Annotated in this window: 40 protein-coding genes, 2 tRNA genes, 1 other RNA gene and 2 pseudogenes; 31 read left to right on the top strand and 14 right to left on the bottom strand. The window is 58.9% G+C overall.

Features of this window, described 5'->3' with window-relative positions:
- From HMPREF3011_RS02540 to HMPREF3011_RS02530, 3 genes are all read left to right on the top strand, one after another.
- Positions 1-628: carbohydrate ABC transporter permease (locus tag HMPREF3011_RS02540; RefSeq protein ID WP_070841107.1), on the top strand; the 628-nt coding region annotated here is incomplete at its 5' end.
- A gap of 18 nt (positions 629-646) precedes the next feature.
- Positions 647-1,543, top strand: a complete 897-nt coding sequence (locus HMPREF3011_RS02535) for a carbohydrate ABC transporter permease (protein WP_038629092.1) — start codon at positions 647-649, stop codon at positions 1,541-1,543.
- 115 nt (positions 1,544-1,658) lie between these two features.
- A complete protein-coding gene (locus HMPREF3011_RS02530; protein ID WP_038625988.1) occupies positions 1,659-2,291 on the top strand; it encodes a MusI family membrane protein in 633 nt (210 codons plus the stop codon).
- A gap of 69 nt (positions 2,292-2,360) precedes the next feature.
- Here HMPREF3011_RS02530 and HMPREF3011_RS02525 read toward each other — a convergent pair whose 3' ends face one another.
- On the bottom strand, positions 2,361-3,365 hold the full coding sequence (locus tag HMPREF3011_RS02525) for a PfkB family carbohydrate kinase (RefSeq protein ID WP_038625986.1): 1,005 nt from the start codon (positions 3,363-3,365) through the stop codon (positions 2,361-2,363).
- A 94-nt stretch (positions 3,366-3,459) separates the two neighbouring features.
- Here HMPREF3011_RS02525 and HMPREF3011_RS02520 point away from each other — a divergent pair, with 94 nt between their 5' ends.
- The 3 genes from HMPREF3011_RS02520 to HMPREF3011_RS02510 all read left to right on the top strand — a co-directional run bounded on the left by HMPREF3011_RS02520 (position 3,460) and on the right by HMPREF3011_RS02510 (position 6,026).
- On the top strand, positions 3,460-4,026 hold the full coding sequence (locus tag HMPREF3011_RS02520) for a thymidine kinase (RefSeq protein WP_038625984.1): 567 nt from the start codon (positions 3,460-3,462) through the stop codon (positions 4,024-4,026).
- 651 nt (positions 4,027-4,677) lie between these two features.
- Positions 4,678-5,013, top strand: coding sequence for a hypothetical protein (locus HMPREF3011_RS11060; protein WP_141764739.1), 336 nt, complete (start codon positions 4,678-4,680; stop codon positions 5,011-5,013).
- A gap of 47 nt (positions 5,014-5,060) precedes the next feature.
- The gene (locus HMPREF3011_RS02510; protein ID WP_070841105.1) at positions 5,061-6,026 is read left to right on the top strand and encodes a rolling circle replication-associated protein; all 966 of its coding nucleotides are present in this window, start codon (positions 5,061-5,063) and stop codon (positions 6,024-6,026) included.
- On the opposite strand, the gene HMPREF3011_RS02505 is transcribed toward HMPREF3011_RS02510, so the two are convergent.
- Entirely contained in the window at positions 5,997-6,416 is a 420-nt protein-coding gene (locus HMPREF3011_RS02505; protein ID WP_070841104.1) for a hypothetical protein, read from the bottom strand. The genes HMPREF3011_RS02510 and HMPREF3011_RS02505 overlap by 30 nt on opposite strands.
- 180 nt (positions 6,417-6,596) lie before the next feature.
- On the opposite strand from HMPREF3011_RS02505, the gene HMPREF3011_RS02500 reads away from it, so the two are divergent.
- The 7 genes from HMPREF3011_RS02500 to HMPREF3011_RS11625 all read left to right on the top strand — a co-directional run bounded on the left by HMPREF3011_RS02500 (position 6,597) and on the right by HMPREF3011_RS11625 (position 10,417).
- Entirely contained in the window at positions 6,597-6,971 is a 375-nt protein-coding gene (locus HMPREF3011_RS02500) for a hypothetical protein (RefSeq protein WP_070841103.1), read from the top strand.
- Between the two features lie 106 nt (positions 6,972-7,077).
- A complete protein-coding gene (locus HMPREF3011_RS11260) occupies positions 7,078-7,347 on the top strand; it encodes a hypothetical protein (protein ID WP_141764738.1) in 270 nt (89 codons plus the stop codon).
- Positions 7,340-7,864, top strand: a complete 525-nt coding sequence (locus tag HMPREF3011_RS02490; protein ID WP_070841101.1) for a hypothetical protein — start codon at positions 7,340-7,342, stop codon at positions 7,862-7,864. The genes HMPREF3011_RS11260 and HMPREF3011_RS02490 overlap by 8 nt, the downstream gene beginning before the upstream one ends.
- Complete coding sequence (locus HMPREF3011_RS11055; RefSeq protein ID WP_168168146.1) at positions 7,857-8,666, top strand: FtsK/SpoIIIE domain-containing protein; 810 nt, start codon at positions 7,857-7,859, stop codon at positions 8,664-8,666. Before HMPREF3011_RS02490 ends, HMPREF3011_RS11055 begins: the two co-directional genes overlap by 8 nt.
- The gene (locus HMPREF3011_RS02480) at positions 8,659-9,105 is read left to right on the top strand and encodes a hypothetical protein (RefSeq protein WP_141764736.1); all 447 of its coding nucleotides are present in this window, start codon (positions 8,659-8,661) and stop codon (positions 9,103-9,105) included. Before HMPREF3011_RS11055 ends, HMPREF3011_RS02480 begins: the two co-directional genes overlap by 8 nt.
- Before the next feature lie 203 nt (positions 9,106-9,308).
- The gene (locus tag HMPREF3011_RS11630) at positions 9,309-9,485 is read left to right on the top strand and encodes a helix-turn-helix domain-containing protein (RefSeq protein ID WP_083327054.1); all 177 of its coding nucleotides are present in this window, start codon (positions 9,309-9,311) and stop codon (positions 9,483-9,485) included.
- Complete coding sequence (locus HMPREF3011_RS11625) at positions 9,485-10,417, top strand: tyrosine-type recombinase/integrase (RefSeq protein ID WP_371440760.1); 933 nt, start codon at positions 9,485-9,487, stop codon at positions 10,415-10,417. The genes HMPREF3011_RS11630 and HMPREF3011_RS11625 overlap by 1 nt, the downstream gene beginning before the upstream one ends.
- Here the strand turns inward: HMPREF3011_RS11625 and HMPREF3011_RS02475 are convergent.
- Positions 10,377-10,450 (bottom strand) — tRNA-Ile (locus HMPREF3011_RS02475). The two genes, HMPREF3011_RS11625 and HMPREF3011_RS02475, sit on opposite strands and share 41 nt — an antisense overlap.
- A gap of 278 nt (positions 10,451-10,728) precedes the next feature.
- Between HMPREF3011_RS02475 and HMPREF3011_RS02470 the strand changes: the two genes are divergently transcribed.
- From HMPREF3011_RS02470 to HMPREF3011_RS02455, 4 genes are all read left to right on the top strand, one after another.
- Positions 10,729-12,372 carry a DHA2 family efflux MFS transporter permease subunit gene (locus HMPREF3011_RS02470; RefSeq protein WP_141737467.1) on the top strand — a complete coding sequence of 548 codons (1,644 nt, stop codon included), beginning with the start codon at positions 10,729-10,731 and terminating at the stop codon, positions 12,370-12,372.
- 320 nt (positions 12,373-12,692) lie between these two features.
- A complete protein-coding gene (locus HMPREF3011_RS02465; RefSeq protein WP_038625982.1) occupies positions 12,693-14,069 on the top strand; it encodes a dicarboxylate/amino acid:cation symporter in 1,377 nt (458 codons plus the stop codon).
- 10 nt (positions 14,070-14,079) lie between these two features.
- The gene (locus HMPREF3011_RS02460; protein WP_038625980.1) at positions 14,080-14,934 is read left to right on the top strand and encodes a serine hydrolase domain-containing protein; all 855 of its coding nucleotides are present in this window, start codon (positions 14,080-14,082) and stop codon (positions 14,932-14,934) included.
- Positions 14,935-15,202: 268 nt separating this feature from the next.
- On the top strand, positions 15,203-15,826 hold the full coding sequence (locus HMPREF3011_RS02455; RefSeq protein ID WP_038625978.1) for a DUF3145 family protein: 624 nt from the start codon (positions 15,203-15,205) through the stop codon (positions 15,824-15,826).
- On the opposite strand, the gene HMPREF3011_RS10895 is transcribed toward HMPREF3011_RS02455, so the two are convergent.
- Positions 15,802-16,161: an acyl carrier protein gene (locus HMPREF3011_RS10895; RefSeq protein ID WP_049181616.1), complete on the bottom strand. Its 360-nt coding sequence runs from the start codon at positions 16,159-16,161 to the stop codon at positions 15,802-15,804. The genes HMPREF3011_RS02455 and HMPREF3011_RS10895 overlap by 25 nt on opposite strands.
- Positions 16,161-18,917 carry a pyruvate dehydrogenase (acetyl-transferring), homodimeric type gene (gene aceE, locus HMPREF3011_RS02445; RefSeq protein ID WP_038625976.1) on the bottom strand — a complete coding sequence of 919 codons (2,757 nt, stop codon included), beginning with the start codon at positions 18,915-18,917 and terminating at the stop codon, positions 16,161-16,163. The genes HMPREF3011_RS10895 and aceE overlap by 1 nt, the downstream gene beginning before the upstream one ends.
- Before the next feature lie 276 nt (positions 18,918-19,193).
- On the opposite strand from aceE, the gene HMPREF3011_RS02440 reads away from it, so the two are divergent.
- The 4 genes from HMPREF3011_RS02440 to HMPREF3011_RS02425 all read left to right on the top strand — a co-directional run bounded on the left by HMPREF3011_RS02440 (position 19,194) and on the right by HMPREF3011_RS02425 (position 21,437).
- Positions 19,194-19,604 (top strand): DUF3052 domain-containing protein, encoded by a 411-nt coding sequence (locus HMPREF3011_RS02440; protein ID WP_005511050.1) that lies wholly within the window; start codon positions 19,194-19,196, stop codon positions 19,602-19,604.
- Positions 19,605-19,727: 123 nt separating this feature from the next.
- A tRNA-Val gene (locus HMPREF3011_RS02435) sits at positions 19,728-19,799 on the top strand.
- 71 nt (positions 19,800-19,870) lie between these two features.
- Complete coding sequence (locus tag HMPREF3011_RS02430; RefSeq protein WP_141764735.1) at positions 19,871-20,476, top strand: zinc metalloprotease; 606 nt, start codon at positions 19,871-19,873, stop codon at positions 20,474-20,476.
- Positions 20,442-21,437, top strand: a complete 996-nt coding sequence (locus tag HMPREF3011_RS02425) for a cobalamin biosynthesis protein (RefSeq protein ID WP_371327158.1) — start codon at positions 20,442-20,444, stop codon at positions 21,435-21,437. The genes HMPREF3011_RS02430 and HMPREF3011_RS02425 overlap by 35 nt, the downstream gene beginning before the upstream one ends.
- Here HMPREF3011_RS02425 and HMPREF3011_RS02420 read toward each other — a convergent pair.
- Complete coding sequence (locus tag HMPREF3011_RS02420; protein ID WP_038625969.1) at positions 21,434-22,420, bottom strand: SURF1 family cytochrome oxidase biogenesis protein; 987 nt, start codon at positions 22,418-22,420, stop codon at positions 21,434-21,436. The genes HMPREF3011_RS02425 and HMPREF3011_RS02420 overlap by 4 nt on opposite strands.
- Positions 22,421-22,695: 275 nt before the next feature.
- Between HMPREF3011_RS02420 and HMPREF3011_RS02415 the strand changes: the two genes are divergently transcribed.
- Complete coding sequence (locus tag HMPREF3011_RS02415) at positions 22,696-23,277, top strand: GtrA family protein (RefSeq protein WP_038625967.1); 582 nt, start codon at positions 22,696-22,698, stop codon at positions 23,275-23,277.
- Here HMPREF3011_RS02415 and HMPREF3011_RS02410 read toward each other — a convergent pair.
- Complete coding sequence (locus HMPREF3011_RS02410) at positions 23,274-23,777, bottom strand: low molecular weight protein-tyrosine-phosphatase (protein ID WP_370547223.1); 504 nt, start codon at positions 23,775-23,777, stop codon at positions 23,274-23,276. The genes HMPREF3011_RS02415 and HMPREF3011_RS02410 overlap by 4 nt on opposite strands.
- A 68-nt stretch (positions 23,778-23,845) precedes the next feature.
- Positions 23,846-24,526 (bottom strand): HAD hydrolase-like protein, encoded by a 681-nt coding sequence (locus HMPREF3011_RS02405; RefSeq protein WP_070841097.1) that lies wholly within the window; start codon positions 24,524-24,526, stop codon positions 23,846-23,848.
- A 35-nt stretch (positions 24,527-24,561) separates the two neighbouring features.
- Here HMPREF3011_RS02405 and cobC point away from each other — a divergent pair, with 35 nt between their 5' ends.
- The 5 genes and pseudogenes from cobC to rnpB all read left to right on the top strand — a co-directional run bounded on the left by cobC (position 24,562) and on the right by rnpB (position 28,915).
- The gene (gene cobC / locus HMPREF3011_RS02400; protein ID WP_070841096.1) at positions 24,562-25,695 is read left to right on the top strand and encodes an aminotransferase class I/II-fold pyridoxal phosphate-dependent enzyme; all 1,134 of its coding nucleotides are present in this window, start codon (positions 24,562-24,564) and stop codon (positions 25,693-25,695) included.
- Between the two features lie 69 nt (positions 25,696-25,764).
- On the top strand, positions 25,765-26,952 hold the full coding sequence (locus tag HMPREF3011_RS02395; protein WP_070841095.1) for a Nif3-like dinuclear metal center hexameric protein: 1,188 nt from the start codon (positions 25,765-25,767) through the stop codon (positions 26,950-26,952).
- 5 nt (positions 26,953-26,957) lie between these two features.
- Positions 26,958-27,701: a zinc ribbon domain-containing protein gene (locus HMPREF3011_RS02390; protein WP_070841173.1), complete on the top strand. Its 744-nt coding sequence runs from the start codon at positions 26,958-26,960 to the stop codon at positions 27,699-27,701.
- Positions 27,702-27,725: 24 nt separating this feature from the next.
- Positions 27,726-28,391, top strand: a pseudogene (locus HMPREF3011_RS02385) (histidine phosphatase family protein); the annotation flags it as partial.
- 59 nt (positions 28,392-28,450) lie between these two features.
- Positions 28,451-28,915: RNase P RNA component class A (rnpB, locus tag HMPREF3011_RS02380), an RNA gene on the top strand.
- Between the two features lie 11 nt (positions 28,916-28,926).
- Here the strand turns inward: rnpB and HMPREF3011_RS02375 are convergent.
- On the bottom strand, positions 28,927-30,090 hold the full coding sequence (locus HMPREF3011_RS02375) for a galactokinase family protein (protein ID WP_038625952.1): 1,164 nt from the start codon (positions 30,088-30,090) through the stop codon (positions 28,927-28,929).
- A 276-nt stretch (positions 30,091-30,366) separates the two neighbouring features.
- Between HMPREF3011_RS02375 and HMPREF3011_RS02370 the strand changes: the two genes are divergently transcribed.
- Positions 30,367-30,570: an SPOR domain-containing protein gene (locus HMPREF3011_RS02370; protein WP_016423068.1), complete on the top strand. Its 204-nt coding sequence runs from the start codon at positions 30,367-30,369 to the stop codon at positions 30,568-30,570.
- A 12-nt stretch (positions 30,571-30,582) separates the two neighbouring features.
- Here HMPREF3011_RS02370 and HMPREF3011_RS02365 read toward each other — a convergent pair whose 3' ends face one another.
- Together HMPREF3011_RS02365 and panB are read right to left on the bottom strand one after the other, a co-directional pair.
- The gene (locus HMPREF3011_RS02365; RefSeq protein WP_070841094.1) at positions 30,583-32,409 is read right to left on the bottom strand and encodes a CYTH and CHAD domain-containing protein; all 1,827 of its coding nucleotides are present in this window, start codon (positions 32,407-32,409) and stop codon (positions 30,583-30,585) included.
- A gap of 161 nt (positions 32,410-32,570) precedes the next feature.
- Positions 32,571-33,380: a 3-methyl-2-oxobutanoate hydroxymethyltransferase gene (gene panB / locus HMPREF3011_RS02360; protein WP_224786587.1), complete on the bottom strand. Its 810-nt coding sequence runs from the start codon at positions 33,378-33,380 to the stop codon at positions 32,571-32,573.
- A gap of 140 nt (positions 33,381-33,520) precedes the next feature.
- Between panB and HMPREF3011_RS02355 the strand changes: the two are divergent.
- The 3 genes and pseudogenes from HMPREF3011_RS02355 (at position 33,521) to HMPREF3011_RS02345 (ending at position 40,420) form a co-directional block, all read left to right on the top strand.
- A pseudogene (locus tag HMPREF3011_RS02355) lies at positions 33,521-34,860 on the top strand (glutamine synthetase family protein).
- A gap of 56 nt (positions 34,861-34,916) precedes the next feature.
- A complete protein-coding gene (locus tag HMPREF3011_RS02350) occupies positions 34,917-38,099 on the top strand; it encodes a bifunctional [glutamine synthetase] adenylyltransferase/[glutamine synthetase]-adenylyl-L-tyrosine phosphorylase (RefSeq protein ID WP_070841093.1) in 3,183 nt (1,060 codons plus the stop codon).
- A 98-nt stretch (positions 38,100-38,197) separates the two neighbouring features.
- Complete coding sequence (locus tag HMPREF3011_RS02345) at positions 38,198-40,420, top strand: hypothetical protein (RefSeq protein ID WP_070841092.1); 2,223 nt, start codon at positions 38,198-38,200, stop codon at positions 40,418-40,420.
- Positions 40,421-40,449: 29 nt separating this feature from the next.
- Here the strand turns inward: HMPREF3011_RS02345 and HMPREF3011_RS02340 are convergent, their stop codons facing one another.
- From HMPREF3011_RS02340 to thrC, 3 genes are all read right to left on the bottom strand, one after another.
- Positions 40,450-41,877, bottom strand: coding sequence for an MFS transporter (locus HMPREF3011_RS02340; RefSeq protein WP_052155536.1), 1,428 nt, complete (start codon positions 41,875-41,877; stop codon positions 40,450-40,452).
- 77 nt (positions 41,878-41,954) lie between these two features.
- On the bottom strand, positions 41,955-43,739 hold the full coding sequence (locus HMPREF3011_RS02335) for a thiamine pyrophosphate-binding protein (protein ID WP_224786586.1): 1,785 nt from the start codon (positions 43,737-43,739) through the stop codon (positions 41,955-41,957).
- A 133-nt stretch (positions 43,740-43,872) separates the two neighbouring features.
- The gene (thrC, locus tag HMPREF3011_RS02330; protein ID WP_038625932.1) at positions 43,873-45,321 is read right to left on the bottom strand and encodes a threonine synthase; all 1,449 of its coding nucleotides are present in this window, start codon (positions 45,319-45,321) and stop codon (positions 43,873-43,875) included.
- Positions 45,322-45,407: the final 86 nt, after the last annotated feature.

Here is a 45,407-nt window from a genome sequence, read left to right as displayed (position 1 = left end):
GGTTGTTGTTTCCATCATTACTGTGAACTTGTTCGCGTTCTGGATCGCATGGATTCTGACGCGCAAGCTGAAGGGTACGAACTTCTTCCGAACAGTCTTCTTCATGCCGATCCTTATCGGTGGCATTGTGCTCGGTTACACCTGGCAGTCGATGATCAACGCCGTGCTGGCATCGTACGGTACGACGATTGTGTCCGACTGGAAGTTCGGTTACGCCGGTCTGATCATCCTCATCAACTGGCAGCTGGTCGGCTACATGATGATTATCTATATTGCCGGTCTGCAGAATGTCCCGCCGGAGCTCATTGAAGCTGCGGAGATTGATGGCGCTGGACGCTGGGAGATTCTGCGGCACGTTACTATCCCGATGGTCATGCCATCGATTACCATTTGCCTCTTCTTGACCCTGTCGAACACTTTCAAACTCTTCGATCAAAACTTGGCCCTGACCAATGGTGCGCCGGGTTCAGAGACAGAAATGGTTGCTCTGAACATCGTCAACACCATGTTCAACCGAGTTGGTGTGGAGGGCGTTGGTCAAGCCAAGGCAGTAATTTTCGTCGTCGTGGTCGTAGCGATCGCGATGCTGCAGCTGCGTGCTACTCGCAGCAAGGAAGTGGAGGCATAAATGTCTGTCGACGCTGCAATGACCACTGAAACGACCACCAAGCTCCCAAAGTCCAAGCCCGCTAAGCAGGACGAGGCCAAGGTGGGAGGCGTATCTAAGGTCATCATCTACGCGATTCTGGTGTTTTTGACCGTCGTGTTCTTGGGGCCAATCGCGTTCATTATCTTCAACTCGTTCAAGTCCAAGTTCGCAATTTCAGATAACCCCTTCCAGCTGCCACTAGGTGACATGTGGGTCGGGTTCGAAAACTACGCCGTCGGCCTGATGAAGGAGGGCTTCGGCTGGGCGATCGTGTGGTCCTTTGTCATCACGATCCTCTCGGTTATTGCGATTGTGTTCTTCTCTGCGATGACGGCTTACTACATCACGCGGGTGAAGACGTGGTGGACCTCGCTGCTGTATTACCTGTTTGTGTTCTCGATGGTCATCCCGTTCCAGATGGTGATGTTCCCGACCGTCAAGATCGCCGACATGCTGCATTTGAACAACCCAATCGGCATTGTGGTTCTCTACTTGGGCTTTGGTTCTGGTCTGTCGGTATTCATGTTTGCCGGCTTCATCAAGTCGATCCCGATCGATATCGAGGAAGCCGCGATGATTGACGGCGCATCTCCGATGCAGAACTACTTCCGCATCGTTTTGCCCATGCTCAAGCCGACTGCAGTGACAGTCGCAATTCTTAACGCGATGTGGGTATGGAACGACTACCTGCTGCCGTACCTGGTCATTGGCCTGTCCACTAAGTACAAGACCATCCCGGTTGTCGTGCAGAGCTTCGTTGGCTCCAACGGTAACCGTGACCTTGGCGCGATGATGGCAATGCTGGTGCTCGCAATCATTCCGATTGTGATCTTCTACGTCGCTACCCAGAAGCACATTATCGAGGGTGTTGCTGCGGGCGCCGTTAAGGGGTAGTCGCCTAAGCGTTAGCGCATAGGGCGCCAAGCACCGCGTTTTACGAAAGCGAAAGCCTCAACCGCGTAGGTTGAGGCTTTCGTCTGTTAATCAGCCTTTATTAGGATATGAACTCGTGGATAGATTTTTCAGCACCGATACAAAGTTCTACGCAGCCTGGTCGCTGTTAGCAGACCTTGTAATCATCAACCTGCTGATGATCGTCGCATCCATCCCGATAGTCACTGCAGGCGCAGCAACTCGCGCTGGAGTAGTGGTCGCTCGCGATATGGTCCGTGACGAGGGCTCGAGGCCCGTACGGCGTTACTTACGCGCCCTGTTGGACAATTGGCGCACACCAACCTTGTGGTGGCTGTTCACCTTGGTTCTCGCCGGTGCCATCGGCTATGAGTTCTACGTTATCTCGCGCGCGGACCTCGGCACTGTCGGCCTAATCTTCGCCGCAGGAGTTACCTCCGGGGCGCTAATACTGCTGGGAATTACCGCGTGGGTCTACTCGCTGTGCTCGCTTTCCGACGGTCAATCGTCGCTACGCCGAACCCTGGCAACGGCCACCAGCATGACCGTCAAAAACCTGCCGCGGACTGCGCTCGCAGTTTTGGCGCTTCTCATCGTGCCCGCGGCCATTTTCTTTTTTCCGGCGAAGATCTACGCGATCGCTACCTATGTCTTCCTCATCGGGTACTCGCTGAGTTGGTATTTAGTGATGCTGGCGCTTGAGCCCGTTCTGCCAGACAATGCTGGGTAGGTTTTCCCACTGGCTCCACTGGCACTGACTTAATCGGTGCCAGCTCGCACACCAGGCTGCTGACGGCCCTTAGCCCTCGTACTCCTTAATCTGGGGAAAGTCCTCCGCCTCGACCATCTCTAGCAGCTTCTCGCGGCGGACAAACGCGGAGCATGCGCCGACCGCCTGTACGGCTGCTGCACCCGCGGCGGTGGCCAGAGGGATGGCGTCGTAAAGCGAGGTACCCTTAGCCAGTTCCGCGGTGAGCGTGCCGACGAACGCATCGCCGGAGCCAGTGCCGTCGACAATCTTCTCCTCTGGCAGCTTGAGCGCGGGGTGCTCGTAGATTGTCGGCTCGTCATCGATACCGTCGGAGTGCTGTGCGAAGAGACAGCCGTGGTCGCCGCGGAGCATGATGACGCTGGGGCAGTACTGCAGTAGTGCCTCGAGCTGTGCGCGGTAGTCGGTAGCGCGGATACCCTCGGCGATGTCCAGGCGACGGATTGTTTCCCAGGCGCCCTTCATATTGACAATCAGCGGATCTGCATGGTCAATCAGCGCAGGTGTAACGGTTACGACCGGATTGAGGTTCAGTACCAGTCGCGCGCTGTACATGGATGCGACGGACGCGATGGCCTCAGTTGCTTCCGGGAGGAGCTCGCCCTGTGCGAGCACGACATCCGCTGATGCGAACTCATCGACGAAATCGGTGGGGTCCGTCAGTGCGTCGGCACCGCGCTGGACAAAAATGACCGGGCGGCCCTTGCGGTTCGTTGCAACGAAAGCGCTGCCGGTCGGCAAATCCCAGGAAGTCTTAATGGAGTGGACATCTACGCCGTGTGCGTTGAGTTCCTCGACCACGACGTCCGCAGCGCGATCCTCACCAACCGTACCGGCCATGACAGCACGGACACCGTCGTAAGCAATGGCAACGGCCTGGTTAGCGCCCTTACCGCCTAGCGAATTAGTGCCGTCATCAACGATGAGCGTGCCACCTTCGGCGGGGACGCTATCGACCTGGACCAGGGTATCTAGGTGGATCGATCCGCATACAACGACGGTTGGATTCTCATTCAGGTCAGGATTCGGCTGCATAAAAATATAGGATAGTCGCGAATTGAAATCCGCGTTGGCCGCCCGGTTTCACGCCTGTCAGAGCCCGCGAATCGATGCCCTACAATCGATGGCTATGGCAAAACTGTACTTCCGCTACGGGACCATGAACAGCGGAAAATCCATCGAGGTCCTTCGCGTCGCCCACAACTACCGCGAGCGCGATATGCGACCGTTGATCGCCAAACCGGCCGTGGATACTTTGGCTGACGGCGACGTGCACTCCCGCATCGGAATTGCGGAACGCGCGCACCTCATCCACGACGGCGATGACCTTTCCTCGCTTGCCGACGGCCACGATTGCCTAATCATCGATGAAGCACAGTTTCTCACCCCTGACCAGGTTGACCAGTTGCTGGGCATTACCCTTCGCGGTACTCCGGTGCTCTGCTATGGCCTGCGTACCGACTTTCGCACGCATGCCTTCCCGGGCTCCCAGCGATTGCTTGAAGTCGCCCACACCATTGAGGAAATTAAGACAATTTGCACCTGTGGGCAGAAGGCCATCTTTACGGCGCGGTTAAACCCGGACGGCAGCATTATTCTCGACGGCGAGACCGTGGAAATTGAGGCACTCGAAGCGCCGAAGTACATCTCCCTGTGTGCCAGCTGTTACAACCGGATGTCGGGTAAGTGGGCGTGAGCGGGCGGGGACAGTTCCGAGACTAGAGTGCGACAAGAAAACAGGCGACGAGAAATAGGGAACAAAAAGGGAACAGCCCCGGTAGTCGAACCGCGGAAGTTCTCTCACCAGGGCATTTAGTGCCCCCAGCAGGGCTCGAACCTGCGACAAAAGGATTATGAGGTAGTGAGTCGCTACTCAAAAATGAGGAGCGGGGCTGACCTGCGGTTTTAGGTAACCGCCGTTTTGTAAAAATTTCCTCCTATTACACTAGGTGTTTTCATTATGCAGTTGTCGAAAATGTTTTCTACCCCCACTGCCCAGCCAGGCGGAGCCGTAGTGGACGTGTGCAGCGACGAGCCGGGAGCAGAGCGCAGGGGCAAGGGCGCGCGAACGACCGAAGGTCGCATGCGCAAGCGCCCGCGGCAGCGGAGTGGCGCGGTAGGTGTGGGAGCGACCGCGCGCGGTAGCGTAGGTGTAGCCGACGGCGGGGCGTGGCGAGGAGCCGCAGGCGACGAGCTGGCACATGGTTTATCCATATGTGCCAAAACACGACAAATTCGCACCCGGGAGGAAAACTCCGAGGTAGATAGGGGATTTCCCACGGTAGAAGAATGCCGGGACGCGGCGGAAACGTTGACCTCACGGACGTGGGAAGGGGAAGAGGGGAAAGTGGCGACGATTCAAATTTCCCCGGCGCTACTGAGGCTGGGTGCCTACGATTTTAATCTTCGGGAGAAGAGGGATGAGCGGGCACGGGAACGTGACCGCAAGATGCAAGATCAGCAAAAGGCATTGTTGAAGATTGAGAGGGAACGTGCGCGGCATAAAGAGCGCGTTGTGGCGGTAGAGCGTCGGCTAACCGAGCTAGAGGGCGTACTGGATACCTCGACGGACGTAGATGTCCGTGCGGATGCGATTCGTGAGCACACGGTACTGATGCGCGAGTGGCGGGGGCTTGGGGTTATCCCTGCTGCGGAAAGCTGGATGCGGCGCTGGAGTCGCTGAGGCATGCCCGAGAGCTGGCAGAGGGCACTCTGCCGACTCTAAAAAGGATGGCAACCGAGAACCTGAAAAACGCCCATAACCAGCACGAACATGAAAAATGGGCGGTCTACCTAGAGCAGCTGGATGCTTGTGAGCGACGCGAGGAAGACCGTCGAATTACTGAGTGGTCGCAAAAATCGCGCACTCGAATGATTGCAACGTTTTCCGAATTGGACTGGAACGCGTTTTTGGAGCAACCTGGCGAAATCGCCATGGTGACGTTGACGTATCCGGGGGATTGGCAGGCGGTCGCTCCCGATGCAAAAACCGTGTATGCGCACCTGAATCGGTTGAGGTTGCAGTTTCAGCGTGACTGGGGACGCGAGCTGCTGGGAGTGTGGAAGCGTGAGTTCCAGCGTAGGGGTGCCCCTCACTATCATCTTTTGATGGTGGTGCCAGAGGGGGCGTGTACCGTGAAAAGCCCTGTGACCAGCGAAAAGGTGCAGGTGGATTTTACTGGCTGGCTTGCTGCGACATGGGCAAAAATTGTTGCTGCCGATCAAAGCTCGGGGGAGCGTGCGCGGCATCTGATGGCGGGCACTGGTGTGCACCACACGCGGCAGAGTTTTGAGTCCTCGCGTCATGCAAGTTTTTATTTTTCAAAGTATGCGGCGAAAAGCGCGGATGGTGGATCAAAGGGGTATCAGAATGTTGCGCCTGCGCAGTGGATTGAGTCGGGTGCGGGCATCGGGCGTTTTTGGGGCGTTTTTGGACTGAAAAAAGTTATGGCTGTGGCACTAATCACTGCTGATGAAATGATTTTTTTCGGACGAGTTCTCGCCCGCTGGGCGCATGCGCAGTTTGGTACAAAACGCCGCATGCTGGGTAAATGGCGTGCGGGGTGGTTACTGATGGATGATGCACCAGGTATGGCAAAAGACCTGTTCAGGGCGCTAAATGCGTATCGTTCAGGCGATAAAAAACTGCCGGTGGGTATGCGCGGATCAGTTACTCTCCGCCAGGCGACGCAGTAGTGCGTCACGGTTGTATCTGGCTTCGATTTTTGCTTGTTCCGTCTCGGTTATCTCCTCGGTGTGACCGGATTGCCGGGCGTCGAAAATTTTAGGTACAAAATCAGTGTTGGCGGTGGTAGATACGTCGGACTGTTTATCGTCACTGTGACGATTTGCCAGGGATTCCTGGACTTCCTTGTTCCACCGGTGGATTTGCGTCGGCGATACTCCAGCCCACTGTGCGACTCGGCGTTGTGGTACGCCGAAGTCGGCAAAAGCCAAGCTAGTGAGCGTCTTTAAGGCTTCGCGGTTGGCTTCGATGATGTCGCGAGTGTGCTCGATTTGGGCTTGCAGTTCGCGGATTGCATCTTCTTTTTCTTGCGCCAGTCGGCGGTAGTCGCTAGTGCTCATGTGGCTGAGTCTATGTGATGCGGGCGGTGCAAATCTAGCAGGTTGATTCTTTGTGTTGCGCTCACATGTGCCGGGTGGTACATTTTGGAGCGAGCGAAACAAGAAGTGTGATATACTACAAATAGTTCCAAACGGGAACGGCGGATGTGGTCCGTTTTGTTTAGTAGAGAGGAAGCCAAAATGGCGCTCAATTCGTTTACTGTTCCGGCTGCAGGCGTGAAGTTGGTGGTTCTTGCTGATGCGGAGTCTCGCCAGATGATGCAGTGGGAAAATCGGCGTCCGACTGACAAGCCCGCGCTTGATGATGACGGTGGTGAGATTCACCGCATCGCGGACGTTCCTGCTTTGTGGCAGGGGCAGCAGATGACGGTCACTGTGCAGAGCACCGAGCCGTTTGCACTGCCTGCAGGCAAGTTGCTTGCGGCTGGAAAAAACTGCGACTTGGTGGTGCGCGCCTCGTCTGACCGTGACAGCACGTTCGCGGAAATGCGCCCTACGCTTCGCATCGGTGAGCTGCAGCAGGTCGTGGATTTCTCCGAGCAGCTAGCTCGCTAAGCCGCTTTTGTCTGGTGGTTTGTACCGCATCCCCCGGCGAGTGGTTGGGGGAGCGACTAGGAATCACCAAAAAGGTATTCCACCCAAAATAAGATTGGAGGACGCTGTGAGCGTTATATCGATTGAGCGGCAAATTGTAGGACTGCTAGAAGAGTGGCTGTCCAAGGGTTTTCCGATGACCTATGGCGAGCTACTTATTTGCATGTCTGACGTGTCGGATATGGAGATAGGAGAGGTCGTAGTGGAGCTTATCCGCCGAGGTTGGGTTCATGGAGAGCGCGACTATTTCCATCCCGAAATCGAGCGCCTCACTCTGACCGCTCGCGGACGTGACGAGGCTGCGGCTGGTCTGTGGGGAGGCGCTGAAAATGAGTAATGGCATCGATTTTGGAAGCCTGTTTCTCCTTGTGCTGATTGTCGGCGGCATCCTTGCGGTAATCAGCCTGGCTGAGTCGTGGGGTGAAAACCGCCAGCAGCTACATGGACTGAGCAAGGATGATAAGGACGATCTTCGCGCGGGCGAGCGCGAATTTTTCCGCAGGTTCGGCACGGATAAAAAGCTGCATACAGCACTGGAGGCGGTCGGCTGCTACGTCGAAACGGTCCGCACAGTGCGCACTGAAGATGGCGAGGAAAAGCAAGAGGTGTCACGGCTGACCCCGACCGTAGTCCGTCGCCTGAAAGATTCCCGTGGGGTTGCCCTGGTGTGCAGGCTCCCACAGGGTATGAGCGAAAAGGGTTTTCGTGAGGGTGTCGAAAAGCTCGGCGCGTACGCAGATATTGAGGGGGTTCGCGACTACCAGGTAGAGCGTGAGCGTCCTGGTCAAATGCGCCTGTATGCCATCACCCGTGATGCTTTTGAGAAGAAGCTGGGGGTCGATTTCCTTGACTGATACAGGGGCACCCCTCTGGTGGGCGCAGGACGAGGACGGACATCTCGTATGTTTCGACCCATATGCGTCTTACCACACGTTTATTGCGGGCATCACCCGCTCAGGTAAAAGTAAGGGCAGCCAATCGATTTTAATTCAGCTGGCAAAACACTCCGATATTCAGGTAGTTGGCATCGACCCCGCCTTTGGGTTATTGCGCCCCTGGTGGGAGTATTCCGGCAGACCGCAGGACTTTGTTCTTGGTACCTCAGAAGCGTCGTTAAAAGCGGCAATTGCGCTGGTTAACGCGGTGGTAGCCGAAATGGAAAGCCGCATGGCGAACCTCGGTCGCCGAGAGAAAATCGACGACTTCTCGGTAAGCCAGCCAATCATTTTCTGCGTGCTTGAGGAATATTCCGGTTTGATTGAGTCGATGACCGCCTGGGATAAAAAGCAGGCAGCATCTTTTACTGGCGCTGTCGGTCGACTACTCCGCGAGGGCGCAAAGGTCGGCATTCGCGTTTTTACGATTCTGCAGCGTGCGGAAGCGAAAACGTTGCATGACCGGTCGCAGTATGGTCGTCGAATCTCCTACGCGCAGGACAACACGGACAGCATCAAAATGATGTTTGACCAGGTAGAACCCGAGGTCGTTGCTCGAATGATTGCATTACAGCCAGGTCGCGGTGTGCTTCGCGAAATCGGCAAGCCGGATTTCACCTGGTTTCAGTCTCCGGATATGGACTATGACGAGTACTACGACCGCATCGGGCGGTACGTCTTCGATCAGCACACTCCACTAGTAGGTGAGTCTGATGAGTAGGGGGCGGAAAATCGCTGGCGGTGTGCTCGCGCTGTTCGCTGGTATCGGTCTGGTGGTTGCTCAGGGTGGTGGTGACCAGGCACCAGAGAACGTGACTCCGGGGGAGCCGGAAAAATGCGGCGGTCTGTTTCAGGATTTTGGGCAGTGTCGTATTGACCGCGCTCGTGCCCGTGTAGAGCGAGACTGTAACTATCAGCCGTCCGGCAGTGTGTACATCGACGAGGCTCGGGAGCGGAGTTGTGTGCAGGCGCGAGAGGTTTTGGAAAGTGAGGAGCGCCTGTACGGTATGCCGAAAAACCCGGTTGACCTGCAGGTTTCTCCGGTTACGGCTAGGGATGCCGCCCCTACGGAGCGCATCTGCCTGGCCTATGAGGATGTGAATCGCACCACAGGTGCGGTGACCTCTGGTCGGTGCGTTGTGCGTCTGGTGTCTGCCTAGTCCACAGAGGGGTGTACAGAGGGGCGAAAGCCCCTTTGTCCCTGCCCCGATAGGGCGGGTGACCAGGTGGTTTTGTTCTCCGTCGTCTAGGTCGGGTATCCCTGCAGTTTCTTGTGTCTCCTCATTGACCGCGCCCGCTACGGCGGGCGCACCTTTACCTTGTTTTAGTTCTGATTTTGTTTCTTTTGAAAGTTGGTTTACAAATGACTTCCCTTTTGACCCCCGGCGAGGTGTCTCGCCGTTTGGGTGTGTCCCGTCAGACTCTCATGCGGTGGCGTGACCGTGGTGTTGGTCCGCGGTATATGCAGGTTGGCGAGCTCGTTCGTTATGTCCCTGAGAGTGTGGACGCGTATGCGTCTGGTAGGGTGCGTGAAAAATAGTGGCTGGTCAGGCACCGTATTTTAGCGATTATGCGGCTGAGTGGCTGTCGATGCATCCTGTTGCAGAGAAAACCGCTGAGGATTACCGCTGGTTGCTGGAGCAGTATTTACAGCCTGTGTTTGGAAGTTTCCGTCTCGATCAAATCACTTACCGAGATGTGCAGGGTTGGGTGATAGAGGCTGCGCCCCACGCCTACCACCAGGTGCGACAGTCGCTTTCTGTTGTTCGCCAGGTGTACCGGCTGGCGGAGATTGAGGGCTATGTGAAGTCCTCGCCGGCGAAGCTAGTGAAAATGCCGCCTGCCACTAGGGCGCTGCCTGACCCGCTTTCCCCGGATGAGGTACAGCGAGTGTCCGCACAGCTGTCTGGTCGTGACCTGCTGATTTTTGAGGTCTTGGTCTACGGGGGCTTGCGATTTTCCGAGGTTACAGCTCTAAAACCCGCGTCGGTGCACGATGAGTACATCATGGTCTCGGGCGGTCTTATCCCTGCTCGTGGTGGCGGGTGGCTGCGCTCTGACGGCAAAACGCATCAGCGTCGTCGGGTGTACCTCCCGCGTTTTGTGATGGAGCGACTGCGAGTGTGCGCCGCCAGCTGTAAAACCGAGCTGCTGTTTACCTCGGCTGTTGGTACTCCGGTGCACAGGACGAACTGGACGGCAAGGGCATTACAGCCTGCGTGTGCCCGTGCGGGTGTGAGGAAAATCACTCCTCATGCGCTCCGTGATACTTGCGCGACCCTCGCACTGCGGTCGGGTGTTGCTCCGCAGGTTGTTGCAGCGCACCTTGGACACGCTGATGCGACCACTACGCTCCGGCATTACGCGGGGGTAGTGGCAGGTGACCTCGAACACCTGTCCGTGTCGCTGCAGGACGCGGTAGGTGCGGTAGTGCCCCCATCAGGGCTCGAACCTGGGACAAAAGGATTATGAGTCCTCTGCTCTAACCGACTGAGCTATAGGGGCAAGGCTCGGGCACTGCGAAGCGGCAATTAAGCGCTATTAATTAGCGCCCGAGACCTCATAGCATCATAGCAATCTGCCACTGCGTGGTGATAAAAGCCCTATAGCCAGCAGGTTCTGCTGCCATTGCGCGGATTCAAAGAAGTTGTCCCGCGTTCTCGATGCCCTCATCTCTGAGCTCGATGAAGCAAAGCGTCTCCCGTGCTCAACGAACCAAAGCTCCGGAAAATTACGACTTTCGGTTGATGAATCAGTGCTTGGACACTTCTAGCATTAATCCTATGAGTACGAAACCTTCCTTGAGCAGCGCCGACGTCTCAGCCGACGCACAACCCGGTGCTACAGAGAAAGCGGAGGGCACCGCCGTCACGGCAATCGCCAACGAGGATCAGATTGCTGAGTTCTCGGCCTCGCCACAGCGCTGGTGGGGCCTGCTCGTGCTTGCGGTTGGCCTAGGCATGATTGTCCTCGACGGCACCATTGTTGGTGTCTCACTGCCGACTATCATTTCGGAGCTGGGCCTCGACATCGTCGGTGCGCAGTGGATTACCACTATCTACTCCGCCGTCTTCGCCGCGCTGCTGCTAACCTCTGGCCGTGCTGGTGACCGCTTTGGCCGTCGAACCCTTTTTCTCGTCGGTCTGGTCATCTTCACGGGCGGCTCCGTTGTGGCCGCGCTTTCCACGTCCTTGGCCCCGTTGGTCATAGCCCGCGTTATCCAGGGCATTGGTGGCGCGTGCATTCTGCCGTCGACACTGTCCAGCGTTAACGCACTGTTCCGTGACAAAGATCGCGCCACCGCATTCGGCATCTGGGGTGCGGTCATGTCCGGTGCCGCAGCAGTCGGCCCGCTCTTGGGTGGCGTCCTTACTCAATTCGCTGGTTGGGAAGCCATCTTCTGGGTCAATGTGCCCATCGCCGTGGTGCTTTTCCTCCTTGCGCTGCGCTGGGTGCCGAACACCGCGGGCGAGACCAATGGCGCTGGTGGTTTCGACGTTCTCGGCCTGCTGCTATCTGGAATCGGCTTTGGTGCCGTCGTCTTCGGCATCATTCAGGGTGCCAAGATTGGGTTTGCTTTTCCCTCCGCGCCCGTCGTCACGCTCTTGGTTGGTGCGGTGGTGCTCGTCGCCTTCGTGCTGTGGGAGAATCGTCGTCGGAAGAACGCGGATCCTGCGCTGTTGGACGTGTCGATGTTCTCCTACGCCACGTTTAGCTGGGGGAATACGACGGCGATGCTCGTCGCGGTGGGTGAGTTCGCGCTGGTCTTCGTGCTGCCGCTCTACTTGGTGTCGGCGATTGGCTTGTCGACGATTGCAACTGGCCTGGTCCTGGCAGCGATGGCTCTCGGCGCGTTTTTCGCAGGTGCCATGGCGCGTCATCTAGCAGCCCGGATCACCCCGGCCGGTGTCGTGATTGTGGGGCTGGGGCTCGAGGTCTTTGGTTCGCTGCAGTTGGCGGCGGAAGAGCGTGTTGGCCTGCCGTTGTGGCTAGTTGTGTTTGCGCTGATTATCTACGGTCTGGGCCTTGGCCTGGCGTCGGCGCAACTGACCTCGCTGGTGCTCGGCGATATTCCGGTGCGTCTGTCGGGACAGGCGTCGGCGACGCAGTCGACAATCCGGCAGATTGGTTCTGCTCTCGGTGCGGCACTCGGTGGTATGGCGTTGACGATTGGGCTGGATCGCGAGATTGCGAAGTTGTCGCCGGGACTGGAGCAGATGGGGCAGGGGCTGAAGGATTCCGCCGGCTCTATCCTGATTGGTCTGCGGGCGCAGGGCGCTTCCGACGCTGTATTGATCCCGCTGACAAATGCGTTTGCACATGCCACACAGTTTGCGCTGTATTCCGCCGTCGGTGCGCTAACTATCGGTTTCCTCTGCTCGCTAAAGGTGCTGCAGCTGCGCAAGCAGGCTGAGAAAACGAATTAAAGATTCGGAATATTTGGCTGTGAGCCTGCGTTGGGAATTGGTGTCACAACATCAATCGTGGCAGTCTTATCGTTTGTCTCTTAACCGGACTTGCAAGATAGAAATGACCAACATGAAAATGCTCACAAAGCGGCGTTGGCTCGATTACGGCCGAATTTCCACTTCCTCCTGTCGCTAAACACTTCAGGTTTCCGCCCCCGTTGCGCCTACCTCTTCGAAGCTGAGCCCAGCGGCCCTCGGATACCCCATCACGCGCATATGTCAGATGACCTAAAGCGCGCCATAAGTGTTTTCAGACAGATAAACTTCCAGGAGGAAAAGTGAATAAATTCAAATGGGCGACCGGCTTCGGTGCCCAAGTTGTCTATGGCCTGATTATTGGTCTCATTTTGGGCTTCATGGCCCGCAGTACTGGCGATGACTCCTCGCTGCGCACAGCGCTGGACGAGGTCGGCAGTACCTACGTCACGCTGTTGAAGCTGCTCATTCCGCCGCTGGTGGTCACCGCAGTCGTGGTGTCGATTGCCAACCTGCGCCAGGTCGCAGGCGCAGCCAAGCTGGCTGTTTCGACGCTTATTTGGTTCGCCATCACATCCTTTGTATCGGTGGTTATTGCCATTGGCCTGGGCTTGCTTATCAAGCCGGGCGTTAACTCCGGCGTCGATGCCTCGGCTGCACAGGAACCGGATTCTGTGGGCTCGTGGTGGGGATTCCTGCAGAGCATTGTCCCGCAGAACTTCCTCGGCCTTGGTGTGAAGATCAGCGAATCTGACGGTGCTGTATCCGGCTCGCTGAACTTCAACGTCCTGCAGCTGCTGGTCATCGCGATTGTCTTCGGTATTGCCGCAGTAAAGGTCGGCCCGAAGGCTGAACCGTTCATCGAGTTCTCCGGCTCTCTTTTGACCATCGTGCAGAAGGTGCTGTGGTGGGTTATCCGTCTGGCACCAATCGGTACTGCGGCTCTGATCGGTCATGCTGTCGCTGAGTACGGTTGGGAAGCACTTGGCAGCCTGGGCAAGTTCGCCATTGCCATCTACATTGGCCTGTTCCTGGTTATCGCAGTTGTGTACCCAGTTGTGCTGAAGATTCATGGCATTAGCCCAATCGACTTCTTCCGTCGCGTCTGGCCAGTGACCTCGCTCGGCTTCTTTACTCGTTCGTCGATGGGCGTCATGCCGGTCACTGAGCGCGTTGTCTCGCGTCGTCTGGCAGTGCCGGATGAGTACGCCTCTTTCGCAGTGCCGCTGGGTGCTACCACGAAGATGGATGGTTGCGCTGCCATTTACCCGGCTATCGCAGCTATCTTCGTGTCGCAGTTCTACGGGGTACCGCTGGACTTCACGGACTACCTGCTCATCATCTTCGTCTCCGTTATCGGTTCGGCTGCAACTGCTGGCACCACCGGCGCTACCGTCATGCTGACCCTGACCCTGTCGACCCTCGGCCTGCCACTCGCCGGTGTCGGCCTCCTGTTGGCTGTCGAGCCGATTGTGGATATGGGACGCACCGCGGTAAACGTCACCGGTCAGGCCGTGGTCCCGTTGGTCGTCGCAAAGCGTGCAGGAATTTGGGACCAGGGCGAGTGGGACGCAAGCGCCAACGCCGACCTGTCGCCAGCCGACGAAACAGCTGACGAGTCGGACGACGAGTCTGCGGACGCGCCTGCTGAGAAGTCCACGTCTGCCGCGCTTGCGTAGTCTTGAGGACATGACTTCTTGGAAGCCCTCTGTTCTAGCGCAAGTTGACCAGTGGCCAGTCGACGCGGTCGCGGCTGCCGCGCGTGCCGACGATGGCAGTTGGCACACCCACGGTGATAGCGGCCGAGTTTTTGAACTGGCCAGTGTGACCAAGCTGTTGGCGGCCGTGGGAATGCTTGTGGCCGTCGAAGAGGGTGCGCTGGAGCTCAATCAAGAGCTCACGCCACCCGGTCGTGGTGCGACTGTGCGTCACCTACTGGCGCACGCCGGCGGGGTGGGGTTTGCCAGCCGTGAGCTGGAAAAAGAGCCAGGGGAGCGGCGTATTTACTCCTCCGCGGGTTTTGACATCATCGCCGATGTAATCGCCGCGGAGGCAGACATGCCGTTTAGTGAATACCTGCGCCAGGCTGTGTTTGAGCCGCTAGGGATGGCGGATTCCGTGCTGGATGGCTCGGCAGGGCATGGCGCGCGCAGCAGCGTCGCTAATCTCATGGCCTTCGTCGATGAGATTCTCGCCCCGACTCTTCTGCATCCCGATACCGTGACTGAGGCGTTGACGGTGCAGTTCCCGGGGCTGAATGGTGTTGTGCCTGGCTATGGTATGCAACGTCCGGCCGATTGGGGCCTGGGCTTTGAGATCTTCGGGCACCCCGATTCCAAGCAGGGGCTGTGGTTTGGTGCCTCGATGCCCAAGGATGTCGCAGGCCATTTTGGGCAAGCGGGCACACTCCTGTGGCTGCATCGTCCAACCGGACGGGCGGCAATCGCGCTGACCGACCGAGATTTCGGCGAGTGGGCAAAGCCTCTATGGGCCGACTTCAACGACGAACTCTGGAGTGAGCTGGAAGAACACGCTGAGGATTAAGGGGGATGTGGAGTAAGCCGGCGTCGCTTGCGGCGCCGATTTTTCGTCTCAGCGTTAAATCACATCTGGGGGATTAAGGACAACTTGAGGGTTGCCAGCAGCCGTCTTGGAAATAACAATCATAAACACGTGCAACGCAAACCTCAGAAGTGTTGTTTTACCGCAGTGCTTTTTCTGCAGTGTGGCAAGTGTCGTTGGATGAGTTCGTAGGGGAAGACGAATCTCGTCTTACACCAATTGACCGCAACCTTTCCGAGGACCTTCGTCTATGCGCACCCAACTTTCAGGCGTCCTGTGGATTCACAGCATGCCAGGGCCGCTGCAACCACACATCACGTGGGCGCTGGCCCGACTCAGCATGCCCGATGGCACTAAGCCAGGCCGGGATATTTGGCGTGCGACCGACCAGGATTCCACTTTGTGCGCTGAGGTGCCTTTCACTGCAAGTGCTGACACCATCGCCACACTGGTGGACAACCTGGCTAGGTGGCCGCGCCTCTATTTCGAGCTGGCGCAAGACCCAGCCGTGGATGATGACGGCTACGCCATTGACGGTATGCGCTACTGCCATACCCCGCAGCTGGGGACTTTCGCCGGACAGACCGATGCCGCCGGAAACATCGTGATCAACGAAGACGCGCTGCGTTCCATCATGGCGCGCGGCGGCGACATCAAAGGTGCCCTCGACGCGGCCATCGGTGGGCCGTGGGACCGCGTGTTAGAGCCGATGCGCATGATGACGGCAGGCTACGCCCCCGAAGACTGCTTTACGACGTCCACTCCTGCCGGGACCGACAGTGCCAGCGGCAACTCGACCGCTGGCAACGCAGACCTTGGTGGGGTAGAGGCAGCTAACGTGCTGCAGCTCTACCCGCGCCGGGCGGCGATGTAGTCAACTACATCGCCGAGGGTCTTAAACGAGGAAATGTCCTCGTCCTCAACGCGGGCTCCCAGCTCTTCTTCGCAACGGACGGCCAACTCTACGACGCTTAGGCGGTCAAAACCGTAGTCGGTCAGCGGGGTGGAGAGCTCTAAGGACTCCACCTCGTCGTTAGCCATCTTTTTGACGATTGCCGCGACCTCGCCGTGAAGACCTGCGGGCAGGTCAGCGTCGGCGGAACTCTTCTTCGAGCCCCCGTTCGCTGCATTAGGTGAGGCATCGTCAGCGTCACCGGTGACCTGTGTGCCCAGTAGGGCGCTGAGCTGATCTCCAAGGCTTGAGGTCATTATTCAGCGTCCTGAGTGGTTGCGGTTGGATCGGTAATCTGCAGCTCTTCAGCTGCTTCCTGGGCGACATTCATGTCGAGCTTGCCAGCGCGTGCCAGTGCGGACAGGGCCGCAACAGCGACTGACTCGCCGTCGGAGTTGAAGTAGCGGCGAGCGGCCGGACGGGTATCCGAGAAGCCGTAGCCGTCGGTGCCGAGGACGGTGTAGTCACCCGGAACCCACTTGCGAATCTGCTCCGGGACCGCACGTTGGAAGTCGGTCACTGCGATGAACGGCCCATCGGTGTCGGACAGCTGGCGGGTAACGAAGGCGTCGTCGACCTCTTCAGCCGGGTTGTGTAGACGCTCAGTGTCACGCTCGTGCCCATCGCGGGCCAGCTCATTCCACGATGTCACCGAGTAAATCGAGGAAGCCACGCCGTAGTCTTCCAGGATGTCCGCGGCGCGCAGCGCCTCCTGCATGCCAATGCCGGAAGCCAGCAGGTTGACATGCTTGTCGCCCTCAGCCTTGCGGAAGCGGTAGATACCGCCAAGTAGCCCCTCGACATCGAGGTCTTCCGGGACAGCCGGCTGCGAAGTCGGCTCATTGTAGATAGTCAGGTAGTAGATGACATCTTCGCCGCGCTCTGGCCCGTACATGCGGTCGATACCGTCGCAGACGATGTAGGCAATCTCGTAGGCGAACGCCGGGTCGTAGGAGACCACAGACGGGTTCGTAGCCGCCAGCAGTTGGGAGTGACCGTCCATGTGCTGCAGGCCTTCACCGGTCAGCGTCGTGCGACCAGCTGTAGCACCGAGCAGGAAGCCACGGGTCATTTGGTCACCAGCGGCCCAAATGGAGTCAGCCGTACGCTGGAAACCGAACATCGAATAGAAGATGTAGAGCGGAATCATGGCAACGCCATGGGTGGCGTACGCCGAGCCGACAGCGGTAAACGACCCCACAGAGCCCGCCTCGGAAATGCCCTCGTGCAGAATCTGGCCGTCCTTCGCTTCCTTGTAGGACAGCATCAGCTCATGGTCGACCGGAGTGTAATTCTGGCCGTGCGGGTTGTAGATCTTCAGCGTCGGGAACCAGGAGTCCATGCCGAAAGTACGGGCCTCATCAGGGATGATGGGCACAAAACGATCCTTGAGGTCCTTATCGCGCATCAGGTCCCTGAAAACACGCACCGTCGCCATAGTGGTGGCAACCTTCTGCTTACCTGATCCCTTGAGCAGGTTCTTCAGGCTCTCAGGCTTTGGCACTGTCAGAGGCTCGTAGCTAGTGCGGCGCTCTGGCACGAAACCGCCGAGCTCCTTGCGTCGCTCCAGCATGTACTGCACTTCCTCGGACTCCGGGCCCGGGTTGTAGTACGGCGGCAGGTAGGGATCCTTCTCCAGCTCCTCGTCGGAGATTGGAATGCGCTGGTTATCGCGGAAAAGCTTCAGGTCGTCGAGTGCTAGCTTCTTCATCTGGTGGGTCGCGTTGCGGCCCTCGAAGTTGTGGCCAAGGCCATAGCCCTTAACCGTGTGCGCCAGGATGACAGTCGGCTGATCCTTGGTCTCCAAGGCCTTCTTGTAGGCAGCGTAAATCTTGCGGTAGTCGTGGCCACCTCGACGGAGGTTCCAAATCTCCTCGTCGGTCATGTCCTCGACCAGCTTGGCAGTGCGCGGGTCACGGCCGAAGAAGTGCTCTCGCACCCAAGCGCCGTCGTTAGCCTTCAGGGTCTGGTAATCGCCATCGCAGAACTTATTCATCAGGTCGACTAGTGCGCCGTCCTTGTCCTTGGCGAAGAGCTCGTCCCATTCACGGCCCCAAACGACCTTGATGACATTCCAACCAGCGCCGCGGAAGAACGACTCCAACTCTTGGATGATGCTGGTGTTACCGCGCACCGGACCGTCGAGACGTTGCAGGTTGCAGTTAATGACGAATGTCAGGTTATCCAGGTTGTTCAGCGCCGCATGCTGAATGGCACCACGGGATTCCGGCTCGTCCATTTCGCCGTCACCGAGGAAGGCCCAAACGTGCTGCTGTGAGGTGTCCTTGATGCCGCGGTCATGGAGATAGCGGTTAAAACGGGCCTGGTAGATAGCGTTAATTGGTCCCAGCCCCATAGACACCGTCGGGAACTCCCAGAACTCCGGCATGCCATGCGGGTGCGGGTAGGAGGGAAGGCCATTGCCCTCACCGAGGGAGACCTCCTGTCGGAAACCGTCGAGGTCCTCTTCGGTCAGGCGCCCCTCTAGGAATGCACGGGCGTACATGCCCGGCGAAGCGTGGCCCTGGAAGAAGACGTGGTCACCGCCGCCTGGGTGGTCCTTGCCGCGGAAGAAGTGGTTAAAGCCGACCTCGTAAAGCGGTGCGGCACCCGCATAGGTGGAGATATGTCCGCCCACGCCGATACCTGGACGCTGTGCGCGATGGACCATAATTGCCGCATTCCAGCGGATCCACTTGCGGTAGCGGCGCTCAATGTCCTCATCGCCTGGGAATTCTGGCTCCATCTCAGTCGGGATGGTGTTGACGAGGTCTGTCGAGGTCAGCGGCGGTAGGGCCACGCGCTTTGCCGTGGCACGTTCCAGCAGTCGCAGCATGAGGAAGCGTGCGCGTTCCGGACCTGCCTCTTCCAACAGGCCGTCGAGAGACTCAAGCCACTCCTTGGTCTCTTCAGGATCTGCATCCGTGAGATAGGAGGCGACCCCATCACGGATAAGGGCAAAATTTGACTCATCAGAGTGGGCTTGTGGCGTACCTGACGATGTATCGGACATTGTGAGCTCCTTTCAGTCCCTGAAGGAAAGGCAAAGGTTATTGTTCTCCACTCTACTTCTGAATCGTTTGTTGTGCCCCTAGCCGTTTCTTACACACGCTTTCACCGAATAATCCGCTTGGCTTTACGACGAACATTGCGAAGAACACCGCGAAAACTGCACCTTTTTGGGGAAATTCTTATTTTGCAGCTGTGAAAAATGTATTTGAGCGGTAAAATTTCTCCACATAGTTCGAAAAATCGAGCTGAATATTTTTTCTAGAGGAGGAAAAGGGAAGTGGTCAACGCCACAGGCGCTGCTCATGAATATGCGAGCAGGCTCGGCATCAAGGAAGGTCAGCTAGTCCAGGAGGTTGGCTGGGATACAGACTGTGACTCAGCAATCAGTGAGTCGGTCGAGAATTTCCTGGATGCAGACCTGCTCGACGAAGACACGGATGAAGTTGTCGACGTCGTATTGCTGTGGTGGCGTGAAGAAGACGGCGACTTGGTCGATGGTCTTGTGGATGCTTCCCGCCCTTTGGAGGATGAAGGTCGCGTTTGGCTACTCACGCCGGGCGCTGGTCAGCCGGGTGCCATTGATCCTGGCGTGATTGACGAGTCCGCACAGCTGGCAGGTTTCTCCAACACCTCGGCGCTTCGGCTGGGGGATTGGCAGGGCAATTGCCTGGTGCAGCGCTCTAGCTAACCGGCTCTAGCTGTCCCGTTTGAATCGGCTACTAGCTGAGCTGTTGAAACAATCGACATAAACGCTGTTTGTAGTGCGCAATTGGCAATCTATGTTTTCCGTGTGTTAGAGTTTCGCAGCAGCGCGGCGATAGCTCAGCGGTAGAGCTCTGGTTTTACACACCAGCGGTCGGGGGTTCGAAACCCTCTCGCCGCACAGATATAATCCGCCCGGATTCTTGTAACGGAGAATCCGGGCGGATTTTGTTTGTGCTAAACTTCCGGTCTGTGCGTTTTACAAAATCGCTTGCCACCATTGTTTTTGTCGGATCTCTGCTCGCGGGCGCTCCCGCCTACGCAATCGGCGGGGGTGGTAAACCGATAATCGATTCGGCCACCTGTAAAGCAATGGTCAAGGCTGCAAATGCGGGCGAGCCGGTGGATAATCCGTCGATTCTCCATCTCTCGGATCAGATGCCTTCCTATATTGCCGACGGCACTTTGGATTACGTTGTTGCCCCAGATTTTCCGTACCGCGCACAGCTAGATGCTGCTACTCAAGAGTGGAATGAAAAGCTCGGTGGCAAGGTTGTGCTTCGGGAAGTGACCAAGGACAAGGCTGATTCGGATACTGTGAACGTTCGCTATGTGCCAAGGCCGGACTCGCGCGTCTTGGCTTCTGCATCGGAAATTAGTAAGGAGATGACGGTTTTCGTTACTTCCACTCTCTATCCCGATGCAATTCGCAGCACTCTTGCCCACGAGTTTGGGCACTTGCTCGGTATCCGGCACACTTGTGATTACACCTTGATGGCCGCATCGCAGCACCGCCATCCGGCAGCGCATGTCACTCCGCTCGATGTCGCAGCCGTTCTGCAGGGGCAATTTGATTAGATTGTGTACACATGCCAGAAGTCGACACCTCTGGCGGCGTGGAGCGGCCATCGCAGTGGGGTATGCACTTGACCGCATTTTCGCAGATCCCACCAATCACCATCCGGTGGCCCTCTACGGGCAGGCCGTCAGCAAACTTGAGTGCCGAATCTACGCCGACTCCAAAGCGCGCGGTGTGGCGTTCACCGCAATCGCAGTGGCCACGCCGGTAGCGCTTGCCGCCGCAGCCAGCACAGTCGCACCGAGTCTCACGCTGGCTGCCGCCACGTGGGCTTCGCTCGGCGGCACCACTCTCCGCCGTACTGGCGAGCGCATGACTGACCGACTCACTTCCGGCGACATCGATGCCGCCCGCGAACTTGTGCCGTGGTTGTGTTCGCGTGATCCGGAAGCTCTCGACGCTGATGGCATCGCCCGAGCGACCGTCGAATCGCTCGCTGAAAATACCTCCGACGCAGTCACCGGCACTCTCATGTGGGGTGCCATTGCAGGCGCTCCTGGTGTGGTCGCTCATCGAGCGGCTAATACCCTCGACGCGATGGTGGGGTACCGCAACGCTCGCTATCGGCAGTTCGGGTGGGCCAGTGCACGGCTTGACGACGTCGTCGGGTTCTTCCCCGCGAGACTTACAGCTGTCGCAACTGTGGTTGCAGGTCCGGACCGTCGTCAAGCATTGGCAGCGTGGCGACGAGACGCCGACAACCACCCAAGTCCAAACGCGGGCGTCGTGGAGGCAAGCGCTGCAGGCGCGCTGGGGCTGCAGCTGGGCGGCGCGACGGTGTATCCCAGCGGAGTGGAGATGCGCCCGGTGCTTGGCAGTGGTCGGAGGCCTGCGGTGGCCGATGTGCGGCGTGCCGCAGGGCTGAGCAAGCGAGTACAAAACATTGTTGCGCTCAGCTGCGCCGGAGCAGCAGTAATTGCCGGATGTATCCGACGAGTGAAAGCGCGAGCTGAGAGTTAGAAACGCTCGTCGTATCGGTTATCGCGATAACCTGCGGCGCGGTGGCCAGTGTTGCCGTAGCGCTGCGCCATGCGCTGACGGTGCAGCTCAGCGGCGCGATCCTCTTCGGGCTTAGCCGGCGGAGAGGTGGGAGTGGCGTCGTCGTCCGATTCGGGTGCCGCGTCCTCGGTGTCATCAGCGTAATCGACTGGTTCTGCGGCTTCGGCATCGCGGAGATTCTTGGCCATCTCCTCCTGCTCCGCACGGTCGCGTTTGCGTTCGACAATCTCGGCGCGAATGAACCAGACGACAGCCAGCGGCACGAGAGCGCCGAAGAAGATCCACTGGATGCCGTAGGAGAGGTAGGGGCCGGACTCCAGGGTGGGCAGCGGAATGGCCTCGATGACGGCATCGGATTTGTCCGAGAGCTGAAGCCAATCGGGGTTGAGTTCGGTGCCGACGAGCTCGGACACTTCCTTGGTATTGATTCCGTAGACCTGCGGCGGGGTGCCGGGGATTGGGGCGGTCTCGGCGGGAACCTCGTTTCGGCGGATAAAGGCCGAGATAGTCAAGGTGCCCTTCGGGGCTGGCTCAACATTGGGGGTGCTGGAGTCTGTAGGACGCACAAAGCCACGGTTGACCAGGTAGTTTTCGCCATTGTTAGCGACGAAGACATCGAGTACCTGGACAGCGGGTGCGCCATTTACTGGGCGGTTACGCAATAGTACGCGGGTATCCGGCAGGAAGGACCCGGTGGCGGTAACGCGACGCCATTCGTTGCCCTCGACGAAGCCTTTGCCCTTGGGCATTAGCTCGTTGACATCTACGGGGTTGAGCTCGAATGAGTGCTCAAGCTGCTGATTGCGATGCTGCGTCGCGGTGTTCTTACCCAACTGCCACGGAGCCAGAACAGTAAATGCGAGATAGGAAAACGCAATGGCGACAATCGCAGTGAGAACCCATCCAGGGGTCAGAAACTGGCGCACATTCTTAAACACATTCATTGAGCTTACCCGGTGCTGTGGCTGGCACCAGAGCGGCTGGCACTAGAGCGGATGGCACTGTTGTGGCGGGTGGGCAGTGGCACCTGTTTTAAAAGTGCATACCAAATGAGCACAGTGCTGATGAGGTGATGAGGGGGAGGAAAAGGCTGATTGCCGTGAGGGAAATCTCGCTTTCACAAGGATTCACCTGCGCGGAGATTGAGTGAACTTCGGGTAAAGTTGTTTGAGCGTATTTGACGGGGAATCTACCCGGGATAGATGGAAAGAGAGGTGTCGTGGTGGGCACGCAAACAGCGAAATCTTCGCCTTCACGTCGCTTCAGCACAGTCTCGCGCCAGTTCATCAAGTTCGGTCTGGTCGGCGGCACAGGTGTGGTTGTCAACCTGATTGTCGTGATCATTGCCCGCAAGTTGGGTCTCAGTCTGGGCACCAATGAACACGACGTGTTTTTGAACCTGTTCGGAACACGGTGGAATATCCGTTACTCCCACGTCTATGCAACTCTGGCGTTTGTCGTGGCTAATATTTGGAACTTCCAGCTCAACCGGTCCTGGACTTTCCGAACTGACAATCGCCCGAACTGGTTTAGACAGTTCTTCCCGTTTTTATTTGCAGGTATCTCAGCACTGATTGTGAACCTGGTTGTCATTACGCTGCTGACTAACCCCACCTCGCCGCTGGCACTGCCAACGGACATTTTCGACGACTCCACCGGTTTTAGGAACCGCCTCTACTGGGCAAACCTCATCGGTGTCATCTTGGGCACGCCCGCTAACTTCATCTTGAATAAGATTTGGGCGTTCCGAAACCGAGGCAATGCCAATAAAACAAAAGAAAAGGTTGTTTTGAAACCTTAACGTTCAGAGGCCAGCGCCAGAGTCTCACGCAACCATGCGATGATGCCCGGCGTCGCGGCCTCAATTTCGTTTCGAGTGCGGACGAACCCCTCCGGGCCACCGTAGTAGGGATCGGCCACGACGGCACCCTTCGGGGACGCCGGGTCGAAGGAACGCAGCAGGCGAATCTTTTCTTTTGGCACGCCAGCGCGGAGTAGACCATTGATGTGCGATTCATCCATGGCGATGAAAAGCGTTGCATCCATGTGCTCATCGCCTAGCTGTGCGGCGGTGTGATTTGGGTCGTAGCCGGCATTTTCCAGCTCGGCTTGCGCCCGCTCGTCGGCGGGTTCGCCGACATGCCAGCCGCCGATTCCGCAGGAGGCGAGCAGGACATCGTCGGCAAGCGCATTGGCTTCAACTGCGTCACGGACGATGATTTCAGCCATGGGGGAGCGGCAGATATTTCCGGAGCAGACAAACACGACGTACACGGACTCAGTACGATGCGACGAGTTCATAAGCATAATAGGCAAAACCAAACTTCTCGGAAAATAAAAATAGGATTGTCACTAATCGTTGACGAGTCTTAAAGATACAGCATTTCCCGCACAACACGATTCAGGTCCCCAGGCGACGACGCCACCGCCGCTGCCGATGCCCACTCAGATTCTGAGCCGTAGCCCCATTTAACAGCGATGGCGGGGATGCCGAACTGTGCTGCGCCCTCAAAATCATGGATGCGATCGCCGACCATTACGACCGAACCACGCGGGCGCACTGCTTCATCGGGTTCAATGCCCAACTCCTTGAGCGTGTACTCAATGACCTCAGTCTTTGTCTGCCGTGAGCCGTCGTCGCTGGCGGCGCCGATGAAGTCAAAGGCGTCGAGAAGTCCGAAATTGTCCAGGGTCTTGCAGGCGAAGTACTCGCCCTTGGAAGTCGCAGTGGCTAGCTGTACCCCTGCTGCCCGCCAATCGCGCAGGAGCTCCGGCCAGCCGGGGAACATCTCGGCACGCTGCCAAGCACCGGCGTGTTGATGCTCCATATACACAGCGAAGGCTCGGTCGACCTGTTCGTCGGAAAGCCCGAGAGATGCGAGTGTTTCCACCATTGGCGGCCCGGGAATCGTGTTGATAAAGCTCTCAGGCCGAAGTGGGCGGTCAATTTCCTCCAATGCAAGGCGAAATCCATGTGCGATTGCGGGGAGAGAATCGGCGATGGTGCCGTCGACATCAATAAGGACAGTGGGGCGATGGCCAGTGGACATATTGTTCATCCTAAAAGGTCATTAGGCTGGATGGCATGTTAGACGACCCGCTGCGCTATCATGGCGACCAGGCCGCCCATGGCGCTGACCTGGACTTTGCCGTCAATGTCCACGGCACCACACCGCAGTGGCTACAGCACTCGCTGGCCACGTCCCTCGGAGAACTTGCCGCGTATCCGTCGGCGCAGCTCGATGCCGACGTCCGCGCCGCCATCGCCGCCAACCACAATCGCAGCGCCGACGAGGTACTGCTTCTCCACGGCGTCGCCGAGGGCTTCTCGCTCTTGCCTCACTTGGGCTTGCCCGCCACAATCGTCCAGCCGCAGTTCACCGAACCCGAAGCCGCCTTCCTCGCCGCAGGAGTCGAGGTGGATTCGCTGGTACTGCCGTCGCCGTACACGCTCATGCCTACGCTTGCCGACGTCCACGAGAACGCATCCTTCCCGCATTCCCAGCAGCTTGAAGGCCGGATGGTCATCATCGGCAATCCGACCAACCCCACCGGCGTTGCTCATTCAGCGAATGACCTGCGGGGGCTCGCCAGCCGTTGTGGAATCCTGGTCGTGGATGAGGCGTTTATGGACGTCGCCGATGGCGAGATTATTCGGCGGTGCTCGCTAGCCGATTGCAGGCCGGGGGAAGCGAACAGAATCCCCGATAATGTCATCGTTTTCCGCAGTATGACTAAGACCTGGGCAATCGCAGGTCTGCGCTGCGGTTACGCACTCGGTCACCCGGAGCTCCTGGCACAGCTGGCGCGACGGCGTCCGCACTGGCCGCTGGGCACGTTGCAACTTACCGCTATGGCGGAAATCGCGCGTCGTGAGGAAGAGCTGCTATCAGAAATTCGTGCCGAGATTCGTCAGCAGCGCGAGTCTATGACCCAGCTGCTAGTGGCCGTCGGCTGGCAAGTGTTGGATTCCGAGGCTCCCTTTGTCCTGGCGCGTCCGGGAGGTGACCGGAGTTCTCACGATGGGCAGGGTGCTGCGGAGGTTGACGTCGTCAAGCATGAGCGTCTGAGACAGCGGCTCGCTGCGCGCGGAGTAGCCGTGCGGCGTTGCGACACCTTTGCCGGCCTGGACGGTTCGTGGTGGCGGCTGGCCGTGCGGGATGACGCGAGTGTGCGGCGGCTTGTTGCGGAAGTAGCGGATTTGCTGTCGCAGAACTGATGCGGTGGGGCGGAGTTCACTACGCTGGAAGAGAAGCTGGAGAGAAATGCATGTTGAAGGGATGGATGTATGACGGACTCTGCGCAGACCCGTGCCGAGGGCAATAACTCGGTGGTGACCGTTGCCGACGTGCGTACGGCGATGGACGCGGCCTACCCGCCGGCACTGGCGGAGAGCTGGGATAAAGTTGGCCTGATTTGCGGTGACCCGCAGGATGAGGTGCGTCGCATCGCGTTGGCGCTGGACTGCACTGACGAGGTCGCAGATCGCGCGATTGCCTCCGGTGCTCAGATGCTCGTTGTGCACCATCCGCTGCTTCTGCGCGGTGTGAATTCCGTGGCGGCGGATACACCGAAGGGTCGGATTATTCATAAGCTGATTCGGGCAGGTGTAGCTCTCTTTGCAGCGCACACTAACGCTGACAGCGCACGACCGGGTGTCAATGACCAGTTGGCCACGATGCTCGGAGTCGAACCGGGTGCGCCGCTAGCTCCGCAGCCGGCTCCCGGCTTGGATACCTGGACGGTGAAGGTTCCGGCAGATCACGTCGATAAGGTCGCGCAAGCCATGTTTGAGGCGGGCGCGGGCACTATCGGCGACTACGACAGCTGTGCGTTTCGCATTAACGGCCGCGGCCAGTTCCGCCCGCTGAGCGGGGCAAATCCCTTCATCGGCGCCGAGGGGCAGGTCGAGTATGTCGAGGAAGTGCGCCTGGAGATGGTCGCACCACGGTCCATGCGCGCGGCGATTGTTAAGGCTCTCGTTGCAGTGCATCCGTATGAGGAACCGGCATTCGACATCGTGGACAATCAGGCCACCGGTCCGGACCCGCAGCAGGCTGTGGGCATTGGGCGAGTGGGCACGCTAGATACGCCGATGCCATTTAAGGACTTCGTTGCGCGTGTGGCTGAGCGTCTGCCTGCAACGGCATGGGGCGTGCGCGGCGCAGGCGATCCGGAGCGGATGATTCGTACGGTTGCCGTTGCATCTGGTTCGGGCGACTCTTTCCTGGACACTGTGGCGAAGATGGGCGTCGATGCTTTTGTTACCTCGGACCTGCGGCATCATCCTGTAGATGAGACGCTGCGGACCGCGGACTTCTGCGTCGTGGATACGGCCCACTGGGCCAGCGAGTTCCCCTGGTGCTACCAGGCCGCAGACATGCTGGCCGAGAGGCTCGGGGTCGCGACCGAGGTCCTTGAGGTGCGCACCGATCCCTGGACAGTGGCAGAATCGTCGACACAGGCAAGGAAGTGAAGACCATGAGGCTTAGTCCACAAATCCAAGTGGCGATGTTGGAAAAGGCGGAAAACCAAACTCTGTTGGATGGGCTCACCGCCCGCCAGAACGTTCTGCCCGAGCGTGCCGAGTTGCAGGAGCTGCGCAAAAAGCACAGCCGTCAGGCCAGTGAGGCAGCGCGCTCCAAGCTCAGCGCCTCCGATATTGGCCGCGATATTGCCAAGCTGGAATCGGACATCAACAAGCTGAAGGCTCGCGAAAAGGCAGACCGTCTGTCGCTCGGTGCCACAGAAGACGCATCCACGCGCCGTGACCTCGAACACGACCTGCGCTCCACCGAGCGCCGCCGCGAGCGCGCTGAACAGGAACTCCAGCAGTACGAGCGCATGCAGGAGGCCTATCAGGTCGACGCTGAGCACGAATACGACGCCGACGAGGCGCACGATGACATCGTCGCCGCCAAGCAAAGGCTTAACGACGCCGAGGTTGACCTCATTGCGCGCATTTCCATCGCTGAGACCCGAATCGAAGAGGCTGACAAACTCATTGATGGTTCGGCAGCCAAGCTTTACCGTCGTCTAGCGCTTGCTAACGGCATCCCTGTTGCACGCCTGAACGGGCGCACCTGCGGTTCCTGCTTCATGGAGCTCGATGTCGGAACCGTGCATGAATTCACCACGCTCGCGCCGGAAGAAGTGACGTTCTGTCCTGAACGTGGCGCGATGATCGTGCGTGCGGAAACGCTGGGAGCAGTGAAAGGCAAGTAAATGAGCCAGGCTGCAGACAAGCGCGATAGCGCGCCGGGCTGGACGGGTGCGACCACGGACCCCACGCGGCTGGTGCTGCTGCGCCATGGGCAGTCGCCGATGTCGATTCGCCGGGAGTACTCGGGAAGTCGTTCGAACCCCGACCTGACGGAGGTCGGCAGGCAGCAAGCGGCAGCGGCGGCACGGCACCTCGTAGAGCTGGTCGATAGCGGCAACATGAATTTCTCTGCCATTGTGGCCTCTCCACAGCGTCGTGCACAGCAGACCGCAGAGGCGGCAGCAAATGCGCTCGGCCTGGATATCCACGTTGACGAGGACCTGCGGGAGACCGACTTCGGGCAGTGGGAGGGCATGACTTTCTCCGAGGCGCACAACTCCACCCCTGAGCTGCACAGTTCTTGGCTCGCGGACCCGACCGTGGCGCCGCCGGAGGGGGAGGATTTCCGCTCGGTCGATAGCCGAGTGGGCGCCGCGCGTGAGCGCATCGCTCAACAATTCGGTGCCTCTGATGTGCTGGTAGTCAGCCATGTCACGCCAATCAAGTCGTTGCTGCGCCAGGGGCTCGGCTGTGGCTTTGAAATCTTCACCCGCCTGCACCTGGACCTGGCCAGCCTCTCCATCGCGGAGTTCTACGCAGATGGGCCGACATCAGTGCGGCTGATTAACGACACCAGCTACCTGCGTGGTTAGCAGCCCGGTACGGCGGGTTATTTGAATTGCGGTTGTGGCGGGTACACTAACCATTCGAGCGAGCCGGCCGGGTGATCGCGGCAGTTAACGGAACCGGACGCCTCTTTTACAGAGTGTGTCCAGGCCGCTGTCGAGGAAAGTCCGGACTCCACTGGGCATGGTGGTTGCTAACAGCAACCCAGGGTGACCTGCGGGAATAGTGCCACAGAAAATAGACCGCCGGGCGCACAGCCGATGTCTTTGACGTAAAGCTGTGGAGATCCGGTGAGGGTGAAAAGGTGCGGTAAGAGCGCACCAGCGGGGCAAGTGATTGCACCGGCTAGGTAAACCCCACCAGGAGCAAGGCAAAATCGCGCATGCTTCGTCGTGCGTGTGCGCGAGTGTTTGAGGGCTGCCCGTCCGATACTCGCGGGTGTGCTGCTTCAGGCTGTCAGCAATGGCAGACCGAGATGGATGATCGCCACCCGGCGCTTTCCGAAAGGAGCGCCGAGGGACAGAATCCGGCTCATAGGCCGACTCGTTCACACAAGCTTTTTTACTCGACCACCGCGCCGGCCGAAGTGTTCTCCACGCGGATGGTCTCGGAACCGCCGTCGTTAAGCGCGGAGGCAATCCGATCGGCGTCGTCGACGTGGGACCACATCACCAGCGACGCGCCCGGGCACGGCGCGCAACGGGCAATCTTCTCACAGTCGATGGTGTCGGTCAGCTCGGCAATCTGCCCCAGTACAGAGCTTGCCGACGGCGCGGAGCCACGCTCACTGACATCGCGCGAAACCCCTGCGATGGCTGCTTGAATATCGCTGTGCCGGATGTGACCGATGACTGCGCGGGCGCGGTCGGAGGATGCGTCGGCATCGTCAAGCCACTGGATGGCGCGGCCGATGGTGGGGATGTTTTCGTCGTCCGGGTGCACCTCGTGACGAGCGCGTACCCAGTCCGCGACCCGCTCCTGTGCGTCGGGGAGGCTAGCGAGAGTCGGCACGCCGAAAGCAGCGCAGGCTTGCTGGAAGAACTCGTAGCGCTCTTCGTCTGGCGAACCGCCGGTGACATCCGGGGAGTAAGCGATAGTCAGCGCCAACGACTGTGGCAACGCCGTCTGCGTGACTGCCTCGTCGGAGTGGTTGATGCACAGTAGACTGTCCGGGCGGCTGCGCAGTGCCGTGGTGTAGGGGTACAGCGGCCACGACTGGCCCTTTACCTGCACCATGGTCTCGTGGATAGCGGTGGCAATACGCGTGCGGGTAGGTACATCATCACGGTCGCCAAAACGCGCATTGAGAGCCAGCGCGAGTGCACACTGAATTGCCGGAATCTCTCCAAAACCGCGACCTGGCGCGATAGTGGAGGCAATGGTGACCTTCAGGCCATTGCTGTTGCGCGGAACGAGGTGCAGCGAGTGCTGCAATGCGACGATGGTAGCCGCGACAGCGGTCGGCACCTGCGAAAAAGCGGCGGGGACGCTGTCCGGGAAATCCATCTTGGTAGTTTCGCGCTTGTACACGACAATGAGCTGCTGCTCGTCGATCTCTTCAATACCGACCGCGGCATAAGCTGGAATGGCGGTGGTTAGGAGCATGCCGCCGGAGGACGCGCAGTCCTCACCCAACAGGTTGATGGAACCCGGGGCGTATGCAACTGAAGCATTAGAACCGACGGCATCGAAGACGTCGTTTACGACAGCGGGTGCGGCGGGCATGGGTGAAACCTCTCCAGAGATCGGACTCATAGTGCTTGTGTGCAGTGTTTGTATTCAGCGCTCGGATTCAGCGCTTGTGTTCTAAGGTGAACAATTCCGTCGATAATACCCGGCTCGGGGGACAGTGACAAACCTATATACTGGGATTTTATGTCGCCGCAGCGCACATGGCAGGCAAAGGATTGCCTTTCTGCAAGCTTGCTTATGGGCGGAGTTAGCGGTGGCACAACCGCTTGATAACTCGACATGTTTTCGATGTGGAAGAGGAGAAGAATCGTGAGCGACAACAGCAGTAAGTGGTACTACCAGCCATCGACAGGCACGGTGTTTCAGGGGAAGAAAACCGGTTGGGACGACCGAATGGGCCCTTATGATTCCGAAGAGGAAGCCCGCGCTGCCATGGAAAAAGTCGCCGAGCGCAACAAGGCGGCCGACGACTGGGATGAAGAAGATGATGACTGGGGCGTAGCTGAGAAATAAGGCTCTACGCGTTTAGGCCTTCTTGCCCTTCTTAATCTTCTTTTCCATCTTACGGAAGGCCTTGAAAACCTTTGCCACGGCATCGTCGTACTCAGCCAGGGCCTTCAGGCCGTCGTAGTACTCCATCTGGTAAAGCACGCCGTAGCCGAAGGCGTCCCTGCCCGCACGGGAGGCACGCTTAGCGCGAGCCAACACGAAGTCACGCGCAGTACAGGTGTCCTGGAAGTCACCGAGAACCGACTGCAGGTTCTTGCAGGCAGCGTAGAGCTTCTCGGTCGACAGGTCCGCGTTCTGAGCAGCTTCCGCGCTGTAGCGGAGCTTCTTCGCAGCTTTGCGGACATCGTGGTAGCGCTCGTCCAAATCTGCCTCTGGAAGGTCAGCATCCTCTCGGCCATCGAGTACCAGGTTGTGGCGACGACGGAACTTCGAAAACGCGCTGCGCAAGTGATCGAGCAGCACCGCAGTGGTGTCGAGTTCCTTCGGTGCCTTTACCTTCTCCGGCTCGGCCTTGTCTGAGGTCGTGGAAGCAGCTGCATCGGCGGCAGCAGCAGTATCAGTCTCAGCCGCGACCTCGGAGTCAGCTGCCGAAGCATCCTCGGAGGCTGCGGCCTCCGCGTCGTCGACAAGCGAATCATCCTTCTTCTTGGACTTCTTTTCCCCAGCCTCGGCCTCTTCCGAGTTTGCGGCGATTGGCGGGTTGGCGAGGAACTCATCGAGATCGTCGAGAAGTTGCAGGTACTCGCTGGAATTGAGTGCGAAAATGACTCGCTGATGAGCGCGGTCGTAGTCCTTCTGGACATCCTCGACGAGATTCGCACGCAGCTCCTCGCCTAAAGCGGCGCTTTCGCGATTGGCCAGCAGCTCCTCCCAGCGCATAGCAACGACCTCTGCGTCACGGGCCACACCGAGAACACCCGCCAGCTGCTTGAGGTTGCTCTCCAGCTCAGCGACCTTATCGCCCACGACAATGCCGTGGAAGGTCTGCATGTGACTGCGCAGCTCACGAGTGGCGACGCGCATCTGATGCACCGAGTCAAATTCATCGCGGCGTACCTTCGGGTCGTACTCGACCATCTTGGCCACGTTAGCGGCCAGCGCATCGACCACGGTGCGCCCCGGCGTGCCCTTCGGCAGCTTCGCTGGAGTCGGCGGCAGGGGAGCAGAATCGATGGAGTCACCCAACGCCGTCGCCAACTTCGACGGGCTTTCCGACGGCACGGCACCAGCCACCTCAGCGACCTTGGACATCGCTGCCATTACAGCCTTGCCGTCCGGGTGATCTGCCCAATCCCCCAGAAGCTCAATCTCCCACTCGCGCCAGGTGGTGGTTTCTCCGCCGTCGAGGAAGGAAGTCGCCGTGACGTGGTCATCCGCGAACTCCGCCATGGGAGTGCCATCGAGGGCAAACACCGTGGTGACGTGGCGCTCATTGTCTACCTGCGCGATTGGTTGCAGCGGGTGATTGCGCACAATTGCGCGGACAGGGGCAAGCAACTCGGTGGGCACGACGTAGTCGGCGTCGCGGCCTTCACCGTTAACAGAGCCCTCTTCCAGGTCAACGCCATATTCGAGGCGACCGCCGTTGCCCGGCGCCTTCAGATGCCAACCCTCATCGGGGCCGCCGGTGCGGCGACGCAGGGTGTGCTTGGAACGGGTCAGACGCAGGTCCGCCGTGTCCAGATAAATCGCGGAGAGATTTTGCACCTCAGTGGTGGTGGAGCCAACCTGTGGAACGAAATCGAACGATGGGGCTACCACCTCTGGGGTAGCTGAGAACTTAGATTCCACCTCCAACGCCGCAGTTGGAGTTTTGGACTTAGAACCAGACTTAGATGCCATAAGCACCAATTCTACCCCCGAATCGAAGAACCCTTAAGTTACGGATGTCTGGTTTTCGTATTTGATTGCCTGGACTGGGCGGTGCCCTTAGACGTAGACGGGGGCTGGGCGGGGCCTTTAGACGAAAGCCCAGTCCAAAAAATCGGCTCACCCCAGGGCGGTTAACCCGAGAAGTTCTGTGCCTCAGTTGGGAACTCGCGGGAGTGCACCTGGTCGACATACTGCTTAGCTCCCTTGGTCAGCATCTCGCCGACCTCTTCGAACACCGAACTAAACGACGGCCTGCGGCCATCGGCCGGAACTGCAAAGGCATCTTGCCAGACGAGAACCTGGCCATCGCACTGGTTACCAGCGCCAATGCCACAGGTTGGGATGGATAGATCACGGGTAATCTCAGTGGCCAAATCTGCAGGCACCATTTCCAGGACCACGGCCGAGGCACCAGCATCGGCTACCGCGTGGGCGTCGGCACGTAGCTGTTCCGCCCCCGCACCGCGTCCCTGTACCTTGAAGCCGGACAGCGCGTTGACGGACTGCGGAGTGAAACCGATGTGTGCCATAACCGGAATGCCGGCGTTGACCAGCGCACGGATGCGCGGAGCGATGCGCACGCCACCTTCGATCTTGATCATGTGTGCGCCGGTTTCGCGCATCATCTTCGCGGCGGACAGCACGGCCTGCTCATCGGAGGCCTCGTAAGTGCCGAAGGGTAAATCGGCAACCACAAGTGCGTTGCCAGCGCCTCGGACGACACCGCGAGCAAGCGGAATCATTTCTTCCAGCGTGATCTCGGTGGTGGTGTCGTAGCCGTAGACGACGTTTGCTGCAGAGTCGCCGACCAGTAGCAGCTCGACACCGGCGGCGGAAAAAGCGCGCGCGGTGGAGTAGTCGTAGCAAGTCAGCATTGCCCAGGGGCGAGACTCAGCCTTCCATTCGGCCAGATTATTCAGACGAATCTTTTTTCCGCTCATGCCAATAGAGCATGCCATAGTCACACGCAATCCGAGACCACGAGGGCAGCAGTTATGACGCGGGTGGGGCAGTTGGCTAGCCACGCCGAATGGTCAAAATGCGTACCGCGAATCCGGGCACCTGGGTAACGTTGGAAAGTATGAACAGTCAGCGGGAATTCGTCCTCCGCGCAATCGAAGAGCAAGATATCCGCTATATCCGCCTCTGGTTTACTGATATTTTGGGGTATCTGAAGTCCGTTGCCGTCGCTCCGGCTGAGCTTGAGGGGTCCTTCGAAGAGGGCATCGGTTTCGATGGCTCCGCGGTAGAGGGCTTTTCCCGCGTCTCCGAGGCTGACACCATTGCGCAACCGGATCCTTCGACGTTCCAGGTCATGCCACGCCTGCACAAAGAAGACACAATCACGTCCGCGCGCATGTTCTGCGACATTGTCATGCCCGATGGTCAGCCGTCGTGGGCAGATCCACGCCAGGTGCTGCGCCGCCAAATTAAGGCGCTTGCCGACGAGGGCTTCCACGCGTTCATCCACCCGGAGATTGAGTTTTTCCTAGTAGAGAGCCTGGCTACTGACGGAAAGCCGCCGGTGCCAACGACAATGGCGGTTACTTTGACCAGGCGGTCTACGACCGCGCTCCCCGCTTTCGCCAAGAAGCGATCACGGTGTTGGAAGACATGGGAATCCCCGTGGAGTTCTCCCATCACGAAAACGCGCCGGGCCAGCAGGAAATCGATCTGCGCTACGCCGATCCGCTGACTATGGCGGATAACGTGATGTCTTTCCGCTACATCATTAAGCAGATTGCAATGAAAAATGGTGTGCAGGCGACATTCATGCCGAAACCTTTTCAGGACTTGCCGGGCAATGGCATGCACACGCATATTTCCCTCTTCGAAGGGGACACAAATGCATTCCACGATCCGGATGATGAAAATCAGCTCTCCGACACCGCAAAGGGCTTCATTGCTGGCATTCTGACTCATGCCAGCGAAATCTCCGCTGTGACCAATCAGTGGGTCAACTCCTACAAGCGCACGGTCTTTGGTGATGAAGCTCCGACGTCTGCGACCTGGGGCATGGCCAACCGCTCGGCTCTTGTGCGTGTTCCCATGTACTCGCCGGGCAAGGCGCACTCGCGCCGGGTGGAAATTCGTTCCCTGGACTCCGCATGTAACCCATATCTTGCGTACTCGGTAATTTTGGCCGCCGGTTTGAAGGGAATTAAGGAGGGCTACCAGCTGCCGGAGCAGGCAGAGGACAACATCTCGGAGCTGACCAAGCGGGAACGCCGTGCGATGGGCTACCGCGATTTGCCGACGTCCCTGGAGGTGGCGCTGCAGGAGATGGAACGCTCCGATTTGGTGGCCGATGCTCTCGGTGACCATGTCTACGAGTTCTTCCTACTCAATAAGTGGCGCGAGTGGCGCGAGTTCCAGCGTCAGGTGACGCAGTGGGAGCTGCGCACAACCCTGGATTACTAATTTTCCCGAACCGCTACCTACCTTTTTCGTCTTTAGTTTTTGGGTGACCAGTTTCAATGGTGATGAATCGACCTCGCACATCCCGCCAGTCAGTGCCGCGGCCCGCAGCGCTGGGCTTGCGTAACGACGATCGGACGCGCGCTGACCTGGAAGATTTGGGGTGGTACAACGAGGAGTCCCTACAGCTGTTGTGGGGGCTTGCCGGAGCCAGCGACCCCAAGCTGGCGCTCGTGGCACTAGTGCGGCTCAAAGGCGCTCTCGACGAGCTGGAGCAGGATGGAAAGCTGGAGAACTGGGCCACCTGGTCTGGCCTCGATGAGGCCATGCGTGAGCAGGTTCCGCTGCGTACGCGTATGTTTGCGCTGCTCGGGGGATCGAGTGCACTGGGCGATCACCTGGTTGCGCACCCAGAAAAGTGGATTCTGCTCCAAGCTGAGCTTCCCACTGAGGCAGACATGTTCCGCGAGATGCTCTCCAGCGTTGGGGCTGTGCCCGAGGTCATCGAACTCACTGATGAGGCCAGTCTGGAAAAGCAGGAGGAACCGGAGTACCGCAAGCCGGTCGTTGCGCCCGCCACGCTTGAAGGCCCCGGTTTGTACCGTGCGAAGCTCACCGGCCGTGAGGCCGAAGTTGCGATGCAGTGCGCCTACCGCGACTTGATTATGCGTATTGCGTGCCACGACTTGGCTGGTACGTACCCACGGGGTCCCCGCCGCCCTGGACAGCCACAAGTCCCATTCCGTCAGGTCTCGGAGGCACTCAGTGACTTGGCGGATGCAGCGTTGACGGCTGCACTGTCTGTGGCTGTTCAACAGGTCTTTCCTTCCGCACCGGTCTCAACACGCCTGGCCGTAATCGCCATGGGTAAGTGTGGTGCGGAAGAGCTGAACTACATCTCCGATGTGGATGTCATTTTCGTCGCAGAGCCGGCGGATGCCCGAGCTACTCGTCTAGCCAGCGAATTTATCCGGATTTCTTGCCACTGCTTCTTTGAGGTCGACGCGAATCTCCGCCCGGAGGGCAAGTCGGGTGCACTCGTACGCACCGTGGATTCCCACGTCGCTTACTACAAGCGCTGGGCTGAAACCTGGGAGTTCCAAGCGTTATTGAAGGCGCGGCCGATGACAGGCGATGTCGAGCTGGGCCGCGAATACATCGATGCTCTAGCCCCGATGGTGTGGACCGCCTCTCAGCGAGACTCTTTCGTCGACGACGTTCAACGCATGCGCGCCCGCGTGGTACAAAACGTCCCCGAAGAGCTTCGCTACCGAGAGCTCAAGCTTGGACGCGGTGGTCTGCGTGATGTCGAGTTCGCGGTGCAGCTGCTGCAGTTGGTCCACGGTCGCTATGACGGTAGCCTCCGCGTGCTGCCAACTGTGATGGCACTCGATGCACTTGTCGAGGCTGGCTACATCGGTCGCGAAGACGGTGCCGCGCTGATTAACGCCTACGAATTCATCCGTCTGCTGGAGCACCGCCTGCAGCTGCAGAAGATGCGACGGACGCATTTGTTGCCCGCCGAGGACGACACCGAAGCTCTTCAGTGGCTCGGTCGAGCCTCTGGCCTCGGCGGTGAGGGCGGCACCGATGCCAGCAAACCGCTGGCCAAGCAGGTTCGACTGGCCAGCTCGCAGATCCGCTCCCTGCACAACAAGCTTTTCTACCGTCCACTGCTGAACTCCGTGGTGGAGCAGGACATTGGAACCCTGCAGCTATCGGCCGATGCGGCAAAGCGCCAGCTGGCCGCGCTGGGCTATCAGTACCCGGATCGCGCCTACGAGCATCTTTCTGCGCTGGCGGCAGGCACCTCGCGCAAATCGCGTATTCAGGCGATGCTCCTACCTACGCTGATGGAGTGGCTATCTTCGACGCCAGATCCCGACGCGGGTCTGCTCAATTATCGCAAGCTCTCTGAGAAGCTCCACGACGAAACCTGGTTTCTGCGAACGCTGCGCGATGAGGGCATCGTCGGTCAGCGGCTGATGCGCGTGCTCGGTTCTTCGCCCTACGCGTCTGATTTGATTATGAGTGCGCCGGACGTAATTAAACGGTTCGGCGACGGTGCGTCCGGGCCGAAGCTACTGAATACCGACTCCGATGCAGTCGGGCGTGCGCTGGTCGCAGCGGCTGCCCGTCACAACAGTCCAGCTAAGGCCATTGGTGTGGCACGTGCGTTGCGCCGTGCAGAGCTCGCGCGCATTGCCTCCGCGGATCTCTTCGGGCTGATGGATGTGCAAGAGGTCTGTCACTCTCTGTCGATGGTGTGGGACAACGTGCTCGAAGCTGCCCTCGCCGCCGAAATCCGTGCGTGGTCGCTGGAGCATCCTGACTCGGAGGTTCCGGGCGTTATCTCCGTGATTGGTATGGGGCGACTTGGCGGTGCTGAACTGGGCTACGGCTCCGATGCCGACGTGATGTTTATCTGTGAACCTCGCAAGGACACCGAAGGAACGCCGCTTGTCGACGATTCCGAGGTGGTCAAGTGGGCAACCAGGATTTGTGACTCGTTGCGTCGTCGACTGGCAAAGCCAAGCCAGGACCCGCCACTGGAGGTCGATGTGGACCTGCGTCCAGAAGGACGCTCGGGCCCGATTGTCAGGACCCTGGATTCCTATGTGACCTACTACGAGCGCTGGGGTGAAACCTGGGAGATTCAGGCACTGCTACGTGCTACCTGGATTGCCGGCGATAAAGACCTCGGCACCCGCTTCCTCAAGGCCATCGATTCGCTGAGGTACCCACAGGGCGGAGCTGATGCCAAGATGGTCCGCGATGTCCGTCGTATGAAGGCGCGTGTTGATTCGGAGCGACTGCCGCGCGGCGCTGATCGGCGTACCCACACCAAACTCGGTTCCGGCGCACTGACCGATATTGAATGGACTGTGCAGCTGCTAATCATGCTGCATGCCCATGAAGTGCCGGAGTTGCACAACACTTCGACGCTGGAGTGTCTGGAAGTGCTGAAAAATCGCGAGATTCTAGATGCGGAGGATACCGACGCACTTCGGGATGCCTGGCTGATGGCGACGAATGCTCGTAATGCGCTGGTGCTCACGCGTGGTAAGCGTACGGACCAGCTGCCACAGCCGGGGCGTCAGCTGACTCAGGTCGCAGGTGCTGCAGGATGGGATGCATCGGATTCCAACGGTTTTATTGAGCACTATTTGCGTCTGACTCGCCACTCCAGCCGTGTCGTCAATCGCGTGTTTTGGGGTGAGGAGAACCCCGACCACGAGTAGCCCGGGCAGAGGTCTGCCGAACCTTGCTGCGAGGCTCATTATGCGGCAGCGGGGTGCAGCCTTTGTCTTAGCACGGCGACCGGGCATAATGGTGGGCTATGGAACGCAACGTCGATTACTCGGTACGCCCTAGGTATGAGGATTTCATTCTCAACCTCGATGGCACTGACCTGCGTTTTTTATTGAGCCGCACGTGTCCAGCAGCTGACACCTCAGCTGCTGGACAAGAGGCGGTGGAATTGCTGATGTCACAGGATTCAGCGCATACGGCGCTGTCTTTTTGTGATCCCGATGTTCTCGATGTGGCTCACTTAGTTCATATTCTGGAGGATTCCGCATCGCTGGATACCCTCGCAGAAGTGGCCTATTGGGCATCGGATGCGGACGTGATGGCACACGATACGCCGAAGGGTGTTGACCGCAAACGTCGTCGCGTCGGCAAGCAACAGCTTGAGCATGTGCTACGCCGTGGCCAGCGCCAGGGGCTCGTGTGGGAGGAACCGGCGGGCGTGTGGCATGTGCCGCCACATATTTCGGAGGTGTTCCCGGCGGAACCGAGCCTCAACTTCCGCGTCGCCGACTTGGTGGCGAATATGCCAGCGGATGTGCTGAGTCGTCGTATGGAGCGCATGGGGCTGGAGCCGGATAGCGCGCGCGGAGAGGGCGCACCGCGAGCTCTGAACGCCAGCGATTTGACGGTGCGCAATTTGCAGGCTCGCCAGGTGGAGCAAGTTGCAGGCTTCCTCTGCGATCCGGTGAAGGTGCGGGCGCTGGTGATGACAGCGCCGGTGGATATTCGCAATGAGCTGCGTTGGATGGCAACCGACGAGAAATACTTGCCCTCCTACATGTGGTCCGAACTGCGTGCCGACGCGGTGCGATGGGCCGAAGAGCGTCTGCTGCTGACTGTGGTTGAAGAACCGGCGATGCCGGTATTCGAGCAAGAGGCGGAAGCACACAACGGGCCGACAGAGGTTGCCCGTCTGGTGGGCGCAGTAGCGTTGGCGCTCAAGGGCGACATGTGGTCGATTCGTAAGCCGCATCCGACGGAGTCTTTCCCGGCAACGCTGGAGTCAAAGGAGTTGACCGAAGCTTCTGTGGCTGCGGTGGCGTTTGCTTCGGCGTTTATGGATGCTGCGGGCAGCGGCGACGGGCGCCTGAAGGACCCGTTGCACATGTATGAGGAATCGAGCCTGCTGTGGATTCAGGACTTTGCAGCATCAATAGGCGCGAGCGGTTTCGCGGCGCCCTGGATTGTGGAGATGCTGGTCAACGCGGGACTAATTCACGCTGACAGCGGGCATCCGACTCCGCGTGCACTGCAGTACTGGTACAACGCCGATGCCTCGACCCGTTGGGCGTATCTCGTGGCGGGCTTCCTCGTTGGTCGCGGTCCGTGGCACGGTGAGTTTCCGTGGGTGACGGTGGGTGTCGATGATTTGTCGCATGCCACCCTTGCTTACGGCTACCCGTTTGCCGCACGTGAAGTAGTGTCGCTGGCCGCGCAGCTGGAGGAAGACCAGAAGTTCTATGGCTGCTGCGTCGAAGGGCATATGGCTTGGAATGTCGACAACCTCTGCGCTCGCAACGGCGCTGATGGGGACGCGATGGTCGGTTGGCTGCTGGAGCAGGCCGGCATCTTGGGCATTCTCTACCATGGGCACGCCTCGTGGCAGGCCATGGCCATCATGTATGCCTTGCACGACATTTGGCTGACTGATCAGCATGTCGGAGCTCAGCGTATCGCTGAACTTATCGCTGAGTATGCCGCTGGCCAGGTGCCGACGGCGGAGGCAGTCCAGATTGCCCGCCTGTTCAAGGATGCAGCGCCTAACGAGCGTCTGGCTGCCACACTGGATGGCGTCGCCAGTAATCAGGTTGCCCTCGCGCTGGACTTCATCGGTGACCGCGAAACCTGCGCGGAAACCTCCCGCTGGATTACTTCCGAGGAGAGCCTGCGTCGCGCATGCCTCGCGGTTGACGGTGACGTTGATGTCCTGTTTTCCCAGCTGGGGCCACTGGTCAATAGTTCTATGAAGCTGGTCATCTACGCCGAGCTAGTCCGCATTACTAAGACCGAGAAGTTGCAGGAAATGTATGAGCGTGAGGCCGTAGAACCAACGCCTTCGCTTGACGACGCCCCGGAGAACGCAGCCCCCGAAACTGACACCGGTGAGCGCGTTTCCCATGGTGCTCAGACCGATGGCAGCGAACGCACGGCGGATAGCGGCCACGCAGACACCTCTGAGCAAGCGGACGACTCGGAGGACTCGGACGACTCGGAGGGGCTGGAAGGGCCAGAGCAGCTTTCGCTGTTCTAACCAATCTGTCTCTCGGCTTCCTGTAGTTCCTACTCCGTAGGTTCCAGCTCAAAACGGCTCTGCTGGGCGACAAAGCGTGCCGCCGCACGCTTTGCGACCAGCAGGCCAACGAAACCAATCGCCCACACACCGACGACAGCCAACCAGCCAATGCGGAAGGTTTCCCAGGTGTAGTTTCCATCGGGAGCTGCAATATCCAGCAGGAAGCCGACACCTTGTGCGGCGAGCATGGTGGCCACAAAACCGCCCATATTCGCCAGCCCAGTGCCGGTGGCGAGTACCTTGCGATCGACCTCTTCGCGCACTGAGTCGAAGCCGAAGTTGGACATCGCACCAAGACCGGCCATGAGGATGTTGACCACGATAATTGCCCAGTACGCTGGTGGGGTGCTCGGTGCCAGGAACACAATCCAGACGGCCATGTTGATAAACGCGATTGCGACAACAACCTTGATGCGGTCGCGGCCGGTGCGTGCCGATACCATGCCCATCAACGGCCCGGCGATAATTACTGACAGCGTGTTAATGACCAGCACGACACTGGCCTCGGAGGGCTTAAGCCCCATACCCAGCATCATCAGAGGCATGCCCCACAGCAATGTGAAGATGCACTGATGCATCAAACCAGTCCAGTGCGTGAAGAAACCCTGCCAGCACACCGGGTGAGTGGTCACAGTCTTCAGCGTCTGTCCGATTGTCAGCTTCTCATCGGCTGTGGCAGAGGCTCCGCCATCAGCAGCCGTCTTCGCGGACTTTTTGGCGGCGCGGCGTTCACGAAGTGACATCCTCGCTGTGGAGGAGTTCTCCGGGACGTCGGCAAGCGCGATCATGCCTACGATGGCGATGAGAAGACCTGCGGTGCTCAGCGACAGGAACGCGGGTACCCACCCTGCGGCGTGCAGAATCGCGAGGAATGGGACAGCAGAGATGAACTGACCGAGCTGGCCAAGACCAGCCGTGAGCTGTGTGAACAGCGGAGTGACGCGCAGCGGGAACCATGCGGGAAGCAGGCGCATAGCACCGAGGAATGCGGTGGCATCGCCGGCGCCGATGAATACACGAGCGATGACAGCCAGCGGATACGATGTCGTAAACGCGATGATGACCTGGCCCAGCGCCATGATCAGTGCGCCCACGACCATGGTTTTCTTGGCGCCGACGCGGTCAATGATGATGCCCGTCGGAATCTGCGCCAGGGCGTAGACACCAACCTGCACGGCGGTGAACAGCGCGAGTTGGGAGGCGTTGATATGGAAGCGATCGAGCGCCTCGACGCCAGCGACACCCATGGAGGTGCGGCCGACGATGGCAACGATGTAGGTAATCAGCGCCGCCAGCCAGACGGCAATCGCGCGGCCAGTGACGTGCTCGCGCGGGTCCTTTGCCACCGCGGTGGAGGGCTGATCTGTTGATGAAATCTGATCTTTACCGTTACGCTGCTTTACCACTCGCCACATTGTAGACCCCATCAACTAACCGGCCTGAAGTGGGGTCGCACCGGGGGGCTAGGTGACCCGATCATGCTCGCGGCAAACTACCTTTGTGCCTTAGCCAGAACTTCCTTCACGAAGTCCGCAACCACCAGCCGTGAGACCTTGAAATCAATTACGGCAACGGAAGCCTCATCGGAGTTGGAAACGTCATGGAAATAAGCGTCGAGCTGGGCAAAGTCTTCAGGTTTGCCGACACTGAAACCGTGAGCGCCATAGGCGCACCCGACTGCGGCGAAGTTGTAGTCGGCAATCTCCATGGACGAGGTGTCCAACCCGACATCGCCAAACTGGTGCAGCTCCGCGCCGTAGGCAGCATCGTTAATGAACACCACACAACCGCCACGACCACACCGCAGCTGCTCGATCGCCGCAGGTAAATCCGCAATACCCATCGTGCCGCCACCGTCACCGGCGACTAGCACGCAATAGTCCTCGGGCCGTGCCGCCGCGAGGCCGACAAGCGAGCCCATGCCCAAACCAATTGACTGAATCGCCGTGCCCACAATCACTTGCTGCTGCGGACCAGGTACATCGAGATACTTCGGAACCCATCCCAGGAAATGGCCACCGTCACTACACACAGCGCGCTCATTGGGCAGGATACGATTTAGATACTGCAGGCACGCCCGCGGATCCAACCGGCCATCCGCGCACGTCAGCGACTCGACCTGCGCTGTCGTCGGCAGTGCCTTCAACTCCGCACGCCATGTGCTTGACGACGATCCCAGCGTCTCACCCATTGCGCTATCTTTGGCTGTCTGCGCCCGAGATTCCAGGGGCTTCTCCAGCTGCTCTGCCAGGACGGGCAGAAGTTCCTCCAACTTAGCCAATAGCGGTGTCACCGATGGCTGAGCGGCGGGATGGGGCTCGTCTACAACCTGGATAATTTTCGCGTCCGGTGCAAACATGTTGCCGCCACGGTTTTGGAAAGCGTTGAAGCTTGCTCCCAGGAACAGCACCATATCGGCCTGTCGAGCTAGTTCTACCTGCCACGTATGCGCAAAACCGCCCACGGTGCCGATCTGCCACGGGCTGGAAAGCACATGACGAGCCATCGCTGAGTGCATAAACAGTGCCCCTACACTGTCCCCGATGCGGCGGACTAGCTCGGCGGTATCGGAGAGTAGCACACCTCTACCAGCAATAATGAGAGGGCGACGGGCAGCCTGCAGTTCCTCTGCCAGCGACGTGACAGTTGACTCTAACCATTCTGGTCTGCTGGTGTGTAGATGCTCCTGGTTAGCTGACTGTGTTTCAGACGCAGATGTCGTTATCTGTGCTTCTTGGAGGTCATAGGGGAGCAGCAGCACGACAGGCTGCCGAGAGCTCAGTGCGTGCTGGACTGCAAAGTTTGCGTCGTCAAGCGCGGACTCGGGAGTAACAGTGCGATGGCAGACGTCGAGGGCGTCGAGGAGCGCCGCCTGATTGAGGTCAAAGGGGCGGGGGCGTTCCGGGTGCGTGCCGACGACAAAAATAAGCGGGATACGGGCTACGCGAGCCTCCGCCAGAGTGGTTAGCGCATTGGTGAATCCTGCGCCACAAGTGGCGGTCGCGATAGCAAGCCCTCCGCCTGCGCGGTGGAAGGCATCGGCGGCCCCGACAGCAGCCGATTCGTGTCGGACGGAGGAGTAGCCGAATCCCGATTCAGTAAGGGCTGACGTGAAGTGGGAGTTCGCATTGCCGATGAGACCGAAGCAGTGGTCGCAGTGCTGGGCCAGTGTGTCGGCCAGCGCCCGCGAGACCGTTGTGGTCTTTTGGGAACCTTCCCGCGGGGAAGACGCGGGCGCGTGGGGCATAGGACGGCTATTAACTCGAGTGAAACTCATGTGAACAATTGTGAGGTAACCACGGGGGTAATAACAGCCCTATAGCCCAAGATAATGCCGTTTGCCCTTAAAAAAGAGGGCACTATTCCACATCGCTGCTGCGCGGATGGGGGGGCGTTGAGCTAGATCGGCTTTAAGCCACGTTGTCGTCGATGAATTTCTTCACCACATCGACATCGTTCGGAAGCTCGGTAACGCGGCGTGGGGCATTTATGATGTCCGCGAAACGCTCCGGACAGTCCGGCTCGCGGCCGGTGGCTTCCAGGATGGTCTCGGAGAATTTCACCGGCAGGGCGGTCTCCAGGCAGACAATTGGGGTGGATACCTGGTCTACCAGGCCGCGGGCGACGTGGATGCCGTCAGCGGTGTGCGGATCGACCATGACCTCCAGGCGCTCCCAGCAGTCCTTGATGGTCTCGACGCGGTCAGCGTGGGTGGAACGACCGGAGAGGAACCCGTACTTGGCAGAAGCCTCCGGGAAGATTGGATCAGCAGTAAGAGAGAAGCCGCCCTCCTTGACCTTGACACCAAAGAGGTCTGCAGTCCGCTCAGCATCGCGCCCCAGCAGATCGAAGATGAAACGCTCGAAGTTAGACGCGCGGGAGATATCCATCGATGGGGAAGAGGTCGCCTGTGTCTCCGCAGCGCTGCGCACGCGGTAGCCGCCCGTGTGGAAGAACTCATCCAAGACATCGTTTTCATTGGTAGCCACAATCAGGCGGTCAATTGGCACACCCATCTGACGTGCAATATGACCAGCGCAGATATCACCGAAGTTGCCGGTCGGCACACTGAAGCTGACCTTCTGCGAGTTATCGGCCTCAGCACCGTTGCCGCCAGTGACACGAATCCACGAGGAGACGTAGTACACAATCTGAGCCATCAGGCGAGCCCAGTTGATGGAGTTGACTGCGCCAATGTGGCGGCTGGCCTTGTAATCCAAGTCGCCGGAGACAGCCTTAACGATGTCCTGGCAATCATCGAAGACACCGTCGAGGGCGACGTTGTGAATGTTGGCATCCTGCAGACCAAACATCTGAGCCTGCTGGAAAGCGGTCATTCGACCAGCCGGCGTTAGCATGAACACGTTGATTCCCTCACGGCCACGCATTGCGTACTCGGCCGAGGAACCCGTGTCACCAGAGGTGGCGCCGAGGATATTCAGGGTCTCGCCACGACGAGCCAGCTCATACTCGAAGAACTCACCGAGCAGCTGCATCGCCATATCCTTGAATGCCGCTGTGGGGCCCATGGACAAGTGACCGATGTAGAGCTGATCTTCCAGCTTCGTCACCGGCACAATATCCGGATCGGAGAACTTCGGGTAGGTGTACGCCCGTGCACAGATACCGCGCAAATCCTCCAGCGGAATGTCGTCCACAAAAAGGCTGACGACCTCTGCAGCCAAGGCTGCGTAACCGTCGTCGACAAGCACGGAGCGCCAACGCGTCAAAGTGGCATCGTCAACCTGTGGGTACTCGACCGGCAGGTAGAGGCCGCCGTCGTTAGCGAGACCTCCCAGGAGAATGTCTGAGAACTTGTGCGGCGTGCGCTCTGGGTCGCGAGTCGAAATGAAGTCCAAGGCGGGCCCCTTACATGTATGCCAACACCCGCCGCATCGGCCTATAAGAAGGCCTTGTGAAAGATTGCGGCGGGGTTGACCGGTGG

The organism is Corynebacterium sp. HMSC074C04 (assembly GCF_001838295.1).
GTDB classification, from domain to species: domain Bacteria; phylum Actinomycetota; class Actinomycetes; order Mycobacteriales; family Mycobacteriaceae; genus Corynebacterium; species Corynebacterium amycolatum.
This window is presented reverse-complemented; position numbering and strand designations above follow the sequence as displayed.

What these genes read in the sequence shown, in the direction of transcription:
- HMPREF3011_RS02375 (WP_038625952.1), bottom strand. Translation starts at nt 30,090, where the DNA reads ATGCCCGCCGCACCCGCTGTCGTAAACGACGTCTTCGATGCCGTCGGT.
- HMPREF3011_RS02390 (WP_070841173.1), top strand. Translation starts at nt 26,958, where the DNA reads ATGAGGCTTAGTCCACAAATCCAAGTGGCGATGTTGGAAAAGGCGGAA.
- HMPREF3011_RS02470 (WP_141737467.1), top strand. Translation starts at nt 10,729, where the DNA reads ATGAGTACGAAACCTTCCTTGAGCAGCGCCGACGTCTCAGCCGACGCA.
- HMPREF3011_RS02460 (WP_038625980.1), top strand. Translation starts at nt 14,080, where the DNA reads ATGACTTCTTGGAAGCCCTCTGTTCTAGCGCAAGTTGACCAGTGGCCA.
- HMPREF3011_RS02535 (WP_038629092.1), top strand. Translation starts at nt 647, where the DNA reads ATGACCACTGAAACGACCACCAAGCTCCCAAAGTCCAAGCCCGCTAAG.
- HMPREF3011_RS02340 (WP_052155536.1), bottom strand. Translation starts at nt 41,877, where the DNA reads ATGTGGCGAGTGGTAAAGCAGCGTAACGGTAAAGATCAGATTTCATCA.
- HMPREF3011_RS02490 (WP_070841101.1), top strand. Translation starts at nt 7,340, where the DNA reads ATGAGTAATGGCATCGATTTTGGAAGCCTGTTTCTCCTTGTGCTGATT.
- HMPREF3011_RS02520 (WP_038625984.1), top strand. Translation starts at nt 3,460, where the DNA reads ATGGCAAAACTGTACTTCCGCTACGGGACCATGAACAGCGGAAAATCC.
- HMPREF3011_RS02345 (WP_070841092.1), top strand. Translation starts at nt 38,198, where the DNA reads ATGGAACGCAACGTCGATTACTCGGTACGCCCTAGGTATGAGGATTTC.
- HMPREF3011_RS02480 (WP_141764736.1), top strand. Translation starts at nt 8,659, where the DNA reads ATGAGTAGGGGGCGGAAAATCGCTGGCGGTGTGCTCGCGCTGTTCGCT.
- panB (WP_224786587.1), bottom strand. Translation starts at nt 33,380, where the DNA reads ATGAGCGGAAAAAAGATTCGTCTGAATAATCTGGCCGAATGGAAGGCT.
- HMPREF3011_RS02500 (WP_070841103.1), top strand. Translation starts at nt 6,597, where the DNA reads ATGGCGCTCAATTCGTTTACTGTTCCGGCTGCAGGCGTGAAGTTGGTG.
- HMPREF3011_RS02455 (WP_038625978.1), top strand. Translation starts at nt 15,203, where the DNA reads ATGCGCACCCAACTTTCAGGCGTCCTGTGGATTCACAGCATGCCAGGG.
- HMPREF3011_RS02420 (WP_038625969.1), bottom strand. Translation starts at nt 22,420, where the DNA reads ATGAATGTGTTTAAGAATGTGCGCCAGTTTCTGACCCCTGGATGGGTT.
- HMPREF3011_RS02505 (WP_070841104.1), bottom strand. Translation starts at nt 6,416, where the DNA reads ATGAGCACTAGCGACTACCGCCGACTGGCGCAAGAAAAAGAAGATGCA.
- HMPREF3011_RS02350 (WP_070841093.1), top strand. Translation starts at nt 34,917, where the DNA reads ATGGTGATGAATCGACCTCGCACATCCCGCCAGTCAGTGCCGCGGCCC.
- HMPREF3011_RS10895 (WP_049181616.1), bottom strand. Translation starts at nt 16,161, where the DNA reads ATGACCTCAAGCCTTGGAGATCAGCTCAGCGCCCTACTGGGCACACAG.
- HMPREF3011_RS02335 (WP_224786586.1), bottom strand. Translation starts at nt 43,739, where the DNA reads ATGAGTTTCACTCGAGTTAATAGCCGTCCTATGCCCCACGCGCCCGCG.
- cobC (WP_070841096.1), top strand. Translation starts at nt 24,562, where the DNA reads ATGTTAGACGACCCGCTGCGCTATCATGGCGACCAGGCCGCCCATGGC.
- HMPREF3011_RS02525 (WP_038625986.1), bottom strand. Translation starts at nt 3,365, where the DNA reads ATGCAGCCGAATCCTGACCTGAATGAGAATCCAACCGTCGTTGTATGC.
- HMPREF3011_RS11630 (WP_083327054.1), top strand. Translation starts at nt 9,309, where the DNA reads ATGACTTCCCTTTTGACCCCCGGCGAGGTGTCTCGCCGTTTGGGTGTG.
- HMPREF3011_RS02395 (WP_070841095.1), top strand. Translation starts at nt 25,765, where the DNA reads ATGACGGACTCTGCGCAGACCCGTGCCGAGGGCAATAACTCGGTGGTG.
- aceE (WP_038625976.1), bottom strand. Translation starts at nt 18,917, where the DNA reads ATGTCCGATACATCGTCAGGTACGCCACAAGCCCACTCTGATGAGTCA.
- HMPREF3011_RS02510 (WP_070841105.1), top strand. Translation starts at nt 5,061, where the DNA reads ATGGCAACCGAGAACCTGAAAAACGCCCATAACCAGCACGAACATGAA.
- HMPREF3011_RS02405 (WP_070841097.1), bottom strand. Translation starts at nt 24,526, where the DNA reads ATGTCCACTGGCCATCGCCCCACTGTCCTTATTGATGTCGACGGCACC.
- HMPREF3011_RS02425 (WP_371327158.1), top strand. Translation starts at nt 20,442, where the DNA reads ATGTCGCAGCCGTTCTGCAGGGGCAATTTGATTAGATTGTGTACACAT.
- HMPREF3011_RS02365 (WP_070841094.1), bottom strand. Translation starts at nt 32,409, where the DNA reads ATGGCATCTAAGTCTGGTTCTAAGTCCAAAACTCCAACTGCGGCGTTG.
- HMPREF3011_RS02410 (WP_370547223.1), bottom strand. Translation starts at nt 23,777, where the DNA reads ATGAACTCGTCGCATCGTACTGAGTCCGTGTACGTCGTGTTTGTCTGC.